At 59.0% G+C, this 56,847-nt stretch carries 51 protein-coding genes (2 of these 51 cut by a window edge); 16 read left to right on the top strand and 35 right to left on the bottom strand.

Annotation, left to right across the window (positions count from 1 at the left end; genetic code table 11):
- From ACRCJM_RS00765 to ychF, 5 genes are all read right to left on the bottom strand, one after another.
- On the bottom strand, positions 1–113 hold the 5' portion of the coding sequence (locus ACRCJM_RS00765) for a hypothetical protein (protein ID WP_431463412.1). Its footprint begins 574 nt before the window's first position; the window shows 113 of its 687 coding nt (coding positions 1–113); it begins with the start codon at positions 111–113; its stop codon lies beyond the left edge, outside the window.
- 164 nt (positions 114–277) lie between these two features.
- Positions 278–1,654 carry an MFS transporter gene (locus ACRCJM_RS00760; protein ID WP_431463411.1) on the bottom strand — a complete coding sequence of 459 codons (1,377 nt, stop codon included), beginning with the start codon at positions 1,652–1,654 and terminating at the stop codon, positions 278–280.
- Between the two features lie 24 nt (positions 1,655–1,678).
- Entirely contained in the window at positions 1,679–2,035 is a 357-nt protein-coding gene (locus ACRCJM_RS00755; protein ID WP_423817624.1) for a zinc ribbon domain-containing protein YjdM, read from the bottom strand.
- A gap of 123 nt (positions 2,036–2,158) precedes the next feature.
- Complete coding sequence (locus ACRCJM_RS00750; RefSeq protein ID WP_237236145.1) at positions 2,159–2,617, bottom strand: hypothetical protein; 459 nt, start codon at positions 2,615–2,617, stop codon at positions 2,159–2,161.
- 726 nt (positions 2,618–3,343) lie between these two features.
- Positions 3,344–4,429 carry a redox-regulated ATPase YchF gene (gene ychF / locus ACRCJM_RS00745; RefSeq protein ID WP_431463410.1) on the bottom strand — a complete coding sequence of 362 codons (1,086 nt, stop codon included), beginning with the start codon at positions 4,427–4,429 and terminating at the stop codon, positions 3,344–3,346.
- A 152-nt stretch (positions 4,430–4,581) separates the two neighbouring features.
- On the opposite strand from ychF, the gene ACRCJM_RS00740 reads away from it, so the two are divergent.
- Positions 4,582–5,613, top strand: a complete 1,032-nt coding sequence (locus ACRCJM_RS00740; protein WP_431463409.1) for a hypothetical protein — start codon at positions 4,582–4,584, stop codon at positions 5,611–5,613.
- Here ACRCJM_RS00740 and ACRCJM_RS00735 read toward each other — a convergent pair.
- Positions 5,610–5,933 (bottom strand): DMT family transporter, encoded by a 324-nt coding sequence (locus tag ACRCJM_RS00735; protein WP_135013866.1) that lies wholly within the window; start codon positions 5,931–5,933, stop codon positions 5,610–5,612. The genes ACRCJM_RS00740 and ACRCJM_RS00735 overlap by 4 nt on opposite strands.
- A gap of 84 nt (positions 5,934–6,017) precedes the next feature.
- On the opposite strand from ACRCJM_RS00735, the gene ACRCJM_RS00730 reads away from it, so the two are divergent.
- Positions 6,018–7,325: an amino acid permease gene (locus ACRCJM_RS00730; RefSeq protein ID WP_431463408.1), complete on the top strand. Its 1,308-nt coding sequence runs from the start codon at positions 6,018–6,020 to the stop codon at positions 7,323–7,325.
- A gap of 137 nt (positions 7,326–7,462) precedes the next feature.
- Here the strand turns inward: ACRCJM_RS00730 and ACRCJM_RS00725 are convergent, their stop codons facing one another.
- Both ACRCJM_RS00725 and ACRCJM_RS00720 read right to left on the bottom strand, forming a co-directional pair.
- Entirely contained in the window at positions 7,463–8,554 is a 1,092-nt protein-coding gene (locus tag ACRCJM_RS00725; RefSeq protein ID WP_237186045.1) for a 4-hydroxy-3-methylbut-2-enyl diphosphate reductase, read from the bottom strand.
- 20 nt (positions 8,555–8,574) lie between these two features.
- Positions 8,575–9,774 carry a hypothetical protein gene (locus ACRCJM_RS00720; protein WP_431463407.1) on the bottom strand — a complete coding sequence of 400 codons (1,200 nt, stop codon included), beginning with the start codon at positions 9,772–9,774 and terminating at the stop codon, positions 8,575–8,577.
- Positions 9,775–10,018: 244 nt separating this feature from the next.
- Between ACRCJM_RS00720 and xseA the strand changes: the two genes are divergently transcribed.
- Both xseA and ACRCJM_RS00710 read left to right on the top strand, forming a co-directional pair.
- Entirely contained in the window at positions 10,019–11,341 is a 1,323-nt protein-coding gene (xseA, locus tag ACRCJM_RS00715; protein ID WP_431463406.1) for an exodeoxyribonuclease VII large subunit, read from the top strand.
- Positions 11,342–11,377: 36 nt separating this feature from the next.
- Entirely contained in the window at positions 11,378–11,617 is a 240-nt protein-coding gene (locus tag ACRCJM_RS00710; RefSeq protein WP_431463405.1) for an exodeoxyribonuclease VII small subunit, read from the top strand.
- On the opposite strand, the gene ACRCJM_RS00705 is transcribed toward ACRCJM_RS00710, so the two are convergent.
- The 3 genes from ACRCJM_RS00705 to ACRCJM_RS00695 are packed head-to-tail and all read right to left on the bottom strand — an operon-like array spanning position 11,614 to position 14,495.
- Positions 11,614–12,831, bottom strand: coding sequence for a pyridoxal phosphate-dependent aminotransferase (locus ACRCJM_RS00705; RefSeq protein ID WP_135013198.1), 1,218 nt, complete (start codon positions 12,829–12,831; stop codon positions 11,614–11,616). The two genes, ACRCJM_RS00710 and ACRCJM_RS00705, sit on opposite strands and share 4 nt — an antisense overlap.
- Positions 12,832–12,841: 10 nt before the next feature.
- Positions 12,842–14,026 (bottom strand): glycine betaine ABC transporter substrate-binding protein, encoded by a 1,185-nt coding sequence (locus ACRCJM_RS00700; protein ID WP_431463404.1) that lies wholly within the window; start codon positions 14,024–14,026, stop codon positions 12,842–12,844.
- Positions 14,019–14,495: an NUDIX domain-containing protein gene (locus tag ACRCJM_RS00695; protein ID WP_237186041.1), complete on the bottom strand. Its 477-nt coding sequence runs from the start codon at positions 14,493–14,495 to the stop codon at positions 14,019–14,021. The genes ACRCJM_RS00700 and ACRCJM_RS00695 overlap by 8 nt, the downstream gene beginning before the upstream one ends.
- A gap of 126 nt (positions 14,496–14,621) precedes the next feature.
- Between ACRCJM_RS00695 and ACRCJM_RS00690 the strand changes: the two genes are divergently transcribed.
- A complete protein-coding gene (locus ACRCJM_RS00690; RefSeq protein WP_237186040.1) occupies positions 14,622–15,662 on the top strand; it encodes a mechanosensitive ion channel family protein in 1,041 nt (346 codons plus the stop codon).
- Between the two features lie 27 nt (positions 15,663–15,689).
- Here ACRCJM_RS00690 and ACRCJM_RS00685 read toward each other — a convergent pair whose 3' ends face one another.
- The 5 genes from ACRCJM_RS00685 to galU all read right to left on the bottom strand — a co-directional run bounded on the left by ACRCJM_RS00685 (position 15,690) and on the right by galU (position 21,212).
- The gene (locus ACRCJM_RS00685) at positions 15,690–16,619 is read right to left on the bottom strand and encodes a LysR substrate-binding domain-containing protein (protein WP_431463403.1); all 930 of its coding nucleotides are present in this window, start codon (positions 16,617–16,619) and stop codon (positions 15,690–15,692) included.
- Positions 16,616–17,080 (bottom strand): DedA family protein, encoded by a 465-nt coding sequence (locus ACRCJM_RS00680; protein ID WP_431463402.1) that lies wholly within the window; start codon positions 17,078–17,080, stop codon positions 16,616–16,618. The genes ACRCJM_RS00685 and ACRCJM_RS00680 overlap by 4 nt, the downstream gene beginning before the upstream one ends.
- A gap of 369 nt (positions 17,081–17,449) precedes the next feature.
- Positions 17,450–19,090: a CHAD domain-containing protein gene (locus ACRCJM_RS00675; RefSeq protein ID WP_431463401.1), complete on the bottom strand. Its 1,641-nt coding sequence runs from the start codon at positions 19,088–19,090 to the stop codon at positions 17,450–17,452.
- Between the two features lie 129 nt (positions 19,091–19,219).
- Complete coding sequence (locus ACRCJM_RS00670; protein ID WP_431463400.1) at positions 19,220–20,110, bottom strand: hypothetical protein; 891 nt, start codon at positions 20,108–20,110, stop codon at positions 19,220–19,222.
- A 196-nt stretch (positions 20,111–20,306) separates the two neighbouring features.
- A complete protein-coding gene (gene galU / locus ACRCJM_RS00665; protein WP_237194634.1) occupies positions 20,307–21,212 on the bottom strand; it encodes a UTP--glucose-1-phosphate uridylyltransferase GalU in 906 nt (301 codons plus the stop codon).
- Between the two features lie 102 nt (positions 21,213–21,314).
- Between galU and ACRCJM_RS00660 the strand changes: the two genes are divergently transcribed.
- Together ACRCJM_RS00660 and ACRCJM_RS00655 are read left to right on the top strand one after the other, a co-directional pair.
- Positions 21,315–21,920 (top strand): 5-formyltetrahydrofolate cyclo-ligase, encoded by a 606-nt coding sequence (locus ACRCJM_RS00660; protein ID WP_431463399.1) that lies wholly within the window; start codon positions 21,315–21,317, stop codon positions 21,918–21,920.
- A gap of 64 nt (positions 21,921–21,984) precedes the next feature.
- Positions 21,985–22,167: an FmdB family zinc ribbon protein gene (locus tag ACRCJM_RS00655; RefSeq protein ID WP_135013206.1), complete on the top strand. Its 183-nt coding sequence runs from the start codon at positions 21,985–21,987 to the stop codon at positions 22,165–22,167.
- A 56-nt stretch (positions 22,168–22,223) separates the two neighbouring features.
- On the opposite strand, the gene ACRCJM_RS00650 is transcribed toward ACRCJM_RS00655, so the two are convergent.
- The 5 genes from ACRCJM_RS00650 to ACRCJM_RS00630 form a co-directional block, all read right to left on the bottom strand.
- Entirely contained in the window at positions 22,224–22,466 is a 243-nt protein-coding gene (locus ACRCJM_RS00650) for a hypothetical protein (protein ID WP_237199189.1), read from the bottom strand.
- Positions 22,459–26,367 carry a DEAD/DEAH box helicase gene (locus ACRCJM_RS00645; protein WP_431463398.1) on the bottom strand — a complete coding sequence of 1,303 codons (3,909 nt, stop codon included), beginning with the start codon at positions 26,365–26,367 and terminating at the stop codon, positions 22,459–22,461. Before ACRCJM_RS00645 ends, ACRCJM_RS00650 begins: the two co-directional genes overlap by 8 nt.
- Positions 26,368–26,493: 126 nt before the next feature.
- Positions 26,494–26,949, bottom strand: coding sequence for a cell shape determination protein CcmA (locus tag ACRCJM_RS00640; protein WP_431463397.1), 456 nt, complete (start codon positions 26,947–26,949; stop codon positions 26,494–26,496).
- The gene (locus tag ACRCJM_RS00635) at positions 26,946–27,713 is read right to left on the bottom strand and encodes a MurR/RpiR family transcriptional regulator (protein WP_237186029.1); all 768 of its coding nucleotides are present in this window, start codon (positions 27,711–27,713) and stop codon (positions 26,946–26,948) included. The genes ACRCJM_RS00640 and ACRCJM_RS00635 overlap by 4 nt, the downstream gene beginning before the upstream one ends.
- A 97-nt stretch (positions 27,714–27,810) precedes the next feature.
- Positions 27,811–29,430 (bottom strand): alpha-glucoside-specific PTS transporter subunit IIBC, encoded by a 1,620-nt coding sequence (locus ACRCJM_RS00630; protein WP_431463396.1) that lies wholly within the window; start codon positions 29,428–29,430, stop codon positions 27,811–27,813.
- A 290-nt stretch (positions 29,431–29,720) separates the two neighbouring features.
- Here ACRCJM_RS00630 and ACRCJM_RS00625 point away from each other — a divergent pair, with 290 nt between their 5' ends.
- From ACRCJM_RS00625 to ACRCJM_RS00610, 4 genes are all read left to right on the top strand, one after another.
- Positions 29,721–30,551, top strand: a complete 831-nt coding sequence (locus ACRCJM_RS00625; protein WP_431463395.1) for an endonuclease/exonuclease/phosphatase family protein — start codon at positions 29,721–29,723, stop codon at positions 30,549–30,551.
- Positions 30,552–30,573: 22 nt separating this feature from the next.
- Positions 30,574–32,307 (top strand): alpha-glucosidase, encoded by a 1,734-nt coding sequence (locus ACRCJM_RS00620; protein ID WP_431463394.1) that lies wholly within the window; start codon positions 30,574–30,576, stop codon positions 32,305–32,307.
- Positions 32,308–32,310: 3 nt separating this feature from the next.
- Positions 32,311–34,050 (top strand): glycoside hydrolase family 13 protein, encoded by a 1,740-nt coding sequence (locus ACRCJM_RS00615; protein WP_431463393.1) that lies wholly within the window; start codon positions 32,311–32,313, stop codon positions 34,048–34,050.
- Between the two features lie 138 nt (positions 34,051–34,188).
- Entirely contained in the window at positions 34,189–34,608 is a 420-nt protein-coding gene (locus ACRCJM_RS00610; RefSeq protein ID WP_083090698.1) for a VOC family protein, read from the top strand.
- 113 nt (positions 34,609–34,721) lie between these two features.
- Here the strand turns inward: ACRCJM_RS00610 and ACRCJM_RS00605 are convergent, their stop codons facing one another.
- A complete protein-coding gene (locus ACRCJM_RS00605; RefSeq protein WP_431463392.1) occupies positions 34,722–35,909 on the bottom strand; it encodes an RNA-guided endonuclease InsQ/TnpB family protein in 1,188 nt (395 codons plus the stop codon).
- 66 nt (positions 35,910–35,975) lie between these two features.
- Here ACRCJM_RS00605 and tnpA point away from each other — a divergent pair, with 66 nt between their 5' ends.
- A complete protein-coding gene (gene tnpA / locus ACRCJM_RS00600) occupies positions 35,976–36,413 on the top strand; it encodes an IS200/IS605 family transposase (protein ID WP_431463391.1) in 438 nt (145 codons plus the stop codon).
- A 121-nt stretch (positions 36,414–36,534) separates the two neighbouring features.
- Here the strand turns inward: tnpA and ACRCJM_RS00595 are convergent, their stop codons facing one another.
- The 10 genes from ACRCJM_RS00595 to groES all read right to left on the bottom strand — a co-directional run bounded on the left by ACRCJM_RS00595 (position 36,535) and on the right by groES (position 50,764).
- Entirely contained in the window at positions 36,535–37,659 is a 1,125-nt protein-coding gene (locus ACRCJM_RS00595) for a restriction endonuclease subunit S (RefSeq protein ID WP_431463504.1), read from the bottom strand.
- A 20-nt stretch (positions 37,660–37,679) separates the two neighbouring features.
- The gene (locus ACRCJM_RS00590; RefSeq protein WP_431463390.1) at positions 37,680–39,596 is read right to left on the bottom strand and encodes an HsdM family class I SAM-dependent methyltransferase; all 1,917 of its coding nucleotides are present in this window, start codon (positions 39,594–39,596) and stop codon (positions 37,680–37,682) included.
- Between the two features lie 590 nt (positions 39,597–40,186).
- Complete coding sequence (gene guaA, locus ACRCJM_RS00585; protein WP_237210308.1) at positions 40,187–41,779, bottom strand: glutamine-hydrolyzing GMP synthase; 1,593 nt, start codon at positions 41,777–41,779, stop codon at positions 40,187–40,189.
- A gap of 72 nt (positions 41,780–41,851) precedes the next feature.
- Complete coding sequence (locus ACRCJM_RS00580; RefSeq protein ID WP_431463389.1) at positions 41,852–42,403, bottom strand: DUF3817 domain-containing protein; 552 nt, start codon at positions 42,401–42,403, stop codon at positions 41,852–41,854.
- 64 nt (positions 42,404–42,467) lie between these two features.
- The gene (locus tag ACRCJM_RS00575; protein WP_431463388.1) at positions 42,468–43,421 is read right to left on the bottom strand and encodes an SURF1 family cytochrome oxidase biogenesis protein; all 954 of its coding nucleotides are present in this window, start codon (positions 43,419–43,421) and stop codon (positions 42,468–42,470) included.
- A gap of 90 nt (positions 43,422–43,511) precedes the next feature.
- Positions 43,512–44,639 carry a GuaB3 family IMP dehydrogenase-related protein gene (locus ACRCJM_RS00570; protein ID WP_431463387.1) on the bottom strand — a complete coding sequence of 376 codons (1,128 nt, stop codon included), beginning with the start codon at positions 44,637–44,639 and terminating at the stop codon, positions 43,512–43,514.
- Positions 44,640–44,750: 111 nt separating this feature from the next.
- The gene (gene guaB / locus ACRCJM_RS00565; protein ID WP_431463386.1) at positions 44,751–46,268 is read right to left on the bottom strand and encodes an IMP dehydrogenase; all 1,518 of its coding nucleotides are present in this window, start codon (positions 46,266–46,268) and stop codon (positions 44,751–44,753) included.
- Between the two features lie 174 nt (positions 46,269–46,442).
- A complete protein-coding gene (locus ACRCJM_RS00560) occupies positions 46,443–48,608 on the bottom strand; it encodes an acyltransferase family protein (RefSeq protein WP_431463385.1) in 2,166 nt (721 codons plus the stop codon).
- Between the two features lie 217 nt (positions 48,609–48,825).
- Positions 48,826–50,421, bottom strand: coding sequence for a chaperonin GroEL (gene groL / locus ACRCJM_RS00555; RefSeq protein WP_431463384.1), 1,596 nt, complete (start codon positions 50,419–50,421; stop codon positions 48,826–48,828).
- 55 nt (positions 50,422–50,476) lie between these two features.
- Positions 50,477–50,764, bottom strand: coding sequence for a co-chaperone GroES (gene groES / locus ACRCJM_RS00550; protein ID WP_135013045.1), 288 nt, complete (start codon positions 50,762–50,764; stop codon positions 50,477–50,479).
- 266 nt (positions 50,765–51,030) lie between these two features.
- On the opposite strand from groES, the gene ACRCJM_RS00545 reads away from it, so the two are divergent.
- The 4 genes from ACRCJM_RS00545 (at position 51,031) to ACRCJM_RS00530 (ending at position 54,941) form a co-directional block, all read left to right on the top strand.
- On the top strand, positions 51,031–51,372 hold the full coding sequence (locus tag ACRCJM_RS00545; protein WP_431463383.1) for a hypothetical protein: 342 nt from the start codon (positions 51,031–51,033) through the stop codon (positions 51,370–51,372).
- Positions 51,348–52,265 (top strand): MFS transporter, encoded by a 918-nt coding sequence (locus ACRCJM_RS00540; protein WP_431463382.1) that lies wholly within the window; start codon positions 51,348–51,350, stop codon positions 52,263–52,265. The genes ACRCJM_RS00545 and ACRCJM_RS00540 overlap by 25 nt, the downstream gene beginning before the upstream one ends.
- 141 nt (positions 52,266–52,406) lie before the next feature.
- Positions 52,407–53,687: a class I SAM-dependent methyltransferase gene (locus ACRCJM_RS00535; protein ID WP_431463381.1), complete on the top strand. Its 1,281-nt coding sequence runs from the start codon at positions 52,407–52,409 to the stop codon at positions 53,685–53,687.
- Positions 53,688–53,798: 111 nt separating this feature from the next.
- Positions 53,799–54,941: a glutamate--cysteine ligase gene (locus tag ACRCJM_RS00530; RefSeq protein ID WP_431463380.1), complete on the top strand. Its 1,143-nt coding sequence runs from the start codon at positions 53,799–53,801 to the stop codon at positions 54,939–54,941.
- A 32-nt stretch (positions 54,942–54,973) separates the two neighbouring features.
- Here ACRCJM_RS00530 and tsaD read toward each other — a convergent pair whose 3' ends face one another.
- The 3 genes in view from tsaD to tsaB are tightly spaced (at most 16 nt apart) and all read right to left on the bottom strand, a layout consistent with a single transcriptional unit that may run on beyond the window.
- Complete coding sequence (gene tsaD / locus ACRCJM_RS00525) at positions 54,974–56,080, bottom strand: tRNA (adenosine(37)-N6)-threonylcarbamoyltransferase complex transferase subunit TsaD (RefSeq protein ID WP_431463379.1); 1,107 nt, start codon at positions 56,078–56,080, stop codon at positions 54,974–54,976.
- A 16-nt stretch (positions 56,081–56,096) separates the two neighbouring features.
- Complete coding sequence (gene rimI, locus ACRCJM_RS00520) at positions 56,097–56,597, bottom strand: ribosomal protein S18-alanine N-acetyltransferase (RefSeq protein WP_431463378.1); 501 nt, start codon at positions 56,595–56,597, stop codon at positions 56,097–56,099.
- A protein-coding gene (gene tsaB / locus ACRCJM_RS00515; protein ID WP_431463377.1) for a tRNA (adenosine(37)-N6)-threonylcarbamoyltransferase complex dimerization subunit type 1 TsaB crosses the window boundary here: on the bottom strand, positions 56,597–56,847 show its final stretch. 427 nt of this gene lie beyond the right edge of the window; the window shows 251 of its 678 coding nt (coding positions 428–678); its start codon lies off the right edge, out of view — the gene reads right to left on this strand; its stop codon occupies positions 56,597–56,599. Before tsaB ends, rimI begins: the two co-directional genes overlap by 1 nt.

Genomic DNA, 56,847 nt, shown 5'->3' with positions numbered 1-56,847 from the left:
GCGCTTGCTGAAGCGGTCTGCGGGTCAACGCGGGTAATCACTTCTTCCTGCTGGCAGGCAGTGAGGGCCAGCAGGGCAAGGCTAGTGAACAGGACGACTGATTTTCTGGTCATGTTTCCTTCACAGGTTAAGGCGTGGTGTGCGGCTTTTAATTCTAAAGACCGCAGTAGCACCTGCCCAGTGAAAACGGGAAAATGTGGGCAAGATACCGCAGCCCTCCCCGTGTGTTTGCTGCCTGCCTGCTGGGGAGGGGCGGCGGGCGTCCGCCCCTGAGAAACTAGGACGCCTGTGCCCGGCCTGCCAGCGCCCGCTTGGCCTTGGGGTAGAGCAGGGCAATCATGAGAATACCCAGCAGAATCACCGGGATGTGGCTGGCCATGGCCCAGCGGAAGGCCTCAAGGGTATAGGTGTCGGGGGTACCGGCGCCGAGACTGTCAAGAATCAGGCCGATCAGGAACACGGTGGTGAGGGCCCCTACGAAGCCACCCATATTGGCGATGCCTGTGGCCAGGCCCCGCTGGTGCTGAGGCACGTGCGAACGCACCACCTCAAAAGCTGCCATGGATACCGGGCCGTTGATGCCCAGAGTAATAGCCGCAGCGTACACCAGGACGGTGGGGGCAATTCCGGGCCAGAAGAAGATGAGGGACCACAGGCTGAGGTTGAGCAGGCTGCTACCCACCGCAATATGCACCCGGTAGGGAGAAAAGCGGGAGAGAATCGAGCCGGTGAAGAACCCGGCAATGACGATGGAGGCTACCACTGTGCTGACGATGCCCGAAGCCAGGGCCCGGCTATAGCCCAGGCCCCCTGTCAGGAAGGGCATGCCCCACAGCAGCATGATAGAGAAAATCATGGAGGCCGTCACGTAGTGCACCCAAAAGGCCAGGCGCACACCGGGGTAGGCCAGCACCTGCCTGATAGAGGCCGCAAACCCTGGGTTTCCTGCTGGGGGTAGCACAGGTAGAGAGTCTGTGACGGGGTAGGGGTGGTCGGCGCGGGCCCGGTTGGCTTCTTCCTGGTCAGGGAGCGGACGCCGGGCGGACGCGCTCCCCCGTCCGCGCCGGGCCCGGCGGCCCAGCCCCTGGGCCACGGTAGCCCTGCCGGGAGCCGGCCTGAGCGTGAATAGGGCCAGGATCAGAAGGCAGGAACCGATAGCGGCGAGAACAGTAAAGCCGCCCTGCCAGCCCAGGGCACCCACCAGGGTGACCAGGGGTGTGACGGCAACCAGCTGACCCATCTGGCCCATATTGGCGCTAATTTGGTTGACTACCGGGATTTGTTTAGGGGTAAACCAGTCTGAGATTAGGCGAATCAAGCTGACGAAGATACAGGCATCCCCGCTACCCACCAGCACACGCGCCAGCAGGGCTAGGGGAACGGTCTCGCTCTGGGCCAGGAGAAACTGGCCAGCCGTCATGAGGGTCAGGCCACCGGCAATCAGCACCGGCGCCCCCTTACGATCGAGCAGGGCACCCACCGGTACCTGCCAGCTGGCGTAGACCACCAGCTGCAGCATGATGAAGAGGGAAATAGCTGTAGCTTCAACCCCAAAGTGGGTTTGGGCAGTGGCCCCCAGCGCTGAGAAGGAGCTGCGGTTGATAATTGAGAAGACGTAGGCGGCGATAGCCACCGCCCACACTAGCCATTTCATAAGTGGGCCACTGCTTTCAGGGGGTTAGTTGCTCTTCTTGACCACGGAGGACTTCAGGTACATCTGGCCTGCGCCGGGAACCTTAGCTTCAATATCGTGGCCGTTGACGGGGCTTTCGAGCAGGCGGATACCGCGCACCTTGGTGCCAGCCTTGATATCGGCACCCCCCTTGACCTTGAGGCCCTTAGTGATGGTGACAGAATCGCCGTCCACCAGCTCGTTGCCCACAGAGTCCAGGACCTTGGAACCGGTTTCTTCTGCTGCGGAGTCTTCGCCTTCTGCCCATTCATGTCCACACATGGGGCAGACCCAGAGGTCTCCCTGCTGGTAGGAATATTCTTCAGAGCAGGCAGGGCAGGCGGGTGCGGGGGCATCAGACATGGGGGTCTCCAAAAGTTAGGTGGTGTCTAGGTCGCTCCCCATTATCCCAGATAGAAGCACAAAACCTCCCGCTCTTCGGGGCGTCGAAGAGCGGAAGGTTCTGGGGCTAAACGTAGGGGGGCCTTACTTGGTGGGTACGGGGCCTTCGTCGTTCATGTCGGTAGCGGGGTCTGAGACAACATCGGCAGGGGCCTCGTCGGCCAGCTTCTGGGCCTTCTTATCGGCCTTCTCGGCTTCCTTTTCGGCCTTAGCTTCTGCCTTTTCTACCTGCTTCTCGGCCTTAGCTTCGGCGCGGGCGTCCTTGACCTCTTCAGCCTTTTCCTTGGCTTTCTCGGTGCCTGCGGCGGCAGCTTCTTTAGCCTTTTCGGCACCTGCCGCAGCTGCTTCCTTGGCCTTTTCGGCGACGACGGGTGCCTGTTCCTTGATGGTTTCTTCGGCGGTCTTGATGCCGTTCTGCACCTTGGGGTCGTTCCAGACGTTGGCAGCCTGGGTCTTGATCTTTTCGTACTGGCCGCGGCCTGCGCGAGCACCCAGCACGTAACCGATACCTGCACCGGCGATGAACGCTAGACGTGCTTTCATGATAAACCTTCTTTCATCAGGTAGCTTGGTATCCACTATTGTGCCAAAAGCATACTTATGAGCGGTAGACGACACACCGCACACGCACCTAAGACGCCATCGAAAAAGTGCAAGTGCCCCGCACTTTTCGCGGGGCACTTGCACTTTTCCAATGGCACTTCTCTAAGGAGGCTAAACGTTGAAGCGGAACTCCACCACGTCGCCGTCCTGCTCAAGAACTTCTAGGCTTTCTAGGCAGTGTTTTATAGATATCATCAATGTGCTGGCTCACTAGTCTTGCCATAGAGGTACTGCCTCGGCCAGGGCCTGCTGGGATACTTGATTTTTAAGGAGCTGAAGAGGAAAAATATCGACCCGCTGAGTGCCCAAAAGGTTACGGGTTTCCTCCATAAGACCAGCTGCCCGCATCAAGACGTTACCATCAGCTGGATCCATTTCTACCAGAATATCTAAGTCGCTCTCCGGGCCAGCAGTGCCCCCGGGCGACCGACCCGAAAAGCTGCGGGTTATAGGCACCGTATCGTTCCAGCAGCTCCGTGAATGACTGCCAGTGGGTCTGAAGTAAAGACCTGTGCTCTAGGCTTTCTATGCTTAGATTTCTAGTGCTCATACCCACAGTTTACCTATCCGCTTCTGAGAAAAGATAGGGCTTTTCTTTTCTATAAAAAGTGGCCGGTAGCTCCTTCCAGGGAGCAACCGGCCATCAGGATATCAGAGGCTACAAAGTTAGACGTTGAAGCGGAACTCCACCACGTCGCCGTCCTGCATAATGTACTCCTTGCCTTCCATGCGGACCTTGCCGCGGGCCTTGGCCTCAGCCATCGAACCGGCGTCGTCCAGGTCGGAGAAGGAGACAACCTCAGCCTTAATGAAGCCGCGCTCGAAGTCGGTGTGAATGACGCCGGCTGCCTGGGGGGCGGTGTCGCCCTTGGTGATGGTCCAGGCGCGGGTTTCCTTGGGGCCTGCGGTCAGGTAGGTCTGCAAGCCCAGGGTGGAGAAGCCGACGCGGGCCAGCTTGTCGAGGCCGGACTCGTCCTGGCCACTCATTTCCAGCATTTCGCGAGCCTCTTCTTCAGAGAGCTCTACCATGTCGGCCTCAAGTTTGGCGTCCAGGAAGACAGCCTCAGCGGGGGCAACCATGGCGCGCAGTTCAGCCTGCTTTTCCTCAGAGGCAAGGACGCCCTCGTCCGAGTTAAAGACGTAGATGAAGGGCTTGGAGGTGAGCAGGTTCAACTCCTTGAGCAGGGCCATGTCGATTTTGGCTTCTTCGTACTTGGAAATCAGGGTATCGCCCTGTTCCAGCACGGCCTGGGCCTTCTTGTATTCCTCAAGCTGGGCGGGGTCACCCTTCTTGATTTTGACGGCCTTTTCCAGGCGGGGAATAGCGTTTTCCAGGGTCTGCAGGTCAGCCAGTACCAGCTCGGTGTTGATGGTTTCCATGTCGCTGGCGGGGTCTACCTTGCCGTCGACGTGGATGACGTCAGGGTCGTCGAAAGCGCGGACGACCTGGGCGATGGCGTGGGCCTCGCGGATGTTCGCGAGGAACTGGTTACCCAGACCTTCACCTTCGGAGGCGCCGCGAACGATACCGGCGATGTCGACGAAGGATACGGTTGCGGGCAGAATGCGCTCGGAACCGTAGATTTCGGCCAGGCGGGCCAGGCGCTCATCGGGCAGGTTGACGACGCCCACGTTGGGTTCGATGGTTGCGAAGGGGTAGTTCGCTGCCAGGATGTTGTTTTTGGTCAGTGCGTTAAAAAGGGTCGACTTGCCGACATTGGGCAGACCCACAATTCCAATAGTTAAAGCCACGGTTTCTAGTTTACAGGGGTGAGTCAAGCGAGCGCGGGAGCGTCAGTGAAGCCCTGCAAGCGGTGCGGACGCCCGCCACCGGCGGGTAGGTTAGGCAGCTTCCCCTCACCCACCTCTTGTTACCTGGGGCAAAGTATTTTATGCTGGTCAGCATGACAGTAGCGCAGTTTTCGCCCCGGGACATCAGCATCCGCCCCATCAACATTGATTCAGATACCGATATGGAGCAGCTCAATGCTCTAGAGTCTGCCTGCGATGAAAAGCTCTACGGCTTCCCGTCAACCACAACCATTGAAGAACGGAGGGCTATTCTTGCCCCCTCCAGCTACTATGAAAACCACCGCTGGGTTGCTGAGGTCCGGGGGCGGATTCTCGGTATTGTGCTGGTATCACTCCCCCTCAAAGAGAACCTGGATGGCCTGAACTTCGATCTCGCCGTCCACCCCGAGATCGAAGGACGGGGCCTGGAAGAAGCGCTTACCCACCATGCCCTGGCCGAGGCTATCGAACCCAGCGGACGCACCCACATCACCTACTACGGCTACCTCATGCAGGATGACAACAAGGACGACCCCGCCCTGCCCATCAATAGGGTTGCGGCTCTTCTGGGCTTGAAACCTAAGAATTCTGCTATCACGAGAATCGCTCCCCTACCGCTTCCCGCAGACCTTGTGCAGGCGGCTGAGCGCAAGACAATAACCGAACCTGCCTACACCTTCGAGGTTTGGGAACATAAAATTCCCGAACAACACCTAGAGTCAGCCGCAGCTGCTTACCACCAGCTAGAGGTAGATGAACCCATTGGAGAAGTCCGCCGGGAGGCTTCAAACTTCACCCCTGAGCGTCTGCGCGAGATAGAGCAGAAAACCCATGCATCAGGAGAAGAACTGATGTATGCGGCAGCCCTACACCAAGGAAAGATTGCAGCGATAACAGCCTTGACCTATCCCACCGATACACGCAATGCCTCAGCCTGGCAGGAATCCACCGTGGTCATGCCAGAGCACCGCGGCCTTGGCCTCTCCCGCACCCTCAAGGTGCTCAGCCATACCCGCCTACCGGCGTCCGCGCCCCACATTCGGCAAATTATTACCATGAATTCGGCCGTCAACCCGGCCATGATCAAGGTTAATGAGGAGCTGGGCTACCGGCCCGTCTGGGAAGAAATCTGCTACCAGAACTAGTGGCTGGCCCCGCCCAGGTTGAGCACCAGCACACCGGCCACAATCAGGGAAATGCCCACCACCTTGACCAGGGTGATGGGCTCCCCGAGAAAGACCGCACCGATGGCGACGATGGCAGCGGTGCCCAGCCCCGACCAGAGGGCGTAGGCGACTCCGACCGGGATGTCCCGCACCGCCAGCGACAGCATGAAAAAAGCGAAACCGTAGCCCACCAGGCACCCCAGGGTAAACCACAGTTTGGTGAACCCCTCAGTGTATTTCAGCAGGGTGGTGGCAATGAGCTCCGAGCCAATAGCGAGCGCGAGGAAAAGGTAGGGCATAGGCTCATTCTGCATGGCTCGTACAAAAAGGCTAGAATAATAAGTACACGTATCTCACAACGATGTGAATCTAGGAGTTTTTGTATGTCTCACAAGGGCAGCCACGAATACACCGATGTCTCCACCGCAGCCATAGAAATGGGCGACGCCGCAACCCGGGCACCGGGGTGGAACCGCACAGACACAGCCTGGACCGTCAGCCTCTTCGGCACCGCCGTCGGCGCGGGCATCCTCTTTCTCCCCATCAACGCGGGCGCCGGTGGTGTCTGGCCCCTGCTGGCCGCAACCATTCTGATTTGGCCCATGACCTTCCTCGCCCACCGAGGGCTCTCCCGCATGGTCTCCGCCAGCTCCAAACAAACAGCAGATATCACAGAGGTAGCCGAAGAATTCTTCGGCCGAGGCTTCGGCAAGATCTTTACCCTGCTCTACTTCCTCTCCATCTACCCCATCCTGCTCATTTACGGCGTCAGTATCACCAACACCGTTGACTCCTTCCTCACCAACCAGTTCGGGCTAGAACCCCTACCCCGCTGGCTTCTTGCCGCTCTGCTCGTCGGCGCCATGAGCGCCGTCATGATCATCGGCCAAAAATTCATGCTCATGGTGACCCAGTTCCTGGTCTACCCCCTTATTCTGGTACTCGCCGCGCTCACCCTCTACCTCATCCCCCACTGGTCACTCGACGGTTTTAGCCAGGTGCCGGCTCCCGGCAACTTCTCGATGACCCTCTGGCTCATGCTGCCGGTGCTCGTCTTCTCCTTCTACCACGCAGCGGCTATCTCCCAGTTCTCAGTGGCTATGCGCAAGCAGTACCACGGCTTCGCTTCGGTCAAGGCCTCCCGTGTACTGCGCGTTACCTCAATCATTCTGACCGTCTTCACCATGGGCTTTGTCTGGTCCTGCGTACTAGCTATCGGTCCGGACGGCCTCGCTGAAGCCCGCGCCTCCAACCTCCCCATCCTCTCCTACCTGGCCAACGAATTCGACGCCCCCTTCATCAACTGGCTCGGCCCCATCGTAGCCATCGCTGCCATCGTCTCCTCCTACTTCGGCCACTGGCTCGGCGGGCACGAAGGAGCAGCGGGTATCGTCCGTAAAAACTTCGACCCCGAGAAAAAACGCATCAGCGACAAAGCCCTCAACGCGGCAATCAACGTCTTCATCGTTGTCACCGTCTGGGTCGCCGCCGTGCTGAACCCCAGCGTCCTCTCCCTCATCGAATCCCTAGTCGGCCCCGTCATGGCACTGGTACTCTTCATCGTGCCCATGTGGGCCATCCACAAGGTACCGGCACTGGCCCCCTACCGCGGCAAGCTCTCCAACATCTTCGTGGTGATTTCAGGTATCGCGGCCTTCTCCGCCGTCGTCTACGGTCTGATTCCCAGCTAACCAGACCAAAAGAAAAGACCCCCATATGGGGGTCTTTTCTTATAGGGGGACTCTTCGCGCAAAGTAAATGGAGTTCGCTTCGCTCACAGCTTCCCATTCGCTCGCTCTTACTTCACCGCGCGCGGTGAACCGCTCGCTCATCGGCTCGGCTTCGCTCCTCGTCCTCCCAATCGCATCGCGGGCTCACCCGAATCATTCTTCAGGGCCGCGCGGAGCTCCTTGGGTAGCGAGAAGAGAATATCTTCCTTGGCGGTCTCAAACTTCTCAACGTCAACGTAACCGTAGTCTGCCAGCAGACGCAGCACGTCCTGTACCAGCACCTCGGGCACAGAAGCGCCAGAGGTCAGACCCACGGTGGTCACACCCTCGAACCAGGCCTCATCAACCTCATTGGCGTAGTCCACCAGGTAGGCCTGCTTAGCGCCGTATTCCAGGGCGACTTCCTTCAGGCGCACAGAGTTCGACGAGTTGGTCGAACCCACCACAATCACCAGGTCAGCCTTCGGAGCGATCTCCTTGATAGCGCCCTGACGGTTAGAGGTCGCATAGCAGATGTCGTCGGAGGGCGGATCCTGCAGGGTGGGGAAACGCTCGCGCAGGCGGGCAACGGTTTCAAGGGTTTCGTCCACAGACAGGGTGGTCTGCGAAATCCACACGACCTTCTCGGGGTCACGCACGGTCACCTGATCAACCTCGTCAGGTGAGTTCACAATCTGAATATGGTCGGGGGCTTCGCCAGCGGTACCCTCAACCTCTTCATGGCCGGTGTGGCCAATGAGCAGGATATCGTAGTCCTGCTTGGCAAAACGCACGGCCTCGCGGTGCACCTTGGAAACCAACGGGCAGGTAGCGTCGATGGTATTGAGCTGACGCTCTTCCGCTGAGGCCACAACAGCCGGTGACACGCCGTGGGCGGAGAAGACGGTGACGGCCCCCTCGGGGACTTCCTCCACCTCGTCCACAAAAATTGCACCCTGAGCTTCGAGAGTTTCAACCACATGGCGGTTGTGAACAATCTGCTTGCGCACGTAAACGGGAGCCCCGTAGTGGTCTAGGGCCTTTTCAACGGCGATGACGGCGCGGTCAACACCGGCGCAGTAGCCGCGGGGTGCTGCTAGGAGCACCTTCTTGTCGCCGGTGGGGGCGGCTGCCTCAACTTCTTCGCGGGTCCTGCGCACGCGGGGTACGGTGGGCAGACCCAGTTCAATGGTCTTCTCTTGGGTAGACATAGTCTCTATCCTACGTGGTTCTAGCGGGTGCGTGCAGTGGCTTCTCTCGCAGTCAGCCCCATGATCGCTGAGAGAAGAGCAAGAAGTGTCAGTACCGCCCCCGCAATGAGCAGGTTGAGGGCCAGGCCGTTGTGGTAGCTGGCGAAAGATGCGGTGATGGTTTCAGACAGTTTTTGCAGGAAAAGGACGGCCGCGTTGCTAGCCGGTAGCTGTATCCCGGCGGTGAGCGAGGCACCGCCACCCAGGAGGCCAGCGATCCAGAGTAGGGCTGCTGCGCTGAAGGCGATGAAAGCTAGGTAAGCAAAGCGGTTGCGGGGCCAGAGCAGGAACCCGAGCAGGGCGGATACGCCGCTGGCCACCAGCAGGGGCTGCCAGAAGGAGGCCAGCCATATCAGGGTATTGACAGTGGAATTGATAGGCCAGATGTTCTGCCCCGTATCCAGGGTGATGGTACGGCCGGGCAGACTTGAGGTATCAACACCAAAGCCGGTCGCCGACTGCACAGACGCCCCAGCCTGGTCGTAGAGGGCAGAAAGGTCAAGCACCGCCGGGCGGCTTTCACCCGAGAAGTTATAGGCGTGGGTATCTGAAATCACCTGGGCCCACAGCTGGGGGTAGGCATCGGAGGTCACCAGCGAGTTGGTAGCCCCGTCGACCAGGGTGTAGGTCTGGTCATAGAGCCAGTTCTGCACTCCCCCGTACCAAGCGGTGGAGTTCCCGTCGCCCAGGTAGGTTTCGATAGTGGGTGAGGCCATGATGTCGTCGGTAACGGCACTTGCCAGACTGGTCTGGAAGTCCTGGTCATAGGCGATGGACTCGGTCATCGCCGCAAAGTTTTCGGTATCTACCAGGGTGGTTTGTGCCCAGTAGGCTGTAGCTGCGGCCAGCCCGGTAGCCAGCGTAAGGAGGGCCAACAGGACGCAGAGAAAGCGCCTGGCTAGGCTAAAGGCCGGACGGCGGCGCTGACGTCGAGGCGCCCGTGGGGGCGCATAGGAAACCACCGGGGCGGACGCTACCCCCTGCGCCTGCGCTTCAGGAGGGTAGGCCCCCTGGGCATAGTGAGCCGAGGCCGGCTCTGCATAGGGGTGGGTGTAGCCCTGGGGCTGCTGGGCGTAGGCTGCCTGGGCTGCTTCTTGGGCGCGCTGATTTTCGGCCTGAACATAGGGGTTTGTCCAGTTGCCGTCGCCGTAGTCTTCTGTGCTCTTGCGGGTACCCGTCATGCTTGCATAGTAGCCGGTCTTACTGAGTATTTGCTTGAGCAGTTCTTATAGGTGGAGCAGGCTCACAGCGAAGCTGCTGGCTCGGGGCTGGCGTGAATCACCTTGTGAGCGCTAGCGAACCGGGTGAGAGGGTCGGCAGCGAGCGTGAGCCTGCGTAACCTTTCAAAAACCCCACAGCAGAAAGAAGACAGTTTTTCTTGGCTCAATGCTTAAAGTGTCAGCCAGCGGTGGTAGAAGTAGGTGTATGAACAGTTTTGGTGATTCTGCACCCGGTCATCTGACGCTGGCACAGCTACAGGCCCAGCAAGAACAGCAGGCCCAGCGCGCACCCTGGCAACTAGCGGAACGTGCTGGGCAGACCAGCGTCGATAACCCCTGGCCCCTACATGTGCTGTCGAATAAGATGCACGAGTATATTGCCCGTTGCGTACCGACCTGGGTGGAGGGGCAGATTATTGAGCTCAACCACAGGGGTCGGGTTTCTTATGTGACCCTGCGCGATATTGAGCAGGAGGTCTCGGTATCGGTTACGGTCTGGGGCTCAGAGATGGCTAAGGTGCAGGGCCAGTTGGAGCGGGGCTCTCGGGTGGTTTTGCAGCTCAAGCCTGATTTCTGGGTGAAGACCGGCCGCCTATCGATGCAGGGCTCTAACATCAAGCCGGTGGGTGTGGGTTCTATGCTGGAGCTCATTGAGCAGTTGCGTGCCAGGCTGCAGGCTGAGGGTCTTTTTAGTCCCGAGCGTAAGAAGCCCCTGCCCTTGCTCCCCCGCCGGGTGGGTTTGATTACCGGCCGTGATTCGGACGCCATGAAGGACGTCATCCGTAATGCCTCCCTACGCTGGCCTGCCGTTGATTTTGAGGTACGGGAGGTTGCGGTGCAGGGCGTGAACGCGGTTGCCCAGGTGACGTCTGCGCTGGCTGAGCTTGATAGCCGGGATGACATCGACGTGATTGTGATTGCCCGCGGTGGCGGCTCCTTTGAAGACCTACTGCCTTTCTCTGAGGAGGCAATGGTTCGGGCCGTTGCAACGGCACATACCCCGGTCGTATCGGCTATTGGCCACGAGGCTGATTCCCCTCTGATGGACCACGCAGCAGATCTGCGAGCTTCGACCCCTACCGATGCCGGTAAGCGTATTGTTCCGGACGTCCGTGAGGAACAGGAGCTCTTCGCATCGGCCCGTTACCAGCTGGTGCGGACTATAGAGCAGCTGGTGTCTGCTGAGCGTTACGGTCTAGCCCAGGTGAGGTCCCGTCCGGTTCTTGCCAACCCGGGCTCAGCCCTGCTGGCTAGGTCCGAGGATATTGAGCGGCTGCGAGCGAGGGCTTCGAACGCGGCCGTCCACCGTCTTGCCAGGGATCGTGATCTTATTAGCCAGCTACGGGCGCGGGTTACGGCCCTGTCACCCCAGCAGACCCTGGAGCGCGGCTATGCGGTGATGCAGGACGCCTCCGGCCAGCTGGTACGCGATGCCCGCACCCTGCACGAGGGGCAAAACATTAGTGTGCGCGCGGCAGCCGGCGCTGTGGACGCAACCGTTACCGCCGTACACGAGAAAAACCACTAGAACCTGGTCAGATGCCAGGTCGAGGAAAGGAAACCTATGAGCAACACCATCGAATTTAAGACCGATCTGAATGCCACTCCGGTTGAGCAGCTGACCTACGAGCAGGCCCGCGAAGAGCTTTTGCAGGTTGTAGCCCGCATGGAGTCCGGTGCGAGCACGCTTGAAGAGTCTATTGCCCTGTGGGAGCGGGGCGAGGCCCTTGCCCAGCGCTGCGAAGCCTGGCTCGACGGCGCCCAGGCTACCCTGGACGCCGCCCGCCAGAACCAGACGTCCTAGTTCTGCTTGTAGTCAGCCAGGAAGTTGCCCAGACGCTCCAGGGCATCGGCCAGGGTACGGGTATCTGGCAGGAAGACCAGGCGAAAGTGGTCGGGTTCTGACCAGTTGAAAGCCGTGCCGTGGCTCAGCAGAATCTTCTGTTCCCGTAGCAGATCGAGCATGAACTGCTCGTCACTGGTGATATTGAACTTATCGATATCGAGCTTGGGGAAGAGATAGAGGGCGCCCTCAGCCTGCTGCACGGTCACGCCGTCCATTTCACTGAGCATCTTGTAGGACAGGTCCCGCTGCTCTTTCAGGCGTCCGCCGGGCAGAATCAGGTCGTTGATGGACTGGTAGCCGCCCAGGGCGGTCTGTACGGCGTGCTGGGCGGGCACGTTAGCGCACAGGCGCATATTAGCTAGCAGGTTAATACCCTCGATGAAGGGGGCAGCAGCGAGCTTGGGCCCCGAAATAGCCACCCAGCCAGCGCGGTAGCCGCAGACCCGGTAGGCCTTGGAAAGACCCGAGAAGGTTAGGGTGAGTACGTCGTCGCCTGCCAGAGCTGCCACGTGGGTCATCTGGGCGCCGTCGTAGAGAATCTTCTCGTAGATCTCATCAGCAAAAATTACCAGCTCGTGTTCCCGTGCCAGGTCAACAATCTGCTGGAGTACCTGGGGCGTATAAACAGCACCGGTGGGGTTATTGGGGTTAATGACCACAATGCCGCGGGTGTTGGGGGTGATTTTTGACCTGATGTCCTCGATATCGGGCAGCCAGCCGTCCTCTTCATTGCAGAGGTAGTGCACCGGCTTGCCGCCTGCAAGCTGGGTGGCAGCCGTCCACAGGGGGTAGTCGGGGCTGGGCACCAGAATCTCGTCCCCGTTATCGAGCAGGGCTTGCAGGGTCATCGGAATCAGCTCCGAGACACCGTTACCCAGGTAGACGTCGTCGGTAGTGATATTCATGATGCCCTCGTTCTGGTAATACTGCACAATGGCAGTACGGGCAGAGTAGAGGCCGCGGGAATCAGAGTAGCCCTGGGTGTAGGGCAGGTGCTCGATGATATCCATCATGATGGTTTCAGGCGCTTCAAAACCGAAGGGCGCCGGGTTACCGATATTGAGCTTGAGAATACGGTGACCGCGCGCTTCCATACGCTGGGCTTCTTCCAGAATGGGCCCGCGAATATCGTAGAGAACGTTTTGAAGTTTTTTTGATTGCTTGAATGCCATGAGATTTAGATTACCCTTTCATGCGGGTCAACCAGAAATGGGCGGCGTCGGTTTCTGAGACGGGGTTATCGCCGCTCGTAAGCGTATTGAGTCGCACCAGAGAATCGGTGTCGAGGTTAGCGGAGACATCGTTGATGATGTCCTTGACCTGCTGGGGCAGCTCACCGGCGCGGGTGACGGGCACGATATTCTGGGCCAGCTGGGTGCGTTCGGGATCCTCCAAGAGCTTGAGGTTATTGGCCGGAATCTCTGCACTGGCCGAATACATGTAGCTCATGCTGGTTGCGCCGGTGATGAGTTCCTGGGCCTGGTCTGACCGGCTATCAGCGGTTTTGCTAGCTCCCGGGGTGCAGCTGTAGTGGGTGCTCAGCGAGGTAGCACCGCTAGGGTTGGTGGCGTAGCTTTCGGGGGCAACCAAGCTCAGCTCAGCGCAGACCTGCCCCAGGTCGCTCATGGTCTCCAGACCGTAGCGCTGGGCAGTGGCTCGGGTGACTACGTAGCCATACCGGTTGGTGGCGCTCGAGGGCGAGAGCACCTCAGCGGTATCGGGCAGGGCACGGTCAACGTAGCTGACGATATCGTTGCTGCTGAGCCCGCGCACGTTCAGCGAGGTAGCGCTGGGGCTGGGCGTAGCGCTAAGACTTGGTGTAGCGGTAGGGCTGGTATCAGAGGACGCGCCCGCACTAGCTTCTGCGCTCGCAGTCGGGTCTGGCGCGGGGCTGGTGTCTGTCGCGGCGCTAGCCCGCTCTTCTTCGATAATGGTGGGGCTAACCGCTCCGTTATCGGTGAGGTAGAGCAGCAGGTCACCAGACAAATCAGGGGTGATATGCACAAGCCCATCTGCTGGTCCGGTCGCAGTAGGGCTGGCTGTAGCGGTGGCTGCGGTATCTATCCCCATACTGGCAAAGTAGGCGGGTCGGCTACCGTCGGTCTCAACCACCTCAACGGTGTAGCCCGCTTCTTGCAGGGCAGCCTGGTAGATATAGGCTGCGTGGCGGGTCTCCGCCGTCAGCCCGGTACCGATACGCAGGGTAGCGGTCGTGGCGGGGCTGGTCGAAGTAGTCGCACCGCTGCCGGTCGTTGAGCTGCCGCAACCGCTCAGCAGAAGGCCGGTGGCCGCAGCGAGAGCAACCAGCTGGGCGCGGTAGCCCTGTGCGCGTGGGCGTCCTTGTTCCTTAGTCGCTTCCCTAGTCATGCGAACCCTCCCGGTAGCTAGCTGCCAGCTCGCGGGCGTCCGCGTACCCTAAGAGGCGTGCAGCCTCGTCCACCAGGGAGTAGTAGAAATGCTGGTCTAGTTCAGCCAGCGGAACCCACTCTGCCAGGTCGGTCGATCCGCCAATCTCGGCAGTAAGCTCTCCGCCGGTGATATGGGCAGTGTAGATGGTACGCAGGGCGCAGAAAGGACGGGTTGCCCCGGCTTCGGGCTCAAAGTAGGCCGCGTGCACCCCCAGCAGGCGGTCAAGTTCCACCCGGTAACCGGTTTCTTCAAAGACTTCGCGCACGGCAGTCTCATGGGGCTGTTCGCCGGGGTCCATGCCGCCACCGGGTAGGGTCCAGCCGGGGCGGTAACCGGGAATATGCGGTACCCAGCGGGAGAGCAGAATCTTGCCATCCTCAATCACCACGGCGTAAGCAGCCGGGCGGGTATCCATCACCAGGGGCATCTCTTCTTCCTTTGTTCGTCTCTGAAAAACCAGTCTATTGCGCCCTTGGCTCAGGTGCGCCGCCCTAGCGTTCGCGGGCAGCTGGCATACCGGTTTTCTTCAGTCAAAGACGATAGGCTCGTAGGTATGACAGTAACCGGGATTTTAGCAGCAGAAACAACGCCCCTTGAAGAAAGCGCTGAGGCCGCCGGAACCATAATGGCCAGGCTGGCTAGCCTAGATTTTTGGCTGGGAGCACCCCTTCGCATACTCATTATTATCATCCTCGGGTTCGTCTTACACGGCCTGGTGCGCGTGGTCATTCGCCAGGTCACCGACTCTATCGCCCGCGGCACCCGCAACCGGGTGGTTGCAGCAGAAGAGAAAAAGGGCGGCAAAACTAGCCGGTGGAAGGCCGATACATCTCTGGCGAGCACCCGCCAGTCCCAGCGGGCACAGACCGTTGGCTCGGTGCTCCGGTCGGTCTCGTCGATTGTGATTTGGACGGTCATGATCGTCATGATTATCGCCGAGCTGGGCTTCAATATTGCCCCCGTCATTGCCTCAGCCGGTGTAGTGGGTGTGGCGCTTTCGTTCGGTGCCCAGTCTCTCGTTAAAGACTTCCTCTCGGGTATCTTCATCGTGGCCGAAGACCAGCTGGGCATCGGTGACTGGGTCAACTTAGGTGAGGCCGAGGGTGAGGTAGAGGCAGTGGGTCTGCGCACCACCCAGGTGCGTGATACCGCCGGAACCCTCTGGCACGTGCGCAACGGCGAGATTCTACGCGTGGGCAACTCTTCCCAGGGCTGGGCCCGCACCATCATCGACCTGCCCATTCCCTACGATGCCGATATCGACGAGATGGCGAGCTTCCTCATGACCTCAATTCAAAAAGCCATCAAGCTACCCGGTATCAGGGAGAACATCTCGGGCAAGCCCCAGTATCTGGGCGTGCAGTCTGTAACCGGCGAATCGGTGGTACTGCGCCTGACAGTCAAGACCGCCCCTTCAGAGCAGTTCGCGGTGGGGCGTAAGCTCCGGGAAGAGCTCAAGAAGGCTATGGATCAGCGGGGCATTCGTATTCCGCTGGCTAACCAGTCGGTGATTCACAGCGAGATACACGAGGAACGCGCCGTGGTTTCCTCTTCTGCCCAGAAAGCAGAAGAAAAGACCGACCAAAAGGGCTAGCTCTCGGTAGCCCCTCAGCGCAACTTGTTATTTAGCGCTTTTGCCCCGGGAGCCTCGGCCCGAGCCCTTAGCGCTCCCCCTGCCACCCTTCTGGGCCTGGTACTGGCGCAGGTTGCCGTTCTTCTGGGCGTTCCGCTTCTTGCGGTCTTCCGCTTCACGGCGCTTGTTGGCAGCCGCCCGCTTCCGCTTGGCCTCTTCCTTCTCGCGCCGCTGCTTCTCAAGGGCCACCTCGCGGCTATCACTACCGCGCTGAGAGGCAGCGGTGCGGCCGCGGGTAATCCCCACAAAGTCCTGGATTACCTGCTCGCGGGCGTCCTCACGCGCCTCCCGCTTCCACACCAGCAAAACCGGGTACTCACCCAGTCCCTCAACCGGGCGGTAGGTCAGGTCTTTGCGGTGGTAAAAACGGGCTACAGACATCGGCACCACCAACAGGCCCAGCCCGGTAGCCACCAGCTCAATCGCGTCAGCCCGGTGCCTCATTTGAGGTAGCGGACGCGGGTTCTCGGCCCGGTAGTCGGCGGAAAGATCGCGCCATTCGGGCACCTCATCGGGGCTCTGGAGCAAAAACTCCTCTGCGAGTTCGGCAAGTGGAACTGTTTCAAGAACTGTCAGCACATGGTCCTTGGGAAGCACCACCACCGGTGTCTCCCGGTACAGCTCTATCGCGTGGTAGCGCTTCTTATCGCGAGCAGCTGGCTCGTCCTCAGCACGCACCAGTACCATATCGGCAAAAGCCTCTAGAGCCTGAAGCCCCCGCCCTTCACCCAAAGCCACATCGGTCAGGGGGGCCAGGGCAGAGTAGCGCTCTCGCCAGCGATTGAACCATTTACCGGGCATAACTCCGGGTACGAAGCCAACGCACAAGCCGGGTATCTGCCCCACATGCTCATAGCGGGCGGTCTGATCATCGACGAGCAGGTCGGGGCGGGCAAGAATCAGCTCGCTCAGAGTCATAAGGTGGTGTCTTTCGGTAGTCGAGGCATAGAACGTTTCCTGTCCCGGATTTTTGCGGTGGTGATGATGGCTGCCAGCAGGGCCAGCACTAGGAGGGCGACCTGCGGATTTTCAAGCCAGAGCCAGACGACAGACATACCAACCGTTGCATAGATAGTGCCCCACATGAGCGTACCCACCAACATAGCGGGCACCCATCGGGCCAAGGGCATACGGGTAAAGCCAGTGGTCAGAATGACCGCGGTTTGGAAGCCCACCGTTAAAAAACAGGCGGGGACGGCCAGAACTCCCCAGCGGTTCACAAAATACTGGGCCCTACGATAGAGAGGGTGGTCCATGAGGTGCTGAATCTTCTCGAAGCGAGAACCGCCTGCCTGAGCCAACCATCCCAGAGAAAAGACGAGGGAGGTGCGCACGATACCCACCACCCACATAAAGCCGATGGCGGCTACCCAGTGCAAACTTTCAAGCCATTCCCTCACCCCACCAGTCTAGCCTGTTCTCAGAGTCTGGCGCGCTGGCGTCCGCCTATCTTCCACCCGGGATGACCCCTTCACCTCACAGTGACAAGGCACAATAAGCCATTTTTTAGGTTCACCTATCCCACAAAATAGGTTAACCAAAAAATTTTCGCCAAAGACTAGCCACAGGGGGCTTAATTAGGTTATATTTTTATTACCAAATAGCCGCAAGGCCCTGTGGGAGGGCTGGCTAGGCGGTACAAAGAAGACTTTTCTTCCTGTGTGTGATGCAGCTAGAGGCACCTGACTGAGGTGCCTCTAGCTTTTTAAAGAGGGTCAGCTACGAAGCCGTAGGGCTCACGAGCAGACTTAGGTAAGCTTGATACCTTTTACTTTCTTAAGGGCCCGGGGCAGGGCGTCAAAGGCAGTCATACGCAGGCCCATAGCCAGCAGCTCCGAGCGACCCAGTAGGTAGCCGACTGCAAAGGGGTCAAGCCCCAGCTCATTAGCCTGAGCACGCAGCCCCAGAAGCCAGTCCCCCATCGTCAACTCGTCTGTGAGCTCACCCAGCTCTGCCTGAACAGCCTTAGCCCGCACCACCAGCTCAGCCTGGGGCCCGGTCAGGGGAAGCCCGGCATCGGCAGCAGCGAAGAGGCAGTAGCGCACCGCCTTAGCAGCCTTACGCACATCGTGTAGGCCCTCATCAAAAGCAGTGCTCGCGGAGAAGTCAGCCGCCTGCTCTGGCCAGGTAGCCACGGCCCGCTCCCCCTGCTTGACCAGGCTCTTCCGCAAACGCTTAGCTACCTTATTCACGTAGTTCTCACTATTGAGAGGGAGCTCCACAGCCAGGGTCACATCGGCCAGTAAAGATTCGAGAGCCAGCTGAAGTTCCAGCCTCCCAGCAGAAGCCAGGTAGCGGCGGGCCTGGGCGGCAGCGTCCGCCTGCTGGTGCTCCATGACCGCACAGAAGGCAGCGCCTGCGCTCTCCCCTAACACCGGGTGAGCCTGCAAGACCTGCTGGGCCATAGGGTGTACAAGCTCACCGTTACGGTGCATTTCTAGCTGGCGGGCATAGGTTTTCAACCCCTGCATCATATCTTCAAGAGCCGGAGCAAAACCGCTGCGCGCATACGGCAGAGCCATATACTTCAGCACGCTCCGCAGCTGACGGGCAACAATACGCCCCTGGTGGGTGGCATCGGGCGCTCCCGCTGCCACCAATAAATCAGCCTGGGCAAGCCGTTGGGTATGAGAGGCAAGCACCCGAGTCAGCAGCTCAGCAGAGCTCGGCACCGGGGGAAATTCAACTGCCAGAGCCTTCTTTTTCTTTTTCGCCGCCTTCTTACCCTGTCCCTTAGCTTTGCTGCCTGCCCGCCGAGCCTCGAACTCGGCGTCCTGTCCCAGGGCCCGAGCAATCTTAGCCGGCGACAGCGAGGGCACAGCCCCGACAGCCTGCAGCTGGCGGGCAACCTCCGCAAAAAGCGCCTCCGTGAGCTTACGGTCCTGGGCGGTCTGCCCCAGCAGCTCTACCTCCCACTCGTGCCAGGCCCGTTCCTGGCCGGTGGCGTAGTCAAGGGCCTGCACCCGGTCATCACAAATTTCAGCTAGCTGCTCCCCAGCCCTATCGAGAATCACGGTGCGGGTCCGCTGGGTTTTCAGCGAAACCCGAGGCTCTAGCTCCTCTCCGAGGGCTGGCACCTGCACAAATTTCCTCACCGCAGCGGGCATAGCGGACCGGTTAGATAGCAGGTCAAAGGTCACCTCATGGCGCTGGCCAGCAGCGTCGAACTTGATGTGCCAGCCCTGGTCGTAGCCACCCAGGCGGCGGCGCAGGGCTACCTTATGCCGCCCCAGGTTGCCCGAGGGGGTGTCGTAGTAGGTGGCGTCGAGCTGCTCCGTTACAGGCTCGCTGACATTCCACCGCTTAAAGCTCCACTCCACCGAGGGAACCTCACTGTTCACATCGGCAAGCTCAAATTTCTGCTCACTTTCCAGGTGGTGTGTAGCCATACGGTTAGCCTTCCTCAGAATATCGTGGGGCGGTGTGGTCCTGCCCCTCAAACAGAATACCCAGCTTCGCGGCCTCTCAGGGTGAGGCTACGGCTGGGTATCTATTCTTTGAAAAAACTTCATCTTCGCCTAGGCGCGGCGGCGCTTCAGCACATCGTCAAGGTTGAGGCTTGCTGCCTCGGCCAGGGTCTGGGTCTGGCTCTTCGGCGCTACCTCGGTATCAAGAGGTGCAGGAGCTTCCCTGCGGACGGTCTCTGCCTCAAGGTAAGTAGGCAGGGGTACCTCTGTGACCTGCCAGCGGGTATCGGGCAGAGCCTCGTCCATACGCAGGCGGGTTGAGGCCTGTTGTTCAGTTGCCTCGACCTCAGATGTCAGCACCGGGGCAGTCGATACCGGGTGATGCTGAGTTTTGGCCCGCCGGAGGGCCTTAGCCGCGTGGCTGACCGGCATCTGCTGGCGGGCACGAGCAGGACGCTCGGGGGCAGGCTTCAGCTCGACAGTAGAGACGGTAGCTGCTGGGCGACCCTGCTGGCGGCTGGGGGCGCGAGAGGTGCCTGAGGGGGCAGAAGGACGCCGCTGGGCCTGGTGCTGTTCAACAGCCAGTACGGTGCGGGCCCGCCTAAGGTCGCGGTCACGCAGGGCCAACACCCGCAAGGTAGCCAGGCAAGCCAGGCTAGCTAGCAAGAAGAGGAGGGGAAGGAGCGGGGCCGCTCCACCGGTGAGAGACAGAACCCCCGTAACCAGGCTGGCCAGCGCAAAGGCAAGGGCAAGACCGAACACAGCCAGACGGGTAGGCTTCAGCCGAAAAGCCGGGGCGGTTTCGGTCGCGGCCTGAGCCGGAGGGGCGGACGGCGCACGGCGGGCCTCAGCCTCGCTGGCGTGGCTCTCAACAATATCGGCAACGAACTTCTCAGCCCCGATGCTGGTCACAGAATCTGACTTACGGCGGCGCACAACGAGCCCAAGGCCAACCAGCACACATACCAGCAAAATAAGGCCTGAACCACTCAGGAAGTCCATCGCTGCCCCCGTTCTTTATCTCTGTGACACAAATATCTAGTTCATTCTACCCCAGCTCTCTCAAACAGAGCAGGCCATGAGACAAGAACTGGGTACCTTCTAGAAGGTACCCAGTTCTTCTGCTTCCAAGCTACTCACTACCGAACGGTTCGGGGCCTCCCTTAGCCCCGCGTCTGCCCAGCAGTAGCATCAGGGCTTACAGCTCGGCTGCGAATTCCTTAATCCAGGTACGCAGCTCAGGGCCCAGATCATCGCGCTCAGCAGCGAGAATGACGTTGGCCTTGAGGTAGGAGAGCTTGTCGCCGGTGTCGAAACGGCGGCCCTTGAAGACCACGCCGTAGACACCTTCGCCCTCGCCGGTGCCCTGAGCCAGAGTCTGCAGGGCGTCGGTCAGCTGGATTTCATCGCCGCGGCCCGGTGCGGTATTTTCCAGCACCTCAAAGACCTTGGGGGAAAGAACATAGCGGCCGATGACGGCCAGGTTTGAGGGGGCATCCTCAACAGCGGGCTTTTCGACCAGGCCGGTGACCTTAACGAAGCCGTCCTCGCCCTCAACAGCCTGCACTGCAGCACAGCCGTAAGCAGAAATCTGCTCTTCGGGGACCTCCATCAGGGCAACGACAGAGCCGCCGGTCTTCTGCTGGACAGCAACCATAGCAGAGAGCAGGTCTTCTTTTTCGTCAATCAGGTCATCACCCAGCAAAACCGCGAAGGGCTCATTGCCAACGTGCACCTTGCCGCGCAGTACGGCGTGGCCCAGACCCTTGGGATCGCCCTGGCGCACGTAGTGGATTTCGCCCAGATCGTTGGAGTCTTCAACGCTCTTGAGCAGAGCATCCTTACCCTGATCAGCGAGCTGCTGCTCCAGACCGGGTACACGGTCAAAGTGGTCCTCTAGGGCGCGCTTGTTGCGGCCGGTAATCATCAGAACGTCGTTCAGGCCAGCGCGAATGGCTTCTTCGACAACGTACTGAATCGCAGGGCGGTCCACCACGGGCAGCATCTCCTTAGGAGTGGCCTTGGTGGCGGGAAGGAAGCGAGTGCCGAGACCGGCGGCAGGAATCACAGCCTTGGTCACGGAGAGTGATTTATTTTCAGTCATACCTTTCAGAATACCCAAATTTTAGAGTTTGTCTGCATTCGCTGCCCTAAAGGGGAGTAAATTGTGACTAGATTCAGCTAACACTTCTTTAGGAGGGCGCCCATGAGCTCTAGTAGATCAGCAAGCACCGCCCAGGCTAAGGCCTTTGCCCGCAGCTACCTGCGCAGACGCCGAACCCACAACCCACCGCATCAAGAAACGGCTCAGGGCTTTGAACGCACCCTAGCTCCCCTCTGGCAAGGCCTCCCTGCAGGCAGCACCCTTGCCGCCTTTCTGCCCCTTCCCACTGAACCTCCCCTGCTACCGGCCCTAACCCGGGCCGTAGCTGAGGGATACCGGGTGCTGGTGCCGGTCGTCCGCCCCCGGCGTCAGCTGGCCTGGGTAGAGTGGCAGCCTCAGGTAGAACACACTATCAATGCGCTGGGTATCGTGGAGCCGGTAGGTGAGCGCCACGGGGCTGAAGCCTTTATCCAGGCAAACCTGCGCCTGATACCTGCCCTTGCCTACGATCTGGCAGGGCGGCGGCTGGGGCAGGGCGGCGGCTACTATGACCGGCTTTTTGAGCAGCTCGACCCTCTGGCACAAGAGCCCTCTACCGTGGGGGTTGTGTTTGAGCGGGAAATTCTCGATGGCCTGCCTGCAGATAGCTGGGACGCCCGGCTGCACTTTGTAGCGACAGAGAAGACCCTGCACCGCCTGGGTAATTGAGGTCGAGCCGCCAGAACAGAGTAGAATAACCCCCAGATTTATCGCCTATTTGATGGAGTTATCCGTGCCTGTTTACGTTTACCAGTGCAAGAACTGCGGCCACGTGTTTGAGCAGCACCAGTCGTTCTCGGACGACGCGCTCAAGACCTGCCCCGAGTGCGGCCAGGACACCCTGCGCAAGAAGTTCGGCCAGGTCGGTGTGGTTTTCAAGGGCTCTGGTTTCTACGCCAACGATAAGGGCAAATAAGCCTAGAGACGTTCAAGGGGCTGCCTGCCACGGTATGTGGCAGGCAGCCCCTTCTTTTATTGCCCGTAGTGGGGTGGGCGTTGTTCTTTGAGCCAGGTTGCCCGGGCGTCCTCCCCCTCGGTAGCCGGGGCGGACGCACTTGGTTCGGTAAGTCCCGCCAGTTTGGGTTCAGCGCCGGTGAAGGCTGATCCTCCGGTGGCCCGGCGGTGGCCGCGCCGTTTTTTGGGTACGGGGCTGTAGCCGGGGCCAGGGGTTTCGGCCCCTGCCCCTGCTGGCTCAGCGCCTGATGGCTTACTCATTGCGCCCCAGCCCCAGGTAGCTTCCAATTCGGCCGACCAGGGTTTCGGGGTCTGAGAAGACCTCGATAGTCCAGCAGGTCATGTGGTTCCAGCCGGTACGGGCCAGGAGCTCAGGAATCAGGCGGGAACGTTCGCGCACGCTCATGGCAGCGTAGGCGTCCGAACCGTCGGAAACAACGGCCAGGGGTACCCTCACCGGGGTGGTACGGTCCACGTCCTGCACCATGGTGCGGGCCCGAGGGCTAGCCACTGCCCCGGCCAGTAGGGATTCTTCCTCACTCGTTGCGATCAACGAGATTAGGGGAACGTCCGATTCGTGCAGGGTGACCTTGTGCTGGCCCAGGCGGCGCACCAGGTCGTTGAGCAGCCAGTCGCCCATGTCGATGGCTTCTAGGTGGTCGTTGGTGAGGAACTCGTTGACCGGTAGCTTGTCGGTGATGGGCTTGGTCAGTTCCTGAGCGGCGCGGGCTTCTTGCTCACGGCGGTAGGCCAGCAGCAGGCGGTAGATATCGAAAGCCCCGTTTTCTAGACGCTGGGGGTCAAGGTCCTCGGGGGTTACGCAGGTGACTAGGCGGGTAAGGTGACGGGCGCGGGTGGTAGCAAGCACGAAGCTTTCGCGGCCGCTGCGCTCGGAGAGATGACCAAAGTGGTGGGCTGCTCCCTGGGCAGTTTTGCCGGCACCTAACGCAAAGATAATGACGTCGCGTTCCATGTCAACAGCACGGGAGACGTCGACAACGCGGAAGGACTCATCCCCCGCTGCAAAGTAGGGTGCAAACTGGGGGTAACGTACCAGAAGCTGCCGGACAGCCTCGGCGATACGCTGGGCGTGACGGGCTGTGGTGGTAACTACAGCCAGGGTCTGCTGGGGGCTGCGGTAGGCGTGCTCGATGACCATTTCGGCTACCCGCTGTACCTCAAGGCTGGGTGAGTCGAGGGCGGCGTTGTCGGAGACCCGCCCGGTGACGTCCACATATTCCACGGTGAGAGCCGGGGTGCCGTCGGTAATTTCTTCACCCCAGGGGTAGCTGGTGAGGGCCCCGCCGTAGAAGTGCTCGTTGAGGTAGGCAAAGAGGGCGGGGTCTACGGCTCGATTGACGGTAGCTAGGGAACGTGCGGGCAGGACCTTGGCTAGGGCTTCGAAGGTGCTGACCAATTTTTGGTTCTTGATGACCGGCGTGTTCTGGGCTACCGCAGAGACCATGAAGGGTGAGGGGAAGCCGCTGTGGGGGTCACCCAAGGCAATGACCTGCTCTGCCCGGATGAGGGCAGGTAGGTTAGCTGCCAGCGGGGTGGATTCGGCATCGAGCAGGATCGCTGCGTCAAAGCGCATACCGGTGGGCACCTTGCCTGAGAGGGCGAAGGGGCTGGTAATCCACAGGGGTAGTAGGGTGGTGGCCATGGTGGGGGCATGAGTCAGCACCTGCTGGAGATTGAACTCGTGGCTCTTGAGCTGGCTGCGCAGGAAGGCCGCTTCGTGGTCGTACTCGTGGATGCGGGCGCGCCAGGTATCGGCTACGCGGGCATGCAGGCGGGCAGGGGCGGAGGCCAGATGCGAGTAGTCTGCACGGCGAAAGCGGGTTTCGAGGTCGCGCAGGGTGTCTGCACTCAGAATCTCAAGTTCTTGAGAGGCCAGCATCATTTCAAGGGCGGTCTGCCACCAGGCAAGTTCCAGTTCGGCAGCTACAGCGCCGCTTTCGAGCTGGCGTTCGTAGAAGTCGTCGAGGAGCTCTCCCAGGCCTTGATCGCTCAGTTCCCGGGCGAGGCGGACGCGTTCGGGCAGGGTGTGCAGGAGCCATTCGTCGTCAATGAGGGCGGCGAGCCTCTCTTCGAGCTGGTTGAGGGGGGTAGATGAGAAACGGGTGCCGGCCGGGGAATCTTCCAGCACGATAGCTAGCCCCGTAAATTCTTCGAGTAGAGCTCTGTAGCGGGATCGCAGGTCGGCGAGGTTCTCGGGGATGGTGGGGACGCGTTCGTCCTTAGCCAGGCCAATCCATTCTTCGCGCTGGCCCTGAACGATGAAGAGGTTCTCGTGCAGGTCTGAGATGTTGACGCCGGGCACGATGTATTCTTTGGCGGCCCGGCGCAGGCGGGAGCGCTGGATGCTGGACATGTCGATGCCGTGCTCTCGTCGCCAGGTTCCGTTCGCGGTGGCGGCAATCAGGTCGGTGACAGGTCTGTCAAAGATATCGGGGCTGAAGCGGTTGAGGGTACCAGCGATACGTTCGAGCAAGTCAAGCTGGGTTCCCCAGTCGTTCATGCTGGTGGCGGGCTTCAGGCCGGTTTCGTCGGCCATGAGGGCCATACCCGCTGACACCTCGTTCAGGGAAGTACGCAGGCTCTTGACGAGGGCGTGGGCGGCTTCAGTGTCTTCTGGGCTGGTGAGCTTAGCCCGGTGCCAGGCTGAGGCCCTGGTTGAGGGGCGGAAACCGCCAAGGTCAGCTAGCCGCTGGAGCTTGTGGACAGTCTCTGTACGGTGAGTCAGCTCGTCCATGGTAGTGCGGGATAGACGTACCTGGGTAGAGGGCGCCGGGTCCTGGGCGGTAAGCGCTGCCAGGGTTTGAAGGGCATCGTAGACAGAGCAGCCCCAGCGGGATTCGGTGAACCGCAGCGATTCGGTGTGCCCGCGCAGCTTGGAACGGGTTTCTACCAGTTCCCGGTGGATATCGGTGACGTTGGGGGCGGGTGCCTTCTCATCGCGCACAATCGCTGAGATGAACTCCTGGCGGTAGGCCTCTGAGTCCCGTTCGGTCAGCAGATTGAAGGTGAGGTCAGTGAGGTGGGTACGTTCCAGCAGACGGTTGAAATCGTTGAGGGTGGAGCGTTTCTCCCCTACCACGAGCACAGATTTCCCCTGGTGAATCAGGGCCGCGGCAATGTTGGCTGCGGTGCCGAGCTGGTCGGTACCGGGAGCGGTTGTCACGGTCAGGGAGTGCCCCAGGTAGGCCAGGTCGATAATCTCCTGCCCGCTGGCGTCCGCGTCCACCACCAGCATGTCGGTGTCCGGGTCGCGGCTATCAAGGGGTTCGCGAGTGTTATGGACCGGGGCAACAAAGGGCTGCTCTAGCGGGTTGAGCTTGAGCTGGGCAATATCGCGGACGAGCGGGGTATGGGCGGTTGCCGGAAGCTCCCCAGTGCTTTCCTTAAGGTCTGCAAAGGTAGAAATGAAGTAGGTAGAGCGGATAGTCATACCGGGTACAGCCCCGGTCGTAGCCCGCATCCGCTCAATCACCGGCTCGGGGTCTAGCTTGCGCATGGAGTTGGCCAGCTGGGCGACGTCCATGGTGCCCAGGTCGATGCCGTACTCTTTCTTAATCTGCCGCACCATGGCAGGGTTGAGTTGGGCAGGGCCGGTGAGCTGAACCTCAAAGTCGTCACTGGTGGGGTGGGGGGTAATAGCAAGAGGAGCCATAAGGATAGGAGCAATAAAGCGCTTCTCGCCCACCATGCCGTCCTCGCGGACATCTCTCGAAAGCCAAGAGGCGGTGCCCGCAACGAAGTAACCTGCATCTAGCCCGTGCCCGGTTGCCAGCTCAAAAATCTTGGTGCGCAATGCTCGAGCTGCTACCATGCCAGCCTCAAGCTTGGCCTTATCGCGCAAGATGGTTGACAGTCGAGTCTTTCGACCCATAAACATCTGGGCTACGCCTGAAGAATTCGCATCAGTGAGGTCAATGTGCACGTAGTCGACCTGGTTGAAGTCCAACATGGCATCGGGGCCGGTATAGGTTTCCATCTGCTCGGCCCAGGCTTCAAGACCTGCCTGTACCTGAGCTGTTACCTGTTCATCAGCGGTAGAGTCCGGGGTTTCCAGCGGGGTTTGTGCATGGCCCTGGGACCAGGGTGCTGCGGCACCGGTAGGACGCTCGTTAGCGGTTTCAGGGTTTACCTGCTCGTTCACTGAATCTACTCTAGCTTTCTGCACGTGTTAACTTCCCTACCATCATAGAGCTTTCGGGCCCTCAGCACAGATTCTCGGGCACTATAGGAAGGCCCCGTTCCTGGGGAACAGGGCCGGGGTTGGTTTTTAGCCGGTGGCCAGGTTGAAGTAGGCCAGCAGGGTGAGCAGGGATAGCAGACCGAGCAGAATCATGCCCGCAAGTATAACCCAACGGAGGCGGGGAGCGAAGGGCTCACGCGGGGCGTCCCAGAGAGAGCGGGTATAGAAATAGCTCAGCAGGAAGCCAGGAACGTTGCCGGTGAGCAGCTGCTGGACTACAGCAAACATACCGAAGCTGCGCTCGGTATTTTCGTTTTCGGTTTCTGCTGCCCGCAGCAGGCCCACCATAATCAGTGACATGCAGCTGACGATAAAGGCAAGGGCAATAGCGGGTTCGTTCAGCATTTCACGAAAGTCCACGTTCTCTCCTCGCGATACCGCAAACTGGTAGAAGAAGAAAACCATGGGGCTGATAAGCCAGTACCAGAAGAGGAAGGTTCGGAGGCGCTGAGTGTCGCGCAGGGCATAGAGCAGGGCGTTCATGAATTCTTTTCTTGGGTATCGATGTACTGGATGTATTGGCGAACGGTGTAGTCCAGCAGCACGCTCAGAGCCACAAAAGAGTGGTAGGGCTCTTTGGCTGTTCCAGTGACGGTGGGTGTGGACTCGTAGTGGAGGGAAAAATCTGCGGCGGCAGAAATCGTGTTGACGCCAAGTGCGGTAATGGCAATCATCGGGATCTTGCGGGCGGCCAGGGCACGCACCGTGGGTAGAGCGCTTTCGGTCTCGCCCGAGAGGGAGGCTATGATGACGAGGTCATCGGGCTTCATGACGCCGATGCTCCCCCTAAACTCGCTGGAGGCCGGAATGACGTGGGTGAATTTTCCGCAGGCCAGCATGGACTTTGAAAATTCTTGAATAGCGGTGCGCTGGGCAAAACCGGTTCCGTAGCAGTAGATGGTACGAGCCGATTCAATTTTCTTGAGGATGGGCTCGAAGTTGACGTTGGTGAGACCCTCGTAGGTTTTGAGAATGTCGGTGCGGCCGCTCTCTAGAAAATCTGTATTAGGCGATGCTGCATCTAGAAGTGAATTTTTCACGAAAAACTTCAGTTCGGCGAAGCCGGAGAATCCTAGCTTCTTTGTCAGGCGGATAATGCTGGACGTCGAGGTGAAGGTCTTGTGGGCCAGGGCGCTGATGGTTGAGTCGGCAACGAACTGCTCGTTGTTGAGCATGAAGGCGAGGATTTCGCGTTCGGTGTCGCTGAGGCGGTTCTGATGCGCGTTGACAAGTTCCTGTAAGTCCACCAAGGGCTCCTGAGTATTTCACGGTCACTGCAGTTCTATACAGTATAGGTGGTTTTACTCAGGAGCCCTTGGGGTATCAGCGGGTACTAGCTAGCGATTACTTGCCAGCGTTGACCATTTCTTCGAACTTGTCGCGGACCTGGGGTACGTCCATACCGACGATGACCTGCAAGGCCTTGCCCTTGTTGACCAGGCCCAGTGCGCCTGAAGACTTGAAGTCAGCTTCGGTAGCGACCAGTGAGGGGTCATCTACTGAGACGCGCAGGCGGGTGGCGCAGTTATTCACATCGGTGATGTTGGCGGGACCACCGAGCAGAGCCAGGAAGTCGGTTGCGCGCTGGGTGTAGGGGTCGGATGCTACAGCGGTTGCTGCTGCACCTTCTGCGCCCAGGGTGCCGTTCTTCTTGGCTTCCTTGTAGTCAGCCTTGGTGTAGAGCTTGGTTTCGCCACCGTCTACTTCACGACCGGGGGTCTTGAAGTCGAACTTGAGGATCAGGAAGCGGAAGACCACGAAGTAGATCAGGGTGAAGACCAGACCAATGGCGATCTGGGTGAGCACCATACCGGAGTGGTTGGGCCACATGGGAATCCAGTTCTGGAAGAGGAAGTCAATAAGACCGCCACCCATGTTACCGACAACGCCGAAGCCGTACATGGTTGCTGACATGGTTGCTGCCAGGACAGCGTGTACTGCGAAGAGCGGGGGTGCCAGGAAGAGGAAGGTGAATTCGAGGGGCTCGGTGATGCCGATCAGGATTGCGGTGAGGCAGACGGGGATCAGCAGAGCCAGGGTTTCCTTGCGCTTTTCGGGGCGGGCAGTGGTATAGAAGGCAGCTGCGATACCGAGGGGGCCGAAGACCTTGGAGTTACCGTGCAGGGCGAAGCCGCCACCGGGGAAGAGTTCCTTGACGGGGGTGGTTGATGCTGCGAAGGTTTCGAGGTTGGCAACCCAGTACTTGGTGATGCCGTCCGGAACAACGGCGGGACCGAAGACGAAGGGGGTGTAGATGAAGTGGTGCAGGCCGGTGGGGATCAGGATGCGCTCAAGGAAGGTGTAGAGCCAGACACCGAAGACACCGGAAGAAGCCAGGAAGCCCTGCATGTTGCCGATACCGGTCTGGATGGTGGGCCACACAGCAACGAAAGCCAGAGCGACGGGCATCATCAGGAAGAAGCCCAGGCCGTAGACGAACTGGGTGCCCTGGAAGATACCGAGGAAGTCGGGCAGCTTGGTGTTGAAGTAGCGGTTGTGCAGCCAGACAACGATTGCTGAGATGATAATGGCACCGAAGATGCCGGTGTCGAGGGTCTTGATACCCGCGATCAGCTTCAGACCGGTACCTGCTGCACCTTCAGAAAGGTCAACGCTGTAGTCAACACCGAACTTATCGCCCCAGATGCTGAGGATAGAAGCAACGAAGTAGTTGAAGGTCAGGTAAATCATGCCGGCTTCGAGTACGGCGCGGGCCTGGGCGGTCTTAGCCAGAGCGATGGGAAGACCCAGAACAAAGAGGAGTTCCATCTGGTTGAAGACGGTCCATGCGCCTGATTCCCAAACGGACCAGAAGTTGTACCAGCCGGTACCTTCTGCGGCGATGCTGCCCAGAAGCTGCTCGTTCTTGCAGATAATGGCAATACCCACTGCAAGACCGGCGAATGCAAAGATGAGGACGGGGGCCAGCATGGCCGAGCCGAACCTCTGAATCTTCTCCATCATCGGATAAGAACCTTTCGTGTATAGGTGAGACTCGGCGTTCGCGTGAAGCGCGGTGTGTGCGGAGCGCCACCCGTGTGATTACTAGCCTTATCTAACCATTCTTTGGCCGAGCATAGGCGTGATTTGGGGTACTTTGGCATTAATGCCGTGAACCGGCACGTTTTTCGGGAGCGGGTAAAAGTACCGGGGCCTAGGGGCCGGGTTTGGTGGGGGCAGACAGGCCGGGCACACCTAGGATGGGTAGCCGTAGGACTCTCCTCATTGACCCGTGAAAGTGACGCTTGTACTCGATGAAACTATTAACGCTGAACACCCACAGCTGGCTTGAGGTGCACCAGATTCCCAAGATTTTTGAGTTGGCTCAGTTTATTGTGCGGGAGCAGGTTGATGTAGTTGCTCTGCAGGAGGTCAACCAGTTTGTGGAGTCCGCCGTGGTAGATACCCCGCTCGGCTTTGTCGGGGGCGCTGACCGCCCCGTCCGTCAGGATAACTATGCCCTGCTGCTCAACCAGTTTTTGGAACAGCTAGGGTCCCCCTACTACTGGGCCTGGTCAGTTTCCCACCTAGGCTTTGACCGCTACGACGAGGGAGTAGCCCTTTTGACCAGGAAGCCGTTTGAGCGCTGTGAGCTGGTTGACCTCTCCCCTGCCTATACAGATCAGGACGTCGCTCGGCGGGTTGCCGTGGCGGTACAACTGGGCGAGGAGTTCGGGGGTGCCTGGGTTGCTAGCACCCATATGAGCTGGTGGCAGCTGGCAGGAGTCCCCCTCTTCTCGGATGAGTTTACCCAGTTAGAGACCCAGATGCGCAAGCTAGCAGGGGGCGCTCCCATCATTCTGGCAGGAGACTTTAATAATGCTGCCCAGGTGCAAGGTGAAGGTTATGACCTGATGCTAGAGCGTGGCTGGGTCGATACCTACCGGGTTGCTGAACAGGTCACCGGAGAATTTACGGTGCATAAATCTATTCATGGCTGGGATAACCTGACCCAGGCCCTGCGTATCGACCTAGTACTCACCGACCGGCCCGCGCGCGTCCGCACCCACGAGGTCGTTTTCCCCGACACCGACGAAACCGCAATTTCAGACCACTCCGGTCTGCTACTGACCCTCGATATCTAGTCAAACCGCAAAGGAGCACATCATGACAGTCGAAACCCAGTGGTGGCAAGAACCCGTTGTCTACCAGATTTACCCGCGGTCCTTCAACGATTCCAACGGCGACGGCATCGGTGACCTTCCCGGCATCACCGAGAAAATCCCCTACCTGGCCAAGCTCGGGGTGGACGTCATCTGGCTCTCCCCCATCTACAAGTCCCCCAACGACGATAACGGCTACGACATCAGCGACTACCGGGACATCATGGACGAGTTCGGCACCATGGCAGACTTTGATGAGCTCCTTGAGACCGCTCACGCAGCCGGCATCAAGATCATGATGGACCTGGTCGTCAACCACACCTCCGATGAGCACGACTGGTTCGTGCAGGCCAAGAGCAGCCGGGAGAACCCCTACCGCAACTACTACATCTGGAAGGACCCGGCAGGCTTTACCGAGGACGGCACCCCCATCCCGCCCAATAACTGGGTCGCGGCTTTCTCCCCCTCCGTCTGGGAATGGGAGCCTACCACCGAGCAGTTCTACCTGCACCTCTTTTCGACCAAGCAGCCCGACCTCAACTGGGAAAACCCTGTCGTGCGCAACGAGGTCTACGACCTCATGCGCTTCTGGCTCGATAAGGGCGTCGATGGCTTCCGCATGGACGTCATCAACCTGATCTCTAAAGACCCGGCCTACCCCGATGACCCCCAGGTAGCAGCCGGGGGCGGCACCGACTCCATTACCATGGCAGCCAACGGCCCCCGCGTGCACGAGTACCTGGCTGAGATGAACCGCGAGGTGCTCTCCCACTACCCCGTCATTACCGTGGGTGAGGCTCCCGGCGTCACCACCGCCGACGGTCTGCTCTACACCGGCTTTGATCGAGGCGAGCTCCAGACCCTCTTCCAGTTCGAGCACATGGGCGTGGACGCCAACCCCAACCCGGCCCTGGGCAAGTGGAACGACCAGCGTTTCGACCTGCGCGACCTCAAGCGGATTCTCACCAAGTGGCAGGTCGATCTGGCTGGCAAGGGCTGGAACGCCAACTACTGGAACAACCACGACCAGCCCCGCGCTGTCTCCCGCTTCGGTAACGACTCTGCTGAGTACCGGGTGGTCTCAGCCAAAATGCTGGGCACCGTGCTACACGGTATGGCAGGAACCCCCTACATCTACCAGGGCGAAGAGCTGGGCATGACCAACGTCTTCTTCACCGACCTGGCCGACTACAACGACCTGGAAATCCACGACCACTACGCCAAGCTGGTCGGCTCCGGTGTGGTCGACCACGACACCATGCTGCGCTATATCTCAGCCTCTGGCCGCGACAACGCCCGCACCCCCATGCAGTGGACGGCCGGTGAGCAGGCAGGCTTCACCAGCGGCACCCCCTGGCTCAAGCTCAACCCCCGCTACATCGAAATTAACGCTGAGGCAGCTCTTGCCGATGAGTCTTCGGTTTTCTACCACTACCGCGACCTCATCAACCTGCGCCATGCCCACCCCATCATGGTCAACGGCACCTACGAGCTCATTGACTCGGCCGAGGCACCCGCCACCGAGGACGCCGAAGTCTACGCCTACCTGCGCCACGGCACCGGCCCCACCGGGCACCAAACCCTGCTGGTCGTGGCCAACTTTACCGACGGCGTCCTCACCCGCACCTTTACCGAACCAGGCGGTGCGCGTACCCTCATCAGCAGCAACTACACCGACGACGCAGGCGCAACTCTGCGCCCCTACGAAGCAAAAATTTACCTCTACGAAAGGGACTAGACCATGGCAGATAACTCAGGAAAGACCTGGTGGAAGGAAGCGGTCGTCTACCAGATTTGGCCGCGCAGCTTCAACGACTCCAACGGCGACGGCATTGGCGACATCCCCGGTATCACCGCCCGCCTGCCCTACCTGGCAGACCTCGGCATCAACGTCATCTGGCTCTCCCCCGTCTTCGCCTCCCCCAACGACGACATGGGCTACGACATCTCCGACTACCGGGCTATTATGCCCGAGTTCGGCACCATGGACGACTTCGATACTATGCTCGAAACCGCCCGCTCTCTCGGTATCAAGATTCTGATGGACCTGGTGGTCAACCACTCCTCCGATGAGCACGAGTGGTTCGAAAAGTCCCGGGCCTCCCGCGATAACGACTACCGCGACTACTACATCTGGCGGGATTCTTCGGGCGTCGATGAGGACGGTAAGCCCCTACCCCCGAATAGCTGGGGCAGCGAGTTCGGCGGCCCGGCCTGGGAATACGACGAAACCACCGACCAGTGGTACCTGCACATGTTCTCCCGCAAGCAGCCCGACCTCAACTGGGAAAACCCCAAGGTTCGCCAGGAAATTTTTGACTTGGTCACCTTCTGGCTCGATAAGGGCGTCGACGGCTTCCGTCTGGACGCTATCAACATCATCTCCAAGCCCGAGGGCCTGCCCGATGACCCCAGCGTGGACCCCGAAAAGCACTCATCTTCCATTCCTTTCGTGATTGAAAATGGCACCAAGGTGCACGAGTGGATGCACGAGCTCAACATGGAAACCTTCGATAAGTACGACTGCATGACCGTGGGCGAAATGAGTGCCACCGGCCCAGAAGAAGCTGTACAGTTCTCAGGTTTCACCACCGATGAGCTGCACATGATCTTCCACTTCGAGCACATGGGCCTGGACTCTGACCCTGAGGCCGGCATGGGCAAGTGGTCCCGCAAGCCGGTTGAGCTGACCGAGATGAAGCAGATTCTGAACACCTGGCAGACCGAGCTGGACGGCAAGGCCTGGGGTTCGCTCTACTGGAACAACCACGACCAGCCCCGCGTTGTCTCCCGCTTCGGCAACGACTCAGCTGAGTACCGTGAGCTCTCCGGCAAGATGCTGGCCACCGTGCTGCACGGTATGCAGGGCACCCCCTACATCTACCAGGGTGAAGAGTTCGGCATGACCAACGTGCAGTTCGACTCCATTGAGGACTACAAGGACCTTGATTCGATTAACTTCTACACCGATATGGTCACCGAGCACGACCGCATGAGCTCAGATGAGGCTATGGCCCTGATCTACGCCAAGGGGCGCGACAACGCCCGCACCCCGGTGCAGTGGAGCGCGGACGCCGGTGCCGGCTTTACGAGCGGCACCCCCTGGATTGGGCTGAATGAGAACTACACCGAGATCAACGCGGCTGAGGCGGTGAACCGCGAGGATTCCCTGTGGCGCTACTACCAGCAGCTGGTAGCCCTGCGCCGCGGCGAGCTCAAGGATCTGCTGGTCTACGCCTCCTTTGTTCCTCTTGACCCCGAAGATTCTGAGGTCTACGCCTACGAGCGCCACGGGGAAGGCGAGAAGCTGCTGGTCGTCGCCAACTTTACCGACGGCGTCCTAACCCGCACCTACCAGGTGCTGGAGGACGCGGACGCCCAGGTTGTGCTAGCAAACTACGCGGACGCCGCCGAGCAGGCTGCTGGCTCTGAGCTGACCCTGCGCCCCTACGAGGCCCGGATCTACCGTATCACCTCCTAGTCCTAGTCCTAGTCCTAGGTACCATCTAACTCGGAAAAACCCACGAACTAGGTGGGTTTTTCCGAGTTAGATGGTCTTTTCTATTAACCAGTGCGTGGTACTCTAAAACCGCTCAATCACTTTAGAGAAAGGCCTCTCATGGCTATCCAGTTCAACCCCTATTTCACCTTCGCCGGTAACGCCCGCGAAGCCATCGAATTCTACGCTGAAGTTTTCGGCGGCGAGCTCCAGCTGGCAACCTTCAAGGACTTCCAGGCTCCCGTCGCCCCCGAGCAGGAAAACCTGGTCATGCACGCCGAGCTCATCACCGAGCACGGCTTCAACCTGCGCGTCTCCGACGGTGCAGCCCTCTCAGAAGCCCCTGCCCAGGCCACCACCAACATGGAGGCCTCCCTCATCGGCCCTACCGAGGACGTCGACACTGCCCGCCCCTGGTTCGACAAGCTTTCCGACGGCGCAACCAACATCCAGCCCCTCACCGCTGCCCCCTGGGGCGCCACCTTCGGCTCCCTGACCGACAAGTACGGCATCGCCTGGATGTTCAACTTCGGCGGGTGACTTCCTCCCCTCCCTCACGGGAGGGGCTTCCTACCAACTAACCCGCGATTCCGACCAGGCGAGTTCATCACCGGCCATCACCACCACAGGCTAGTTCTCGATGGGTTCTTGCTTCACACAAGGACAGCGCCAGCAAGCTGACGTCTTACATCCTCTCCACAAGCGTTTAGGCTCTCGGCAAGCCCTGCCGCGAGCATGATATTAACCGCCGCATTGTAATCACGGTCAAGCCAGGTTTCACATTCCTGACATTGCCAGGCCCTGATGTTCAGGGCTTTCTTCCCACCTGGGGCCCCGCAAACAGAGCAGGTCTGGGTGGTAGGGGCAAACCTATCAATCTTGATAAGCCTTCCACCGGCGGTAGCTAGTTTGTATTCCAACATGCTTACCAGCATTGCCCAGGCAGCGTTATTGATTGATTTCCCTAACCGGGTGCGCGACAGCCCTGTAATGTTCAGTGTTTCTACTGCCACTGTTTGGTTTTCACGGGTGATAGTAGAGGTGAGTTGATGCAGGTAGTCATTGCGCTGGTTGCGGATTTTTTGGTGGATTTTAGCTACAGCAATGGCAGCTTTTGTACGGTTGTTTGAGCCTTTCTTGGTGCGAGCAAACTTGCGTTGAGCACGGGTAAGTTTGCGCTGGTTTTTCTGGTAAAACTGTGGGGTGTCAATCCTGTATCGCTGCCCGCTAGTAGTGGTGATAGTGGCAAGGTGGGTAAGCCCCAGGTCAATACTGGCAGCCTGGGCGGGGGTGGCAGTGTGGTGCTGGGCTTCGAGGATAAAAGAGGCCCAGTATTTGCCGGTGCTATCTTTGCTGATGGTAAGGCTGGTGGCGTTCTCTACATTGCGCCCTGCTTTGCCTTTGACCCAGCCAACCTTGGGGATATAGAGCTTGAACTTCCCATGCTTGGCGTCATAAACCTTGACTTTGAAGGAGTTGGCCCCCGGTAGGCGAAACGACTGCACCCCTTTACGAGTGCGTCTGGGGGTTCTTGCTTTCTTGCCTGCGGCACGTTTTTTCACCATTGCAGCGTAGGCATCTTTTGCCTGAGCACAGGATTCTTGCAAGGCAGCTGCCGGGGCCTGTGTAAGCCAGGGGAAAGCTGTCTTTTTGTTACTGACGGTCAGGATAGAGCGTAATTGTGAGTGGGTCTTACGCTGCAGCACCTGGTTCTCGTACTCGTAGTCTCGGTAGGCGGTGTACTGGTTGAAGATGAACCGGACGCAGCCGAAGACACGCGCCAAGTCTTGTTCTTGCCCGCTGGTTGGGTAAATCCTCGTTTTATATCCTCGCTTACTCATTGTTCACCTCCAACCTACCGTAAAATACTACCTAGAATTATATACTCTACAATAAGGTAAACCACTGTGAATAAAGATGATTACAGGCGTGGTAGGCATGTGGTCTATGATTTGCATGCTCATATTGTCCTGACCCCCAAATACCGCAGAAAAGTGATGACCGAGCGTGTCCATGCTCTGATTGAAGAGACCACCAAGGAAGTCTGCCACCGCTTCGATGTTGTGGTAGATGAGTTCTATACAGATCAAGACCACGCCCATCTGCTGATTACATACCCACCCAAGGTTTCTCTATCTACCCTGATTGGGGTTATTAAGACCAATACTGCTAAGCGGGTGCGAGCTGCTGGGTTTGAGGAAGTGCAGCGGGCTTTATGGGGTGAACATTTTTGGTCACCGTCGTATTTTGTAGCTTCAACGGGCGGGGCGCCTTTGGAGAAGGTGAGGGTCTATGTGCAGCAGCAGGGGCAGGTGCCTCGTGGGCCGGGGAACCCTTTGTGGTGATTTGTCTACGCCCTGACGCCCCCGCACACATCAGCCAAACACAGCCCCACCCAATATCAAAATCGACCCCACCTCTGTTCGAGAGGCGGGGCCATTTTCTAGATTATCAGTAATTTATCCGTTACCGATTTTGAATAACTTGACGGGTAACTACTGATTTACTCTGAGCATATTCAACCAAGTCTTTGATGATGATCTTCTTGATAGCTGAAATCAATATTAGTATTGATTCGTAGTCAATAACATCATCCAATCCGCTAGGAAGAATCAATATGTCTTTCTGGACGCGCCCACTCCATGTCGCCAGAAAATCTCTCGAATACTTAGGGTAAAGAACTTTTTCCAGAGCCGCGCTTAAGAACAAATTAATTTCATGATTTCCTGGATTTTGTTTATGCGAAATAAAGTAACTCTCAGCAAGGATTCCCGTCGACTCTTTCTGAGCATAGACCTTCCCAGCAGCAATAGCCCCGTTATAGACGACTGAAATAATATTATCCCTGACCTCAGCAACACCGTTCTTGGCCCAGTACATTATTCCATTATCACCATATTTACAGTAAACAACAGGTGTTGCAAATATTTCACTTCTATTTTTTTGAACATCACTCTTCGAAACTTTTTTAACTGAAATTTTTTCAAAAATATCTTCTACAGAGAATTCCTTCCAGTTGAGCGAGTCAAAGTTTGAAACTATAGCCTCCTCTTCAGGAGTTAGGATATAGTTGTCAAGACCTGAAGCCTCCAAGTAAGCTTCTAGCTCCGCTAGATGCGCAGCTTCTAGCTCCGCTAGGAAAGACTCAATGAAATCAAAGTCAATCTCTCTACCCGAAACAGGCAATTTGATGGATTGAGATTCTATTACCTTAATACTATAACTACCAACCCCCCACTCAAAAGAGCTAAACGACTGATTTATTGCAGCTACAAAAAATTGGGCATTCTTTTTTGAGAAAAGTTCAATTTTGGGCTGAAGAATCTTTATTTTATCACCAGTAAAATATGGGTTTTTCTGGTAATAAACTGTCGCAGTATCCTGACCGAAAGATAGAGTGTTGCCAGAATTTAAAAACTCAACAGGTGCATCCAATAATCCTTTTATCCCATTATTTTGTGAAGTTCTTACAACATATGGATAACCAGATTTATTAAGCAATTTCACTTTATTTGCGTCAAAACGCTTCTTTGACGCTTGGACATCAAATAAATCACCAATAGCAAATTCTCCCCACTCAACGTTTTCCAGTTTCTTGCTGAGTGAGGCATTTATTTTCCCAGGCGGTCATCCTCCAGTTTTCGGCCCTGCAAAATATTTGAGACTTCCCAGGCCAGGTAGTCACTCACAGTTTTCTTGAGGTCTTCCAAAGTGGGTTTAATATCAACCGGGGCACTTTGGTTCCAGTCATCTCCAGCAGCAGGGTCAACGGTTCCCTCGTAGAAGTCCTGCTCAGCAATCAAGCTGCGCTTCCGTGCACCGTAGCGCACTAGGTCCACCACTTCTTGGTAGCGGGCCTTAGCATGGTCAGTATCCCGCAGGTTAACGCTGCTCTTGGACTTCTTTCGATTTGCTCTGGTATAGCCATCATGAGAGAAGTCGATAAAGCGGACCGTATCATCTGCCTGGTGGGCTTCCCCCACCTTAAAAACATAAATATGAGTCTGAACGCTAGACTTACCGATGAAAAGGTCGATAGGCATCTTAATACTAGCTAGCAAGGTATTCTTGGTAAGAATCTGTCGGTTATAAACTGAGGCCTTTCCAGAACCGGCAGAACTCTGAATAATAATGGCCGCATAACCAGTAGACATCATAGACAGAGCCTTCTGAACAAAGACCATACCATTACCCTCAGCAGAATAGGGAGGGTTGAGGATAAAGGCAGTAGCAGGGAATTTCTGATTTTGCTCGCCAATTTTTAGTTCCCCAGAGAAATGAAGGGAGTCTTCATTCAGAATACGAGAGCTACCATCACCCATCATAATCATGTTGAGGATAGCCAGCATATAGATGTTCTGAAGAATCTCCAACCCCAAAAGCTGTTCAGCTTTGATGGCCAGAATCTTTTGCTGAAGTTCATCCGGTGAAGAAATAGAATCGTGGGCATCAGCCAGCATCTCGTTCATAGCCGCAACAAGCAGACCTGCTGAGCCAGTAGCGAAATCCCAAACATAGGAATCTTTATTTACTCGAGCTAGCCTGGCAAGCAGAGTTGCCACATAGGAGGGTGTAAGAACAACATCGTTAAGCTTATCTTGGGTAAAGCCCAACCAGCTATACATTTCATTGAAAAGCTTGCCCGTAAAATCGGTAGTTAAACCAATCTTATAATAGATTCCCAAGTCATCAACGACTTTAGTGAAAATCCGCTTCAGCTGAGTTTCCCCATTCTGCACCCTGTTCAGGTTCGAAGAGTTAAGGGTATTCCCCAGGGTCGTAACAATAAGATTTTGTTTTTCAGTAGGAATGTTCTTATGGGAGAGATAAGATTTAATCTTCCGGAGCACCTTCTCGCCATCAGTTTCACCTTCCTCAGTGGAAGATCTGAGTTCATCAACAGCTAGTGGAGCTACTTTATCAGGCACACCTAAGGTTGCAATGATAGATGCAGCTACCAAATAAACCCGGTCGTTCTCAGAAATTCCTTTTTCATTCTTATAAATGTCATTATTGAGTCTGCGGAGATTAGTCTCAATTTCTTCTTCACGCCGCTGCTTAATAGCTTCTTTCTCATCATCGGAAAGATGAAGGCTCTCAATAATCTCAACAAAATTCTGGAAGTTATGAGGCTTTAAGAAAGAGAGATCATAGTATCTGCCAACTTCTTGACCAACGCCATGGTTTTCCTTACCCACATAATAAACACCAAATTCAAGCGTTAGCTGACCAGCTACATCCTTATAGCCGGTAATACCAATAGCAATAATCCGCTCATAGTTAGTGTGGTGCAGAATAGCATTTGCATAGTGAACAGCACCATTTACCGCATAGTTATTAATGTTCTTATAGTGAGCTTCGTCTTTGGTGGTTAGGTTCTCTACCTGCCCAGTAGAGTTGAGTTTAACGAGCTTGCCCTCATAGCCCTTATACTCAATTAGAACAGGCCAGTAATTCAGCTTCCCGTCTCTCAAAAGCAGCTTGACGTCCGGGCGGTTGCCCCCCCCCTCCACCGTTCTTTGACGCATAGCTTGAAAGAGCCTTCTCAATCTCTTCATTCAAAAACTCTTGTTCCAGTTTATAATCCAGCTTGTAGCTTCGAAGCTGATTATTAATGAAATCAGCAACCTGTGGCTCAACAGACTGCGTTTTATCCCTAGCCATACTGATTAACTACTTTCTCTCATGAAGTGTCCTGCTCAGAATATACAAAAAGCAGAAAATTCGATTCATCTTATGCAATATGGTGCAGAATAAAAATAACATCCTGCACCCTAAATAACTCACTACAAAAAGCGAAGGAGCGAGCAAGCTCACCCCCTCCCCCGAGGCCCGCTACGCTATGGCCTCGGAATAACAAAAAATTTTATTTCCCCCTGTTGGGGAAAATCAGCAGAGGAGCTCACTACGTTCGCGAGCTCCTCGCCTCGCCGCTGCGCTATGGTCGGCGAATAAATTGATTTTCTATTTCGCCTTTTAGCGGAAAATAAGGAGAGGAGCGAGCAAGCTCACCCCCTCCCCCGAGGCCCGCAAGCGGCAGCCGCGCTAAGTCAACCAGCCGCTCACAGGCTCGCGGAATAACAAAAATTTTATTTCCCCCTGTTGGGGAAAATTTGGTTTATTCCCACTCAATCGTTCCCGGAGGCTTTGAGGTGACGTCCAGAACAACACGATTCACCTCAGCAACCTCATTCGTAATCCGGTTAGAAATCTTCGCCAGCAGGTCATAAGGCAGGCGTGACCAGTCAGCAGTCATCGCGTCCTCAGAAGAGACCGGGCGCAGCACAATCGGGTGACCGTAAGTACGGCCATCACCCTGCACGCCCACGGAGCGGACGTCCGCCAGCAGCACCACGGGGCACTGCCAGATCTCCTCGTCCATGCCAGCGGCAGTCAGTTCCTCACGCACAATCAGGTCAGCAGCGCGCAGGATATCCAAGTTATGCTTATTGACCTCACCAATCACACGGATACCCAGGCCGGGGCCGGGGAAAGGCTGACGGGCAACAATTTTCTCGGGAACACCCAGCTCACGTCCGATAGCGCGGACCTCGTCCTTAAAGAGGGTGCGCAGGGGCTCAACCAGCTCAAACTGCAGGTCATCAGGCAGACCGCCCACGTTGTGGTGGGACTTAATGTTGGCAGCGCCCTCGCCACCGCCGGATTCAACAACATCGGGGTAGAGGGTACCCTGCACCAGGAACTTGATGTCGGTGCCCTCAGCGCCAGCCTCTTCAATCAGCTTGCGCTGGGCAGCTTCGAAGGAGCGGATGAACTCGCGGCCAATAGCCTTACGCTTAGCTTCAGGCTCAGTAATACCGGCCAAAGCGCCCAAGAAGCGCTCGGACTCATCAATGGTCACAACCTTGATACCCATGGTTGAAGCGTAGTCCTGCTCAACCTGTTCGCGTTCGCCCTCACGCAGCAGACCGTGGTCGATGAAGAAGCAGGTGAGCTGATCGCCCACAGCCTTGTGAACCAGGGCTGCGGCAACAGATGAGTCAACGCCACCGGACAGGGCGCAGATGACCTGGTCATCACCAACCTGCTCACGGATCTTAGCAACCTGCTCTTCAATGATGTTGCCGGTAGACCAGGTCTTCTTCAGACCCGCTACGTTGAAGAGGAAGTTCTCCAGGGCAACCTGGCCGTAGTCGGAGTGCTTAACCTCGGGGTGCCACTGCACGCCACCGAACTTGCGCTTCTCATCAACGAAGGCTGCAACGGCTGCGCCGGGGGTCTGGGCCAGTACCTCGAAGCCTGCGGGGGCTTCAGAGACAGAATCGCCGTGGCTCATCCAGACGTTCTGGGTCTTGGGGGTACCGGTCAGGAAGGAAGAGTTCTCTGCACAGACCACGGCGTCGGTTGCGCCGTATTCGCGCAGGCCGGTCTTAGCGACGGTACCGCCCAAGGTCTGGGCCATGACCTGGAAGCCGTAGCAGATACCGAAGACGGGTACGCCAGCCTCAAACATGGCGATGTCGCCCTTGGGGGCGCCATCCTCGTATACGGATGAGGGGCCGCCAGACAGAATAATTGCAGCCGGGTTCTTGGCGAGCATCTTCTCGGTGGGCATGGTGTGAGGGACCAGCTCCGAGTAGACACCGGCCTCACGCACGCGGCGCGCGATGAGCTGCGCGTACTGGGCGCCGTAGTCAACGACCAGTACGGGGCGCTCTTCGAGCTCCTCGATGGGGTTGTGGGTAGTCACAGGTATATACCTTTTCGGTTGGGGTTGAAGGGTAATCCTTGGGTTCTATTCTAGTGCAGGGAAGCGCTAGACCTAGTAACGTTTGGTGGCCTGCGGGTTAGCATCAAGCAGGGCGAGGGTTTCTGCGTAGATGCGGCGCTCCACGATGAAGGACAGGAAGGGCACCACACCGCCCAGGGCCATGACGATCATCTGGGGCAGGGCCCAGCGCATGAGCAGCCAGAGGCGGAAGCAGGAGAAGAGGTAGAAGACGTAGAACCAACCGTGAACAATCAGGATCCCGGTAGAGATATTGACTCCCCCGTGCAGGTTGCCGGTCTCGAGGTTCAGCCAGCCCAAGGCCACGGTTTCACCGGTTTGGGCGTCTACGCCACCGGCCACCAGGTCGTAGCCGAAGATGTAACGGCTGATCATTTCGGCAACCAGTAGCAGCAAGAAGGTACCTGAAATCCAGGCGCACCACTTGTAGATGGTCAGGGCCCCGCGAATCTGGGATTCGGTTCCGCCGAATTTCTTGCGAACGGTAAAACCGCCTGCGGCGTTGGTTTCGGTGGTTCCCTCAGCGAGGGTTACTTTCTTGCCATCGGTACGGTGGACGGGGCGCGGAGTGGGGTTCTCGCTCACAGCTGGTTTCTCCCTTAGCTGGTGTGGGTGGTCGGTTTCTGGTGGGCGGACGCCGGTGGGCCAGCTAGCCCCTACCGGGCAGGTGGGGCGGGGCGTCCTGAATATCATCAAAGTAGTAGTAGGCCTGGTCAGCCGGGTCCCAGTAGTAGGGGCGGCCGGTTTCTTCATCGACCCAGTACTGCCCCTCGTATTCGAAGTAGAGGGTGGGGTCTGTGGTTTTTTCGACTGAGTCCTTGAGCAGGCGATACCAGAGGTAGAGGGCAAAGCCTGCGAAGACCAGCCATTCTAGAGCGTAGAAGATGTTGAGCCAGTCGACGGTGTCATCGGTGACCTGCTGTGCACGAATGGGCTGTAGAGCTCCGCTGCTATCGAGCAGGGTGGCGGTCTCGGCGATAGTGCCCTGGTCGGTCAGCGGGGTGGCCCCTGTACTTTCAGAATCGAGAGTGAGAATGCCGTTGAAGAGGGCAGCGTTCCAGACGTTGGTCAGGTAAGAGGAGTTGGCGGAGGCAAGCACTCGGCCCTTCCCTCGGTTCTCTTCGCTGACGTCCTTGCTGGTGAGCGGGGCATCGTTACCCACAACCCGCCCGGCGATGGTCACGGTGCCGGTGGGCTCAGCGGGAATCTCCGCGGTGGGGGTCCAGGCACGGGCCACCACGATACCGCGGGGCCCCTCCCCCAGGCTGGTGCTGACCTGCTGGCTGTCATCAGGCACAAAGAGGCTGACCAGCCAGTAACCTTCAGCCCCGTCTTTGAGCTTGTTTTCTACCAGGTAGGTAGAGCCCTGCACGTAGCTGCCGGTAGCTTCCACAACTGTATCGGCCTCGGTCATGCTCAGCGGGTCATGGGGCTGGAGCACCTGACTATAGGGGCGCACCACGTCCTTAGCCGGGTCTGCAGTGACCTGCCCCAGGGTGGAAGCGTTAATTTGCCATTTGCTGAGCATCACAAAACCGCTAGCCAGCGCCAGCACCAGGAGCAGGCCAAGGAGCCAGCGGGGGGTCAGGGCGGTTTTTAGCACGTTTGCTCTTTTCAGCGTGAAGTGGGCGGACGAAAGCAGGTCAGCCCCGCGCGCCTAGGAAAGCTAGGTGCACGGGGCCGGGGGCATCATCTACTTGACGTAGGGGGTGACGTTGACGTCGATGCGCTGGAAGGACTTGAGGTCGGTGTAACCGCAGGTTGCCAGTGCTCGCTTGAGGGCGCCCACCAGGTTAGCGCTACCGTCGGTGTGGGCTGAAGGGCCGTAGAGCACCTCTTCTAGGGAGCCTACGGTGCCCTGGTAGGTGCGGATGCCGCGGGGGAAGTCAGCTGAGTGAGCTTCGTTGCCCCAGTACCAGCCAGCACCGGGTGCCTCGGCTGCACGGGCCAGGGGCGCGCCAATCATGACGGCGTCCGCGCCCATCGCCAGTGCCTTGACCATGTCGCCGGAGCGGCCCAGGGAGCCGTCCGCAATCACGTGCACGTAGCGACCACCGGACTCGTCCAGGTAGTCAGAACGCGCAGCAGCGACGTCGGAAATCGCGGTGGCCATGGCAGCCTGGATGCCCAGGCCGCGGCGGGTGGTCAGGGCAGCACCGCCGCCGAAACCTACTAGCACACCGGCAGCACCGGTACGCATCAGGTGCATAGCCGGGGTGTAGCCGGTCACGCCACCGACCATGACGGGGACGTCGAGTTCGTAGATGAACTTCTTGAGATCAAGGGGCTCGCGGCGGGATGAAACGTGCTGGGCAGAGACCGCAGCACCGCGAATCACGAAGAGGTCAACGCCAGCCTTGACCACGGTCTGGTAGAACTCCTGGGTGTTCTGGGGGGTCAGTGAGCCTGCGACAATGACACCCGAGTCACGAATCTCTGCCAGGCGGGCAGTGATCAGCTCAGCCTTGATGGGCTCAGCGTAGATTTCCTGCATGCGACGGGTGGCGGCGGGGGCATCGTCAGCGGGCAGGGCGTTGATTTCCTCGAGCAGGGGCTGGGGGTCCTCGTAGCGGGTCCACAGGCCCTCAAGGTTGAGGACGCCGAGCCCACCAAGCTTGCCCAAGGCAATGGCGGTAGCCGGTGACATCACAGAGTCCATGGGGGCACCGATGATGGGGGTGTCGAACTTGAACGCGTCAATCTGCCAGCTAAGGTTCACGTCATGGGCGTCGCGGGTACGGCGGGTAGGTACCAGGGCGATTTCATCGAGTGAGTAGGTGCGACGGGCGCGCTTGGACATACCAATCTGGATATCGGTCATGGATCTTCCTTTCACCGGTGGTAGACCGGTTGATGCAAACGAGCGTGGTAACGTTCGGAAGCCCCGGCCCCTCACCGCAGGGGCGAGAGAACCGGGGCTGGCCGCTACAGTTTAGCGACGGTAGTTGGGGGCCTCGACAGTCATGGTGATGTCGTGGGGGTGTGATTCCTTCAGACCTGCTGAGGTAATGCGTACGAACTGGCCCTTGTTCTTGAGTTCTTCAATGGTGTGGGCACCGACGTAGAACATGGTCTGGCGCAGGCCACCTTCCAGCTGATGCAGTACGGAGGACAGGGGGCCGCGGTAGGGTACCTGGCCTTCAATGCCCTCGGGAATCAGCTTCTCTTCGGAGGACACGTCGGCCTGGAAGTAGCGGTCCTTAGAGAAGGACTTCTTGCCGCCGCGGGACTGCATAGCACCCAGGGAGCCCATGCCGCGGTAGGCCTTGAACTGCTTACCGTTGACGAAGATGAGGTCGCCGGGTGATTCAGCGGTGCCTGCCAGCAGGGAGCCCAGCATCACCGAATCCGCACCCGCCACCAGGGCCTTACCGATTTCACCGGAGTGCTGCATGCCGCCGTCCGCAATCAGGGGAACACCAGCGGGGATAGCAGCCTTAGCTGACTCATTGATAGCAGTAATCTGGGGCACGCCAACACCGGCAATAATGCGGGTGGTGCAGATGGAACCGGGGCCAACGCCAACCTTGACCGCATCGGCACCGGCGTCGATGATAGCCTGGGCGCCAGCGCGGGTAGCAGCCTGGCCACCCACCACATCAACGTGGGCTGCGGCAGGGTCCTTCTTCAGGCGGGCAATCATATCGAGCACGCCCTGGGAGTGGCCGTTAGCGGTATCGACGAAGAGGGCATCAACGCCTGCCTCAACCAGGGTCATGGCGCGCTCGTAGCCATCGCCGAAGAAGCCGATAGCAGCGCCAACGCGCAGGCGGCCGTCCTCATCCTTAGTGGCGCGGGGGTACTGCTCGCTCTTGGTGAAGTCCTTGACGGTAATCAGGCCGGTGAGCTTGCCGTCCTTGTCGATCAGGGGCAGCTTCTCAATCTTATTTTCTGCCAGCAGGGCGAAGGCTTCGTCCTTGCTCATGCCCTCGTGACCGGTAATGAGCGGCATCTTGGTCATGATGTCGCGCACGTGGGTGGTCTCAAAGGTGGACTCGGGCAGGTAGCGGGTGTCGCGGTTGGTGATGATGCCGACCAGTACGTTGTTCTCGTCCACGACGGGAAGGCCCGAAACCTTGTAGTGGCCGCACAGGGCATCGAGCTCGGCGATGGTGGCGTCGGGGCCAACGGTCACAGGGTTGGTGATCATGCCCGATTCGCTGCGCTTGACGCGGTCGACGTGGTCGGCCTGGTCAGCGATGGAAAGGTTACGGTGAATCACGCCCATACCGCCCAGGCGAGCCATGGCGATAGCCAGGGCTGACTCGGTCACGGTGTCCATCGCTGCCGAGATAATCGGTGAGGCGATGGAGATGCGCTTGGTCAGGCGGGTGGTGGTGTCTGCATCTGACGGGATGACGTCGGTGTTGCCGGGCAGGAGCAGCACGTCATCGTAGGTGAGGCCGGTGAAGCCGAAGGGGTCTTCGCTCAGTGCAGTGGGAGTAGTCATGAAGGGTTCGCTACCTTTCGAGGGTATTCAGGTGGGCGCTTAGCGACACTGGTTTTAATCTTAGTCGGGTTAGCCCCGATGCGCGAGCGTAGGGCCCGGGCAGCTACCTGTCGCTTGCTCACATCAGGGGTTTCGTCCCTGTTCGTACTGGGTGAAACCCCTCCCCCGCCGTTTCTATTCCACAGCCTCGTAGGGGGCGCTTCCGGCAGGTATTACTTGGCTATGTGCCTGCGAGCTAGCATCAGCTTTGCCCAGGGCTTCGAGCACGCGCGGGTCGAAGTAGGGGCCCAGGGTTTCGATATAGGTTGCGGTGATGTGGTCGTAGTCGAAGTAGGTGTAGATATTACCGATGGACGCCGGGCAGGCGTTCTCGGGGCAAATCAGGTCAGAGAGGTTGAGGGCAGCAAAACCCGGGTAGGTTTCTTCGAGGGAGCTGAGGGGGCTGGCGGTGACGTCCTGGCCGGGGCTCATGACGCAGTCGTCCGCCGTGCCGAAGGCGTCCATGCAGTCCTTGTGCATGGTTTCCATGCGCGGGGTGTCACGCATGCCGATGACCTGGGTTCCGGCTGCGGTGAGCTCGGCGATGCGGGTCTCGGCATCGATGAGCGGAGCATCTGGCAGGTTGGGTTCTGATTTGGTGCCGTGGAGCAGGACGGTATCTGGGGCCAGGCCCTGGATAAAGGCAGCACTGTCGCTTGCCCAGGAGTCACATTCAAAGCCTCTGGCGTAGGCCGCGTTGTCGGTTTCACCGAGGAAGCAGCCGGGGCGGGTGAGGGCAATGACCGACCAACCTTGGGCTTGAGCAAGCGGACGCACAGCCGTCATCCACATCTGCATGTGGGAGTTCCCCCAGGCCACAATGGTTCGGGTGGGTTGGGGTGAGTAGGCAACGTAGGTGCAGTCCCCGGCCAGGGAGTCGGGGACGGCCAGCTCGGGGGTCACGTCGGTGCAGGCGGTGCCAAGATCGGCCCAATCGGCATCGAGCACAGCGCGGATGGGAATCACGGGGACGTCCTCTTCCCCCGCGTACTCGTAATCCGGCTGTAGGACGGCGGCCCCCACATTATTGAGGGTGCGGTTTGCCTCTGCCTGCTCAGCCTGCCGGTAGATGGAGGACTGCCAGGCGTAGGAGGGAGCAAGAGCAAGACCCACGCACACCGCACCAGTGACCAGACCCGCAAACACAGACCGGTTGGGTAGCGCCCAGTCCCGCAGGGGCTTTTCGACCAGCTGGGTTAGAGCCCAGGCCAGCACACCCGACAGAAGAAGCAGGCCAAGCCCAGCCCAGAAACCCGCCTTTTCCTGACGAGTCTGCGCCAAGTAAAAGACTAGGATTGGCCAGTGCACCAAATAGAGGGCATAGGAAAAACCGCCCAGGGCCAGCAAGGGCTTAGCGGTCAGCAGTTTCTCGGGCCCGAAGCGGGTGCCGCTATCTCCTGCAACGATGACAAGAGAAGCTGCCAGGGTGGGCCACAAGGCTACGTAGCCGGGGAAGGTTCCGTTAACGTCCAGCACGAAGCCGCAGGCAACGATAGCAGCAATACCTGCCCACCCCAGAACCGCGCGTACAAGCGGGGGGAGTTTCAGGACCGGCAACCAGAGGGCTACTAGAGAGCCCAGCGCGAATTCCCAGAGGCGAGCCTCGGTTTCAAAGTAGGCGGCCTGCTGGTTGGTCGCGGTGACCTCAATTGAGTGAGTCAGCGACACCGCAAAAAGGGCAGCAAAGGCACCGGTCAGAGCCCAACGGGCAGAGCCCCTCATGCGCTTACCTAGCAGAAGGGCCAGTGCCACCATCAGCAGGGGCCACAGCACATAAATCTGCCCCTGGACCGACAGGGACCAAAAATGCCGGAAGGGTGAGGCCAGCGAGGTGTCGGCAGCGTAGTAGTCCACGGCGTTTTCAATCGACCAGTTATTGTGCTGGTACAGAATCACGGCCTTGGCCTCGTTAGCTATCGAGAGCCAGCGCTCAGCCGGGATAAAGAAATAGGTACCTAACAAAGTAAGTGCCACGGTGAGAGATGCCAGGGGCAGCAGACGCTTAAAGACGTGCACCCAATAGGCCAGCAGGGTTTTTAGACCGAACCAGGTGCCCGGCCCTACCAGCTTGCCCTGCTCTATCTTGCGGGCAAAGGACCCGGTTAAGAGGAAGGCCGAAATCAGCAGGAAGACATCAACACCGCCCGATACCCGACCAAACCAGAAATGGTAGGCAGCCACCAGCAGCAGGGCGAGCGCGCGCAGGCCCTGAATCTCGGGGCGCCAGGCCCGTTCTGCTGAATGAGTGACGGTTGCGATGGTACCTGTGGCTGGTGTGGGCTCGGATGCGGGGCGGGGCACTGCGGTCTACCTCCTTTGCTGGCAATCATCTGGTGCCAGAAAGTCAGTTATTGAAAGGTAACTGGCAGGAAGACACCGAGTTAAAAATCTTACTCCCGGTGACTGAAAATTTGCTTTAAAAAGCAAACCCCTGCCCCTACGGTGTTAGTCACGGTAGGGGCAGGGGTTGTTCTGCCTCAAGTGGCCCGGTAAGGCCTTGAGTGCGGGGACGGGGCCTTTACTTGGCCTCGTCCTCGTCCTTCTCTTCGGGCTTTTCAACAACCAGGGTCTCGGTGGTCAGCACCAGGGCAGCGATGGAGGCCGCGTTTTCCAGGGCTGAACGGGTGACCTTGACGGGGTCGATGACGCCGCGGGCAATCAGGTCCTCGTACTCACCGGTGGCGGCGTTGAAGCCGTGACCGATGGGCATGTCGGCTACGCGGGAGGTGACCACATAGCCGTCCTCACCTGCGTTCTCGGCAATCCAGCGCAGGGGCTGAACCAGGGCGCGGCGGACGATCTCCACACCGACCTGGGCGTCGCGAGAGTCAAGCTCAACGCCGTCCAGGGCTGCCAGGGCATGGACGAGGGCGGTACCGCCACCGGCGACAATGCCCTCTTCCAGAGCGGCACGGGTGGAGGATACGGCGTCCTCAATGCGGTGCTTGCGTTCCTTGGCCTCAACCTCGGTTGCAGCACCCACCTTGATGACGCCCACGCCACCAGCCAGCTTAGCCAGGCGTTCCTTGAGCTTCTCACGGTCCCATTCGGAGTCCACACGCTCAATTTCGGCTCGGAGCTGGTCGACACGCTCGGCAACGGCCTCAGAGGTACCGCCGCCATCAACGATGGTGGTGTTGTTCTTGGTGACGGTCACGCGGCGGGCTGAACCGAGCTGATCCAGGGTAACGGCATCCAGGGAGATACCCAGTTCGCCGGTGATGACGGTGCCGCCGGTGAGGATAGCCAGGTCCTGGAAAATTGCCTTGCGGCGGTCGCCAAAACCGGGTGCCTTCAGCGCTACGACGTCAAGGTTGCCGCGGAGCTTATTAACCACCAGGGTGGAGAGAGCTTCGCCATCCACGTCTTCGGCGATGATGGTCAGGGGCTTCTTAGCCTGAACAATCTTCTCAAGCACGGGCATAATCTCAGCCACGGTTGAAATCTTGCCCTGGTAGAGCAGAATCGCGGTGTTCTCCAGAACAGCTTCGGCGCGCTCAGGGTCAGTCACAAAGGAGGGTGAGAGGTAGCCCTTATCGAACTGCATACCCTCGGTGACTTCGAGTTCAATCTCGGTGGTGGAGCCGTCCTCGATGGTGATAACGCCGTCCTGGCCCACCTTGCTGAAGGCTTCAGAGAGCAGTTCACCGATCTGGGGTGACTGGGCAGAAATAGCTGCTACGTGGGCAACTTCTTCGCCGGTTACCTCGCGGGCGTTAGCCAGCAGGCGCTCTGAGACCAGCTTGGTGGCGGTCTCGATGCCGCGCTTGACCTCACCGGGGGCAGCGCCCGAGGTGACATTACGCAGGCCCTCAGATACCAGAGCCTGGGCAAGGACGGTCGCGGTGGTGGTACCGTCGCCGGCAACATCGTTGGTCTTGGTGGCGACTTCCTTAGCGAGCTGGGCACCCAGGTTTTCGTAGGGGTTTTCCAGTTCAATCTCGCGGGCGATCGACACACCGTCGTTGGTGATGATGGGGGCGCCCCACTGCTTATCAAGCACCACGTTACGGCCGCGGGGGCCCAGGGTTACCTTGACAGCATTGGCGAGCTTATCGACACCTGCCTGCAGGTGCTTGCGCGCATCATCATTGAATTCAAGCTGCTTTGCCATGAATCCTTACTTCTTTCTCGTGTTTCGTGTTTTGTGCGGTAGAAACAGCGAAAACTTAGGAAACGACAGCCAGGACGTCGCGGGCTGACAGGATCAGGTACTCAGCGCCACCGTACTTAACTTCGGTGCCACCGTACTTGGAGAAGATGACAACGTCGCCTTCAGCTACGTCAACGGGGATGCGGTTGCCCTTGTCGTCGATGCGGCCGGGGCCAACAGCGATAACCTTAGCCTCCTGGGGCTTTTCCTTGGCGGTATCGGGGATGACCAGGCCGGATGCGGTGGTCTGCTCTGCTTCGACGATCTGAACAACAATGCGGTCTTCGAGGGGCTTGATAGCCATGGTGAGGTACTCCTTTGAGTGGGTTCTCAGCGTAAAACTTTCGGGGGTGACCATGACGCGCTAAGTAAGCAAGGCCGGTATCGTCGCGGTGCTACCGGCTGCCTTTTAGCACTGTCAGCGGTCAAGTGCTAACTAAAACTTTATTCCCCTCACCCCCGGTGGGCAAGATAAGGCGCAGGTTTCGCAGACAGCGCACCGTCCCGACTCGGACTGTTGTACCCTAAAATACAGGTCGACGTGACTTTCGCCCCGGAAGAAAGGCAACCATGCTCAAACTCATCTTCTGGCCGGTGCTCGTTCCCTCCTTCCTCTTTGCCGCTGGTTTCGGGGCCGTCGTTCCCATCCAGATTCTGGCAGCCATCAGGCTGGGGGCCTCCCCCGAACTGGCCTCCCTGCTGGTAGCCGCCTCAGGCGTCCTGGCCCTCTTCTGCACCGTCCCGGTAGGGGCTACTATCGACCGGGTGGGCGATAAACGCGCCATGACCCTGGCAACCCTCAGCGCAGCCGGTGCCCTCACCCTCTCTCTGCAATCTCCTTGGCTCTGCCCCTGGCTGGGGCACTGTGGCTCTACTTTTTCGCTCATATGGCCCGAGTCCCTGCCACTGTAGCCTGGGGTCTGGCCCGGCAATCGGTACTGGCTGAAACTGTCGACACCCAAGACCGCGGCAAAGCCATGACCTCCCTAGGCGGAGCCCAGCGGGCAGGTGCCCTTGCAGGGCCTCTTCTCTCAGCCCTCCTGCTGATCTGGCTCCCTCTATGGACGGTTTTCCTAGTCGCCCTCCTGCTCGTAGCCTCAGCCACCCTCTGCCTGCGCATCCGTAAGCTCAACCAGCGCTTCGACACCGCCACCAGTACGGCCCGCTCCAACCGCACCGATGAAGATTTAGCCCTGGCTGTCCGCTGGCCGGCAGTGTGGGTAGCGGGACTGGGTATCATCACCCTGGCGGTCGCCCGCGTCACCCAGCCCATCGTCCTGGCCCTGTGGGGCCTGCACCTGGGATGGAGCGACTCCCAAATCGCCCTGGCAGTTGCCCTGAGCTCTGCCCTCGAAATGCTTCTCATGGTTCCCGGCGGCTACCTCAAAGACCGGGTTGGACGCTCCGCTGTCCTCGCCCTCTGCCTCGGCCTTTTTGGGGCCGGCTTCCTTCTCGTCCCTCTAGCGCCCACCAGCGCAGGCTTCATCGCGGGGCTTACCCTCATGGCCATCGGCAACGGTTTCGGAGCTGGCATCAATATGACCATCGGGGCAGACCTCTCCCCCAACGTAGGGCGGGCTAAGTTCCTCTCCATCTGGTCGATGTTCTCCCAGGTCGCCATTGTCGCTGGGCCCCTGGCTATCTCAGGCATCATGCTGGTTTCTTCCCTCCCGGTAGCCTTTACCGCCATCGGTTCCAGCGCCCTCGGCGGTGCCCTCTGGGCTCTGGCCACTCAGCCCATCACCAAGCTACCCACGGGAAGAAGGGCAGATAAGGGGCAGGACGAAGCGCGTTCTGGAACTTAAATTGGTTGGGGACGGGGCGGGGTAGACCCGCTTGCGCCGACTGATCCTCTCGGGCTCGCCCTGGAGGCTCGCCCGATTCACGCCAGACCCAGCCAGTCGGCTTTCAGCGGGTCTTCCCCACCTCACCCTTAAACTAGATACATGACCTCTTTCCCCCGCGCCGGTGCCCAGCCTTTCTCCGCCGACCAGCTAGCAGTCCTAGACCAGCTAGTGCCCTATCAGCCGGCTGATTCCCTCCAAGCCGTCAGCAAGCTGCGGACCCGGGGCTTCAGCGCCGAGGATTCCTCTGCCCTGCTCACCCAGGCCCGCCTGCAGACCCTGGGGGCCACCAAGTTTGGCGTGACAGCTTCGCAGATGCTCTTCACCGAGGCAGGCTATGAGCAGGCAACCCGGGCAGCGGTTGCCGACCACCACGCCGCCCGGTTCCGGGCCGCCGGGCTCACCTCGGTTGCCGATTTGGGTTGCGGCCTGGGGGCAGATTCCCTGGCCTTTGCCCGCGCAGGATTGGCGGTGACATCCGTCGAACTCGACCCGGCCACAGCGGCCCTAACAGCCCACAACCTCTCCCCCTATCCGGTAGCCCAGGTACTGGTGGGCGATGTTGAGCAGGTTGACCTTAATACGCTGGCGACCGTGACCGGCGAGCGCGTCTCTGCCCTCTGGCTGGATCCGGCCCGCCGCGAGGTGGAGGGCGGTTCAACGACCTCCCGAATCTTTGATCCCGAGGCATTCTCCCCGCCTTTCTCCTACTTAGAGAAGCTGGCGGCAACGGGCATCCCCATGGGGGTCAAGCTGGGGCCTGCCCTACCCCACGAGGCGATCCCAAGCGGAGTGGAGGCCGAGTGGGTCAGTCACGGCGGGTCCGTGGTGGAAGTAGTGCTTTGGTTCAACGCCCTGGCCCGGCCCGGGGTTGCCCGCTCTGCTACCGTGCTGGGGGCGGACGCCGTCACCCGGCAGGTCCTGGGCGAGATGACTTCCCCGCTACCGACTATCGCCGATGAGGAGCCTCTTGAGGTAACTGACCTGGGCGCCTACCTGATTGAGCCTGACGGGGCGGTGGTCCGCTCCCACCTGGTCGCGGATTTTGCGCGGACGGTCGGAGCTACCCTGCTCGATGAGAATATTGCCTACCTGACCTCAGAATCCCCCGCGGTTAGCCCCCTGGGCCGCACCTATCGCGTCCTGGGCACCCTGCCCCTGAACGAGAAGAAGCTACGCCACTGGGTCAAAGAAGAAGGAATTACCGCCCTGACCATCAAAAAGCGGGGGGTCGATGTGGTCCCCGAAAAGCTGCGGGCAAGCCTGCTGGCCGGGGTTAAAAAGAAGAAGGGGGCTCCTCACAGAGAATCCACCCTGGTGCTAACCCGACTTGGGCAGGGAACAGATTCCCAGCGGCTAGCTATCTGGGCTGAACCAGCCTGATTTATTACATATATCTCATCGGATTCGTCATAGAGTGAGCCGGATTCTTCTGCGCTAGGCCCTGCCCCTAGGATAGAACCAGCATCGCACCGAGACTTCTGGAGCCAGCGCATGATTTTTCACCCCTCGAACCAGTCCACGATTGGTGTGGAATGGGAGGTCGCCCTCGTCGACCCCGAAACCCGCGAACTGGCTTCACGCGCAGACGAGGTTCTGGCTCTACTCCAAGACCAGCACCCCCGGGTACTCGAAGCAGCAGACGACCGGGCCCACATCACTGGCGAATTTCTCAACAATACCGTTGAACTAGTCACCGGTGTCTGCCGAACCCCCGGCGAGGCGGCCGACCAGCTCTTCCAAGCCACCGGCGTCCTCAAAGAAGTTACCGACCAGCTGGGTCTGGTCTTCTTCTCAGCCGGTACCCACCCCTTCTCACGGGCCCTGGACCAGAAAGTCGTGGATAAGGACCGCTACCTGCGGGTGCTGGATCGCTCCCAGTTCTGGGGCCGCCGCCAGATCATCTACGGAGTGCACGTGCACACCGGAGTGAATTCCCGGGATAAGGCCCTGCCGGTGCTCAACGGGCTCACCAACTTCTACCCCCACCTCCTGGCTCTCTCGGCGTCCTCTCCCTTCTGGGAAGGGGAAGATACCGGCTTTGCCTCCCAGCGGGCCCAGATTTTTCAGCAGCTACCCACCTCGGGTCTCCCCTTCACCTTTGAAGACTGGGGGGACTACGAGGACTACCTCAATGACCTGGTGGTCACCGGGGTTATTGACGATCCCAGCGAAAACCGCTGGGACGTGCGCCCCGTGCCCAAGTACGGCACGGTAGAAATGCGGGCCTACGACGGGCTGGCCTCTATTCGCGACATCACGGCCCTGACCGCCTTTACCCAGTGCCTGGTGGAGTGGTTCTCCCGCCAGCTCGATGCGGGCAAACGAATTGAGCCTCTTAAGCCCTGGCACGTGCAGGAAAACAAGTGGCGGGCTGCCCGCTACGGCACCGAGGCCATCGTCATTCTCGATAACCAGAACACCGAACGCCTGGTCACCGAAGATACCCTGGGGCTTCTCAACAAGCTTGAAAGTATCGCCGCAGATCTAGGATGTTCGGCTGAACTGGCTGACGTGGAGCGAATCTGTTTGACCGGGGCAGGCTACCAGCGCCAGCGTCGTGTCGCCGCCGAAAACGGCGGAAACCTGCAGGCTGTGGTGGACGACCTGACCTCACAAGCTATCAAGGGGCTGTAGACCTTCCGCCCAGTCCCTCGCACTTTCTACGGCTAGAGCGAAATCTTAGTGACGGGCAGGGACGAGTCTGCCGTGAAGTCAATTCCCGACGGCTCCCGCCCCTCAGATACCAGGCGGGCACCCAGGGCCGCTACCATGGCCCCGTTATCGGTGCACAGGCTCAGCTGGGGAATGACCAGTTTGATACCGTGCTCGGCACAGCGCTGGGCAGTCAGTTCACGCAGGCGGGAGTTCGCGGCCACGCCCCCACCCAGCAGCAGGGTGGTGATACCGCGTTCGGTGCAGGCCAGCATAGCTTTCTTGGTAATAACGTCGACCACAGCTTCCTGGAAAGAAGCTGCGATATCAGCAACCGGAACCTCTTCACCCCGGGCCTCAAAGCCCTCAACGACGCGGGCAACAGCGGTCTTTAGACCCGAGAAAGAAAAGTCATAGCGGTGGGGGCCGGGCTCCTCAGCGGTGCCCATAAACTTGCGGGTTGACAGGCCCCGGGGGAAGGCGAAAGCCGCCCCGTTGCCGTCCTTAGCAACCCGGTCAATTACCGGCCCACCCGGGTAGGGCAGACCTAGCAGCCGGGCCACCTTGTCGTAGGCTTCGCCGGCGGCATCGTCCAGGGTGGCGCCCAGCAACTCAACGTCCCCGGTAATGTCGCGCACGGCCAGGATTTCGGTGTGCCCACCGGAGACCAGCAGGGCGCCAATTCCCTCACTCGGCAGGCCGTCCAGAAAATCAGCGGTGTACCCCTCAATCCCGCAGTCATCGAGCAGGCCCACGCCCACGTGGGCAACCAGGTGGTTGATGCCGTAGAGGGGCTTGCCGGTAGCGGTAGCCAGTGCCTTAGCGGCAGAGACCCCCACCATGAGGGCACCGGCCAGGCCGGGGCCTGCGGTCACGGCAATAGCGTCCAAATCATCCAGGCTTACCTGGGCTTCGTCCAGGGCTGCTTGAAGGGCCGGGACCATGGCGTCCAGATGAGCGCGGGAAGCAATCTCAGGGATGACCCCGCCAAAGCGCACATGCTCGTTCATAGAGGACGAGACGGTGTTGGTCAGCAAGGTTGAGCCCCGCACAATGCCAATGCCGGTTTCGTCGCAGGAGGACTCAATACCCAGCACCAGGGGTTCGGTTTTAGCGGTCATGGCTGGTTTCTCCTTGCTAGGCGGTCTGTTGGGTGAGGTCGCGGCGCATGATGAGGGCATCGACCCCGTCGTTGTAGTAGCGGCGGCGCACGTGAATCTGCTGGTAACCGTTTTTCAGGTAGAGGTCCTGAGCCCGGGGGTTATCGGCGCGTACCTCCAGTAGTATCTGTTCAGCGCCGCGGGCAGCCGCTTCGCGGGCCAGAAAATCGAGCAGAGCCCGCCCGTAGCCGCGCCCCTCGTAGGCGGGGGCAACAGCGATGGTTTGCACGTCGGCGGTGTCGGCTACGCTCATGAGCCCGGCATAACCGATAACCTGCGGACCGGTTTCTGTAGGTATCTCCAGGACGACATATCCCCGGGTTTCGTGGGTGATTTCGGCAAGGAACATGTCCAGGGGCCAGGCGTCGGCCGGGAAGAGGTCGAGTTCTAGGGTATGGACAGCTGAGATATCGTGCAGGGTCATTTCCCTGGCTTGAGCCCCATCGGCCAGCCCCGTGGGAAGGTCAGTCAGTAGCATTAGGCGATGGCCTTCTTACGGGCGGCCGGCACCTTGGCATCGGATTCGCGCAGGTAGAGGGCGCTCGTATCAGTGCTGAGATTGGCCAGGCCCAGGCGGGCAGCGGCTGCCAGCAGGGCGGCGGCGTCCGGCTGGGTATGCTCAAAGCCGGGCTGGGCATCCAGGGACTCCGGGTAAAGGGAGGTCCCAAACCCGTAGGCAGGCAGGGCGGGGGCCTCGCTGGCCGGGCCGACGGTGGGGCCACTCTCCA

It is taken from the genome of Rothia sp. L_38, assembly GCF_050689125.1.
Lineage (GTDB): Bacteria > Actinomycetota > Actinomycetes > Actinomycetales > Micrococcaceae > Rothia.
Note: the sequence above shows the minus strand (reverse complement) of the source record. Positions and strands in the feature narration are given on the sequence as shown.

Bases quoted from the DNA above. Each gene is read 5' to 3' on its own strand.
- ACRCJM_RS00760 (WP_431463411.1), bottom strand. From the start codon at position 1,654: ATGAAATGGCTAGTGTGGGCGGTGGCTATCGCCGCCTACGTCTTCTCA.
- ACRCJM_RS00755 (WP_423817624.1), bottom strand. From the start codon at position 2,035: ATGTCTGATGCCCCCGCACCCGCCTGCCCTGCCTGCTCTGAAGAATAT.
- ACRCJM_RS00750 (WP_237236145.1), bottom strand. From the start codon at position 2,617: ATGAAAGCACGTCTAGCGTTCATCGCCGGTGCAGGTATCGGTTACGTG.
- ACRCJM_RS00740 (WP_431463409.1), top strand. From the start codon at position 4,582: ATGACAGTAGCGCAGTTTTCGCCCCGGGACATCAGCATCCGCCCCATC.
- ACRCJM_RS00735 (WP_135013866.1), bottom strand. From the start codon at position 5,933: ATGCCCTACCTTTTCCTCGCGCTCGCTATTGGCTCGGAGCTCATTGCC.
- ACRCJM_RS00730 (WP_431463408.1), top strand. From the start codon at position 6,018: ATGTCTCACAAGGGCAGCCACGAATACACCGATGTCTCCACCGCAGCC.
- ACRCJM_RS00725 (WP_237186045.1), bottom strand. From the start codon at position 8,554: ATGTCTACCCAAGAGAAGACCATTGAACTGGGTCTGCCCACCGTACCC.
- ACRCJM_RS00720 (WP_431463407.1), bottom strand. From the start codon at position 9,774: ATGACGGGTACCCGCAAGAGCACAGAAGACTACGGCGACGGCAACTGG.
- xseA (WP_431463406.1), top strand. From the start codon at position 10,019: ATGAACAGTTTTGGTGATTCTGCACCCGGTCATCTGACGCTGGCACAG.
- ACRCJM_RS00710 (WP_431463405.1), top strand. From the start codon at position 11,378: ATGAGCAACACCATCGAATTTAAGACCGATCTGAATGCCACTCCGGTT.
- ACRCJM_RS00705 (WP_135013198.1), bottom strand. From the start codon at position 12,831: ATGGCATTCAAGCAATCAAAAAAACTTCAAAACGTTCTCTACGATATT.
- ACRCJM_RS00700 (WP_431463404.1), bottom strand. From the start codon at position 14,026: ATGACTAGGGAAGCGACTAAGGAACAAGGACGCCCACGCGCACAGGGC.
- ACRCJM_RS00695 (WP_237186041.1), bottom strand. From the start codon at position 14,495: ATGCCCCTGGTGATGGATACCCGCCCGGCTGCTTACGCCGTGGTGATT.
- ACRCJM_RS00690 (WP_237186040.1), top strand. From the start codon at position 14,622: ATGACAGTAACCGGGATTTTAGCAGCAGAAACAACGCCCCTTGAAGAA.
- ACRCJM_RS00685 (WP_431463403.1), bottom strand. From the start codon at position 16,619: ATGACTCTGAGCGAGCTGATTCTTGCCCGCCCCGACCTGCTCGTCGAT.
- ACRCJM_RS00675 (WP_431463401.1), bottom strand. From the start codon at position 19,090: ATGGCTACACACCACCTGGAAAGTGAGCAGAAATTTGAGCTTGCCGAT.
- ACRCJM_RS00670 (WP_431463400.1), bottom strand. From the start codon at position 20,110: ATGGACTTCCTGAGTGGTTCAGGCCTTATTTTGCTGGTATGTGTGCTG.
- galU (WP_237194634.1), bottom strand. From the start codon at position 21,212: ATGACTGAAAATAAATCACTCTCCGTGACCAAGGCTGTGATTCCTGCC.
- ACRCJM_RS00660 (WP_431463399.1), top strand. From the start codon at position 21,315: ATGAGCTCTAGTAGATCAGCAAGCACCGCCCAGGCTAAGGCCTTTGCC.
- ACRCJM_RS00650 (WP_237199189.1), bottom strand. From the start codon at position 22,466: ATGAGTAAGCCATCAGGCGCTGAGCCAGCAGGGGCAGGGGCCGAAACC.
- ACRCJM_RS00640 (WP_431463397.1), bottom strand. From the start codon at position 26,949: ATGAACGCCCTGCTCTATGCCCTGCGCGACACTCAGCGCCTCCGAACC.
- ACRCJM_RS00630 (WP_431463396.1), bottom strand. From the start codon at position 29,430: ATGATGGAGAAGATTCAGAGGTTCGGCTCGGCCATGCTGGCCCCCGTC.
- ACRCJM_RS00625 (WP_431463395.1), top strand. From the start codon at position 29,721: ATGAAACTATTAACGCTGAACACCCACAGCTGGCTTGAGGTGCACCAG.
- ACRCJM_RS00620 (WP_431463394.1), top strand. From the start codon at position 30,574: ATGACAGTCGAAACCCAGTGGTGGCAAGAACCCGTTGTCTACCAGATT.
- ACRCJM_RS00615 (WP_431463393.1), top strand. From the start codon at position 32,311: ATGGCAGATAACTCAGGAAAGACCTGGTGGAAGGAAGCGGTCGTCTAC.
- ACRCJM_RS00610 (WP_083090698.1), top strand. From the start codon at position 34,189: ATGGCTATCCAGTTCAACCCCTATTTCACCTTCGCCGGTAACGCCCGC.
- ACRCJM_RS00605 (WP_431463392.1), bottom strand. From the start codon at position 35,909: ATGAGTAAGCGAGGATATAAAACGAGGATTTACCCAACCAGCGGGCAA.
- ACRCJM_RS00590 (WP_431463390.1), bottom strand. From the start codon at position 39,596: ATGCGTCAAAGAACGGTGGAGGGGGGGGGCAACCGCCCGGACGTCAAG.
- ACRCJM_RS00570 (WP_431463387.1), bottom strand. From the start codon at position 44,639: ATGACCGATATCCAGATTGGTATGTCCAAGCGCGCCCGTCGCACCTAC.
- guaB (WP_431463386.1), bottom strand. From the start codon at position 46,268: ATGACTACTCCCACTGCACTGAGCGAAGACCCCTTCGGCTTCACCGGC.
- groL (WP_431463384.1), bottom strand. From the start codon at position 50,421: ATGGCAAAGCAGCTTGAATTCAATGATGATGCGCGCAAGCACCTGCAG.
- groES (WP_135013045.1), bottom strand. From the start codon at position 50,764: ATGGCTATCAAGCCCCTCGAAGACCGCATTGTTGTTCAGATCGTCGAA.
- ACRCJM_RS00545 (WP_431463383.1), top strand. From the start codon at position 51,031: ATGCTCAAACTCATCTTCTGGCCGGTGCTCGTTCCCTCCTTCCTCTTT.
- ACRCJM_RS00540 (WP_431463382.1), top strand. From the start codon at position 51,348: ATGGCCCGAGTCCCTGCCACTGTAGCCTGGGGTCTGGCCCGGCAATCG.
- ACRCJM_RS00535 (WP_431463381.1), top strand. From the start codon at position 52,407: ATGACCTCTTTCCCCCGCGCCGGTGCCCAGCCTTTCTCCGCCGACCAG.
- ACRCJM_RS00530 (WP_431463380.1), top strand. From the start codon at position 53,799: ATGATTTTTCACCCCTCGAACCAGTCCACGATTGGTGTGGAATGGGAG.
- tsaD (WP_431463379.1), bottom strand. From the start codon at position 56,080: ATGACCGCTAAAACCGAACCCCTGGTGCTGGGTATTGAGTCCTCCTGC.
- rimI (WP_431463378.1), bottom strand. From the start codon at position 56,597: ATGCTACTGACTGACCTTCCCACGGGGCTGGCCGATGGGGCTCAAGCC.